Annotated in this window: 45 protein-coding genes and 1 pseudogene (2 of these 46 running past the window's edge); 24 read left to right on the forward strand and 22 right to left on the reverse strand. The window is 71.4% G+C overall.

Going from position 1 to position 57464, the window contains the following annotated elements:
- Window positions 1-193, forward strand: the end of a protein-coding gene (locus ACFZBT_RS08930; RefSeq protein WP_189725453.1) for an IclR family transcriptional regulator. It extends 554 nt beyond the left edge of the window; only the last 193 of its 747 coding nucleotides appear in the window; the start codon falls outside the window, past its left edge; its stop codon occupies window positions 191-193.
- 99 nt (window positions 194-292) lie between these two features.
- Here ACFZBT_RS08930 and ACFZBT_RS08935 read toward each other — a convergent pair whose 3' ends face one another.
- The 3 genes from ACFZBT_RS08935 to ACFZBT_RS08945 are packed head-to-tail and all read right to left on the reverse strand — an operon-like array spanning window position 293 to window position 5861.
- The gene (locus ACFZBT_RS08935) at window positions 293-1732 is read right to left on the reverse strand and encodes an aldehyde dehydrogenase family protein (protein ID WP_391100234.1); all 1440 of its coding nucleotides are present in this window, start codon (window positions 1730-1732) and stop codon (window positions 293-295) included.
- Entirely contained in the window at window positions 1729-4596 is a 2868-nt protein-coding gene (locus ACFZBT_RS08940; RefSeq protein ID WP_391100237.1) for an FAD-linked oxidase C-terminal domain-containing protein, read from the reverse strand. The genes ACFZBT_RS08935 and ACFZBT_RS08940 overlap by 4 nt, the downstream gene beginning before the upstream one ends.
- Complete coding sequence (locus ACFZBT_RS08945; protein ID WP_391100239.1) at window positions 4593-5861, reverse strand: aminotransferase class III-fold pyridoxal phosphate-dependent enzyme; 1269 nt, start codon at window positions 5859-5861, stop codon at window positions 4593-4595. Before ACFZBT_RS08945 ends, ACFZBT_RS08940 begins: the two co-directional genes overlap by 4 nt.
- A 222-nt stretch (window positions 5862-6083) precedes the next feature.
- Between ACFZBT_RS08945 and ACFZBT_RS08950 the strand changes: the two genes are divergently transcribed.
- The 4 genes from ACFZBT_RS08950 (at window position 6084) to ACFZBT_RS08965 (ending at window position 11548) form a co-directional block, all read left to right on the forward strand.
- Window positions 6084-7697, forward strand: coding sequence for a PucR family transcriptional regulator ligand-binding domain-containing protein (locus ACFZBT_RS08950; protein ID WP_391100241.1), 1614 nt, complete (start codon window positions 6084-6086; stop codon window positions 7695-7697).
- 231 nt (window positions 7698-7928) lie between these two features.
- Entirely contained in the window at window positions 7929-10256 is a 2328-nt protein-coding gene (locus tag ACFZBT_RS08955) for a tetratricopeptide repeat protein (RefSeq protein WP_391100244.1), read from the forward strand.
- Window positions 10257-10520: 264 nt separating this feature from the next.
- Window positions 10521-11018, forward strand: coding sequence for a peptidylprolyl isomerase (locus ACFZBT_RS08960; RefSeq protein WP_189725146.1), 498 nt, complete (start codon window positions 10521-10523; stop codon window positions 11016-11018).
- A 251-nt stretch (window positions 11019-11269) separates the two neighbouring features.
- The gene (locus ACFZBT_RS08965; RefSeq protein ID WP_391100722.1) at window positions 11270-11548 is read left to right on the forward strand and encodes a DUF6233 domain-containing protein; all 279 of its coding nucleotides are present in this window, start codon (window positions 11270-11272) and stop codon (window positions 11546-11548) included.
- Here ACFZBT_RS08965 and ACFZBT_RS08970 read toward each other — a convergent pair.
- The 6 genes and pseudogenes from ACFZBT_RS08970 to paaA all read right to left on the reverse strand — a co-directional run.
- A pseudogene (locus ACFZBT_RS08970) lies at window positions 11479-11751 on the reverse strand (VOC family protein); the annotation flags it as partial. The gene ACFZBT_RS08965 and the pseudogene ACFZBT_RS08970 overlap by 70 nt on opposite strands.
- A gap of 333 nt (window positions 11752-12084) precedes the next feature.
- On the reverse strand, window positions 12085-13200 hold the full coding sequence (gene paaE / locus ACFZBT_RS08975) for a 1,2-phenylacetyl-CoA epoxidase subunit PaaE (protein WP_391100246.1): 1116 nt from the start codon (window positions 13198-13200) through the stop codon (window positions 12085-12087).
- Window positions 13200-13715 (reverse strand): 1,2-phenylacetyl-CoA epoxidase subunit PaaD, encoded by a 516-nt coding sequence (gene paaD / locus ACFZBT_RS08980; RefSeq protein ID WP_391100249.1) that lies wholly within the window; start codon window positions 13713-13715, stop codon window positions 13200-13202. Before paaD ends, paaE begins: the two co-directional genes overlap by 1 nt.
- Window positions 13709-14536: a 1,2-phenylacetyl-CoA epoxidase subunit PaaC gene (gene paaC / locus ACFZBT_RS08985; RefSeq protein WP_391100252.1), complete on the reverse strand. Its 828-nt coding sequence runs from the start codon at window positions 14534-14536 to the stop codon at window positions 13709-13711. The genes paaD and paaC overlap by 7 nt, the downstream gene beginning before the upstream one ends.
- Before the next feature lie 10 nt (window positions 14537-14546).
- Complete coding sequence (gene paaB, locus ACFZBT_RS08990; RefSeq protein ID WP_391100254.1) at window positions 14547-14852, reverse strand: 1,2-phenylacetyl-CoA epoxidase subunit PaaB; 306 nt, start codon at window positions 14850-14852, stop codon at window positions 14547-14549.
- A complete protein-coding gene (paaA, locus tag ACFZBT_RS08995) occupies window positions 14849-15835 on the reverse strand; it encodes a 1,2-phenylacetyl-CoA epoxidase subunit PaaA (protein WP_391100257.1) in 987 nt (328 codons plus the stop codon). The genes paaB and paaA overlap by 4 nt, the downstream gene beginning before the upstream one ends.
- A 198-nt stretch (window positions 15836-16033) precedes the next feature.
- Between paaA and paaI the strand changes: the two genes are divergently transcribed.
- Together paaI and paaK are read left to right on the forward strand one after the other, a co-directional pair.
- Window positions 16034-16447: a hydroxyphenylacetyl-CoA thioesterase PaaI gene (gene paaI / locus ACFZBT_RS09000; RefSeq protein WP_391100725.1), complete on the forward strand. Its 414-nt coding sequence runs from the start codon at window positions 16034-16036 to the stop codon at window positions 16445-16447.
- Entirely contained in the window at window positions 16444-17760 is a 1317-nt protein-coding gene (paaK, locus tag ACFZBT_RS09005; protein ID WP_391100260.1) for a phenylacetate--CoA ligase PaaK, read from the forward strand. Before paaI ends, paaK begins: the two co-directional genes overlap by 4 nt.
- Before the next feature lie 4 nt (window positions 17761-17764).
- On the opposite strand, the gene ACFZBT_RS09010 is transcribed toward paaK, so the two are convergent.
- The gene (locus tag ACFZBT_RS09010) at window positions 17765-21523 is read right to left on the reverse strand and encodes a helix-turn-helix domain-containing protein (protein ID WP_391100263.1); all 3759 of its coding nucleotides are present in this window, start codon (window positions 21521-21523) and stop codon (window positions 17765-17767) included.
- Window positions 21524-21606: 83 nt separating this feature from the next.
- Here ACFZBT_RS09010 and ACFZBT_RS09015 point away from each other — a divergent pair, with 83 nt between their 5' ends.
- The gene (locus tag ACFZBT_RS09015) at window positions 21607-22869 is read left to right on the forward strand and encodes an acyltransferase family protein (RefSeq protein ID WP_391100265.1); all 1263 of its coding nucleotides are present in this window, start codon (window positions 21607-21609) and stop codon (window positions 22867-22869) included.
- Here the strand turns inward: ACFZBT_RS09015 and ACFZBT_RS09020 are convergent.
- Window positions 22836-24056 (reverse strand): SpoIIE family protein phosphatase, encoded by a 1221-nt coding sequence (locus tag ACFZBT_RS09020; protein WP_391100267.1) that lies wholly within the window; start codon window positions 24054-24056, stop codon window positions 22836-22838. The two genes, ACFZBT_RS09015 and ACFZBT_RS09020, sit on opposite strands and share 34 nt — an antisense overlap.
- Before the next feature lie 116 nt (window positions 24057-24172).
- Window positions 24173-24931 carry an IclR family transcriptional regulator C-terminal domain-containing protein gene (locus tag ACFZBT_RS09025; protein ID WP_391100270.1) on the reverse strand — a complete coding sequence of 253 codons (759 nt, stop codon included), beginning with the start codon at window positions 24929-24931 and terminating at the stop codon, window positions 24173-24175.
- A 201-nt stretch (window positions 24932-25132) separates the two neighbouring features.
- Between ACFZBT_RS09025 and ACFZBT_RS09030 the strand changes: the two genes are divergently transcribed.
- Genes ACFZBT_RS09030 through ACFZBT_RS09055 form a run of 6 tightly spaced genes read left to right on the forward strand, consistent with a single transcriptional unit; the run spans window position 25133 to window position 32972 of the window.
- The gene (locus ACFZBT_RS09030; protein WP_391100272.1) at window positions 25133-26716 is read left to right on the forward strand and encodes an ABC transporter substrate-binding protein; all 1584 of its coding nucleotides are present in this window, start codon (window positions 25133-25135) and stop codon (window positions 26714-26716) included.
- A gap of 2 nt (window positions 26717-26718) precedes the next feature.
- On the forward strand, window positions 26719-27675 hold the full coding sequence (locus ACFZBT_RS09035; RefSeq protein ID WP_391100274.1) for an ABC transporter permease subunit: 957 nt from the start codon (window positions 26719-26721) through the stop codon (window positions 27673-27675).
- Window positions 27672-28556 carry an ABC transporter permease subunit gene (locus ACFZBT_RS09040; RefSeq protein WP_391100276.1) on the forward strand — a complete coding sequence of 295 codons (885 nt, stop codon included), beginning with the start codon at window positions 27672-27674 and terminating at the stop codon, window positions 28554-28556. The genes ACFZBT_RS09035 and ACFZBT_RS09040 overlap by 4 nt, the downstream gene beginning before the upstream one ends.
- Window positions 28556-30304 (forward strand): dipeptide ABC transporter ATP-binding protein, encoded by a 1749-nt coding sequence (locus tag ACFZBT_RS09045; RefSeq protein ID WP_391100278.1) that lies wholly within the window; start codon window positions 28556-28558, stop codon window positions 30302-30304. Before ACFZBT_RS09040 ends, ACFZBT_RS09045 begins: the two co-directional genes overlap by 1 nt.
- Window positions 30301-32307 (forward strand): CocE/NonD family hydrolase, encoded by a 2007-nt coding sequence (locus ACFZBT_RS09050; protein WP_391100281.1) that lies wholly within the window; start codon window positions 30301-30303, stop codon window positions 32305-32307. The genes ACFZBT_RS09045 and ACFZBT_RS09050 overlap by 4 nt, the downstream gene beginning before the upstream one ends.
- Window positions 32274-32972, forward strand: coding sequence for a TetR family transcriptional regulator C-terminal domain-containing protein (locus ACFZBT_RS09055; RefSeq protein ID WP_391100284.1), 699 nt, complete (start codon window positions 32274-32276; stop codon window positions 32970-32972). The genes ACFZBT_RS09050 and ACFZBT_RS09055 overlap by 34 nt, the downstream gene beginning before the upstream one ends.
- Here the strand turns inward: ACFZBT_RS09055 and ACFZBT_RS09060 are convergent.
- On the reverse strand, window positions 32935-34554 hold the full coding sequence (locus ACFZBT_RS09060) for a family 43 glycosylhydrolase (protein ID WP_391100287.1): 1620 nt from the start codon (window positions 34552-34554) through the stop codon (window positions 32935-32937). The genes ACFZBT_RS09055 and ACFZBT_RS09060 overlap by 38 nt on opposite strands.
- A gap of 209 nt (window positions 34555-34763) precedes the next feature.
- Here ACFZBT_RS09060 and ACFZBT_RS09065 point away from each other — a divergent pair, with 209 nt between their 5' ends.
- The 9 genes from ACFZBT_RS09065 (at window position 34764) to hypE (ending at window position 47521) form a co-directional block, all read left to right on the forward strand.
- Complete coding sequence (locus ACFZBT_RS09065; RefSeq protein ID WP_391100290.1) at window positions 34764-38024, forward strand: discoidin domain-containing protein; 3261 nt, start codon at window positions 34764-34766, stop codon at window positions 38022-38024.
- Window positions 38021-39517, forward strand: a complete 1497-nt coding sequence (locus tag ACFZBT_RS09070) for a family 43 glycosylhydrolase (protein WP_391100292.1) — start codon at window positions 38021-38023, stop codon at window positions 39515-39517. Before ACFZBT_RS09065 ends, ACFZBT_RS09070 begins: the two co-directional genes overlap by 4 nt.
- Before the next feature lie 77 nt (window positions 39518-39594).
- Window positions 39595-41331, forward strand: coding sequence for an enoyl-CoA hydratase-related protein (locus ACFZBT_RS09075; protein ID WP_391100294.1), 1737 nt, complete (start codon window positions 39595-39597; stop codon window positions 41329-41331).
- Window positions 41328-41915, forward strand: a complete 588-nt coding sequence (locus ACFZBT_RS09080; RefSeq protein WP_391100297.1) for a hydrogenase maturation protease — start codon at window positions 41328-41330, stop codon at window positions 41913-41915. Before ACFZBT_RS09075 ends, ACFZBT_RS09080 begins: the two co-directional genes overlap by 4 nt.
- 48 nt (window positions 41916-41963) lie before the next feature.
- Window positions 41964-42713, forward strand: coding sequence for a hydrogenase nickel incorporation protein HypB (gene hypB / locus ACFZBT_RS09085; protein ID WP_391100299.1), 750 nt, complete (start codon window positions 41964-41966; stop codon window positions 42711-42713).
- Window positions 42710-45034 carry a carbamoyltransferase HypF gene (gene hypF / locus ACFZBT_RS09090; protein ID WP_391100302.1) on the forward strand — a complete coding sequence of 775 codons (2325 nt, stop codon included), beginning with the start codon at window positions 42710-42712 and terminating at the stop codon, window positions 45032-45034. The genes hypB and hypF overlap by 4 nt, the downstream gene beginning before the upstream one ends.
- A 3-nt stretch (window positions 45035-45037) precedes the next feature.
- Complete coding sequence (locus ACFZBT_RS09095; RefSeq protein WP_391100304.1) at window positions 45038-45319, forward strand: HypC/HybG/HupF family hydrogenase formation chaperone; 282 nt, start codon at window positions 45038-45040, stop codon at window positions 45317-45319.
- Window positions 45316-46458 carry a hydrogenase formation protein HypD gene (gene hypD, locus ACFZBT_RS09100; protein WP_391100306.1) on the forward strand — a complete coding sequence of 381 codons (1143 nt, stop codon included), beginning with the start codon at window positions 45316-45318 and terminating at the stop codon, window positions 46456-46458. The genes ACFZBT_RS09095 and hypD overlap by 4 nt, the downstream gene beginning before the upstream one ends.
- Window positions 46451-47521, forward strand: a complete 1071-nt coding sequence (gene hypE, locus ACFZBT_RS09105) for a hydrogenase expression/formation protein HypE (protein ID WP_391100308.1) — start codon at window positions 46451-46453, stop codon at window positions 47519-47521. The genes hypD and hypE overlap by 8 nt, the downstream gene beginning before the upstream one ends.
- 50 nt (window positions 47522-47571) lie before the next feature.
- Here the strand turns inward: hypE and hypA are convergent, their stop codons facing one another.
- The 8 genes from hypA to ACFZBT_RS09145 form a co-directional block, all read right to left on the reverse strand.
- On the reverse strand, window positions 47572-47928 hold the full coding sequence (gene hypA / locus ACFZBT_RS09110) for a hydrogenase maturation nickel metallochaperone HypA (protein ID WP_391100310.1): 357 nt from the start codon (window positions 47926-47928) through the stop codon (window positions 47572-47574).
- Between the two features lie 7 nt (window positions 47929-47935).
- The gene (locus ACFZBT_RS09115; RefSeq protein WP_391100313.1) at window positions 47936-48133 is read right to left on the reverse strand and encodes a hypothetical protein; all 198 of its coding nucleotides are present in this window, start codon (window positions 48131-48133) and stop codon (window positions 47936-47938) included.
- 34 nt (window positions 48134-48167) lie between these two features.
- A complete protein-coding gene (locus ACFZBT_RS09120; protein WP_391100315.1) occupies window positions 48168-48374 on the reverse strand; it encodes a hypothetical protein in 207 nt (68 codons plus the stop codon).
- A 42-nt stretch (window positions 48375-48416) separates the two neighbouring features.
- Window positions 48417-49013, reverse strand: coding sequence for a DUF5947 family protein (locus tag ACFZBT_RS09125; RefSeq protein ID WP_391100318.1), 597 nt, complete (start codon window positions 49011-49013; stop codon window positions 48417-48419).
- Complete coding sequence (locus ACFZBT_RS09130; protein WP_391100321.1) at window positions 49010-49561, reverse strand: NifU family protein; 552 nt, start codon at window positions 49559-49561, stop codon at window positions 49010-49012. The genes ACFZBT_RS09125 and ACFZBT_RS09130 overlap by 4 nt, the downstream gene beginning before the upstream one ends.
- Entirely contained in the window at window positions 49554-51347 is a 1794-nt protein-coding gene (locus tag ACFZBT_RS09135; protein WP_391100323.1) for a nickel-dependent hydrogenase large subunit, read from the reverse strand. Before ACFZBT_RS09135 ends, ACFZBT_RS09130 begins: the two co-directional genes overlap by 8 nt.
- 70 nt (window positions 51348-51417) lie before the next feature.
- Window positions 51418-52509: a hydrogenase expression protein HypE gene (locus tag ACFZBT_RS09140; RefSeq protein WP_391100326.1), complete on the reverse strand. Its 1092-nt coding sequence runs from the start codon at window positions 52507-52509 to the stop codon at window positions 51418-51420.
- Window position 52510: 1 nt separating this feature from the next.
- Window positions 52511-54058 (reverse strand): hypothetical protein, encoded by a 1548-nt coding sequence (locus ACFZBT_RS09145; RefSeq protein ID WP_391100328.1) that lies wholly within the window; start codon window positions 54056-54058, stop codon window positions 52511-52513.
- A 119-nt stretch (window positions 54059-54177) separates the two neighbouring features.
- Between ACFZBT_RS09145 and ACFZBT_RS09150 the strand changes: the two genes are divergently transcribed.
- The gene (locus ACFZBT_RS09150; RefSeq protein ID WP_391100331.1) at window positions 54178-55857 is read left to right on the forward strand and encodes an oxaloacetate-decarboxylating malate dehydrogenase; all 1680 of its coding nucleotides are present in this window, start codon (window positions 54178-54180) and stop codon (window positions 55855-55857) included.
- Between the two features lie 121 nt (window positions 55858-55978).
- On the opposite strand, the gene ACFZBT_RS09155 is transcribed toward ACFZBT_RS09150, so the two are convergent.
- Window positions 55979-57464: the 3' portion of a fused MFS/spermidine synthase gene (locus ACFZBT_RS09155; RefSeq protein WP_391100334.1), read on the reverse strand. Its footprint extends 59 nt past the window's final position; 1486 of the gene's 1545 nt are visible here — the last part of the coding sequence; its start codon lies beyond the right edge, outside the window; the stop codon is at window positions 55979-55981.

Genomic DNA, 57464 nt, shown 5'->3' on the forward strand with positions numbered 1-57464 from the left:
GCTCAACCGCAACCAGTACCGCCCGGACGTCTGCGCGATCGCCGCGCCCGTCCTCGACGAGGACGGCACACCGCTCGCCTCCGTGGCCGTCTCCCTGCCCGACTCGCGCTACGACGAGGCACGGCTGCCCGAGTGGGGCCGTCTGGTCGCCGACACGGCGACGGAGATCACCAACCGCCGCCTGGGCGCGTAACGGCCCGGGACGCGTGACAGGCCCCCTGGTGACGACCGGCACCAGGGGGCGTGGCACGTCACGGAGTCAGGCGCCCGGACGCGTCGGTCGGATACGCCCTCACCGCACGGGCACCGCGACGTACTGGTACTCCAGGAACTCGTCGATGCCGACCCGGCCGCCCTCACGGCCGAGCCCGGACTGCTTGACCCCGCCGAAGGGCGCGGCCGGGTTGGAGACCAGGCCGGTGTTCAGGCCCACCATGCCCACCTCCAGGCCCTCACTGACGCGCAGGCCGCGGTCGAGCCCCTCGGTGAAGACATAGCCGACGAGACCCCAGGGCGTGTCGTTGGCCCGGCGCAGGACCTCGTCCTCGTCGTCGAAGGTGAGGATCGCGGCGACCGGGCCGAAGATCTCCGTGTCCATGAGACGGCTCTCGGGGGAGACATCCGCGAGCACGGTCGGCGGGTAGAAGCAGCCCGGCCCCTCCGGCGTCCGGCCGCCGACCAGCACCTGGGCGCCGCGCTCCACCGCGTCGGCGACCAGCTCCTCGACCTTGGCACGCCCGACGGTGTCGATCAGCGGGCCGACGTCCACGCCGTCCCGGGTGCCGGGGCCCACCACGAGCGCGCCCATCCGCTCGGCGAGCCGCCGCCCGAACTCCTCGGCGACCGGCCGGTGGACGAAGAAGCGGTTCGCGGCGGTGCAGGCCTCGCCCATGTTGCGCATCTTGGCGACCATCGCGCCGTCGACGGCCACGTCCAGGTCGGCGTCGTCGAAGACGATGAACGGCGCGTTGCCGCCCAGCTCCATCGACGTCCGTACGACGGTGTCGGCGCACTGCGCGAGCAGCAGCCGGCCGACGGCCGTGGAGCCGGTGAAGGACAGCTTGCGGATCCGGCCGCCGCGCAGCAGCGGTTCGCAGACCTCTCCGGCGCGGGAGGTGGTGACGACGTTCAGCACACCGTCCGGCAGCCCGGCCTCCTTCAGGATCCCGGCGAGGGCGAGGCTGGACAGCGGGGTCTGCGGGGCCGGCTTGAGGATCATCGTGCAGCCCGCGGCGATCGCCGGGCCGATCTTGCGGGTGCCCATGGCCAGCGGGAAGTTCCACGGCGTGATCAGCAGGCAGGGGCCGACCGGGCGGCGGGAGAGGAACATGCGGTTGCGGCCGTCGGGCAGCGTGCCGCACCCCCCGTCGATCCGCACGGCCTCCTCGGAGAACCAGCGGAAGAACTCGGCGGCGTACGCCACCTCTCCCCTGGCCTCGGCGAGCGGCTTGCCCATCTCGGATGTCATCAGGCGGGCGAGTTCGTCGGTGCGCTCCAGGATGATCTCGTGCGCGCGGCGCAGGATCTCGCTGCGCGCCCGGGGTGCCGTACGGGCCCATGCGGCCTGGGCCTGGACGGCCGCCTCCTCCGCGAGCCTGGCGTCCTTGGCACCCGCGTCGGCGACATGGCTGAGGATCTCGCCGGTGGCGGGGTCGTCGACGGGCATGGTGGCGCCGTCCGCGGCGTCCACCCAGGCACCGCCGATGAACAACTGGTTCAGAACCTCGGTCATGATGTCTCTCCTGGTCGGTCGGCGGAGGGGTCGAGGAGTTCCGCGAGGTGCAGGGCGCGGATGCCCCGGTCACCGGCGAGGTGGTCGATCTGGGTGGCGCAGCTGAAGCCGTCGGCCACGACGCTCCGCCCGTCGAGGGCGTCGAGGCGGGGCTTGAGAGCCAGGTCCGCGACCGCCATCGAGGTGTCGTAGTGCTCCGCCTCGAAGCCGAAGTTCCCGGCGAGTCCGCAGCAGCCCTCGGCCTCGTCGACCGTGCGTACACCGAGGCGGCGCAGCAGGTCGGCGGGGCGGCGGCCCTTGAAGGTGGCGTACTCGTGGCAGTGGGTCTGCAGGACGACGTCCCGGGGCAACGGCGGCGGGGTCCAGCCATGGTCGGCGAGGTCGGTGAGAGCCCCGGTGAAGGTGTGGACGCGGTCGGCGACGCGCTGGGCGGCCTCGGTGCCGAGCAGTTCGGGCACGTCGCGTTTGAGGGCGGCGGCGCAGCTGGGCTCGGCCACGATGATCGGCCGGTCGTCGCCGTCGTCGAGGTGGGCGACCGTACGGGCCATGATCCTGCGGGCCACGGACAGCTGCCCGGTGCTGACCCAGGTCAGTCCGCAGCACAGGCCGTCTTGCGGTGTGCAGGGAACACCGGCGTCGGCGAGGACCCGGCTCGCCGCTCCCGCGACCTGGGGGCGGAAGGCCCGGGTGAAACTGTCGATGAACAGCAGGGCCTTCGCCGGTTCTCCGGTTTTCGCCGCACGCAGGGTTTTCCGCAGGGCGCGCCGGGAGGCGAAGGCGGGGATCCTGCGCTTCGTGGTCACGCCGCCGAGGCGGGCGAGGAGCCTGCCGAACGGTCCGCGCAGCAGCAGATTGACCGGTCGGGCCGCGTATCCGGCGAGGGCGGAGGTCCTGGGCAGCCAGCCGAGCGAGTAGTGGGAGCGGGGCCTGAGCCTGCCCTTGTAGTGCTGGTGCAGGAACTCCGCCTTGTACGTCGCCATGTCGACGCCGACCGGGCAGTCGCTGGAGCAGGCCTTGCAGGACAGGCACAGATCGAGGGCGTCCTTGACCTCGGTCGAGCGCCAGCCGTCCTGGACGGCCTCGCCGCGCACCATCTCCTGGAGCATGCGGGCCCGGCCGCGGGTGGAGTCGTTCTCCTCCCCCGTGGCCCGGTAGCTCGGGCACATGACGCCGCCGGAGTCGCTGCGGCAGCGGCCGATGCCGACACAGCGGCGCACGGCGCCCGTGAAGCCGTCCGTGTCGTGCGGGAAGGTGAACGACGTGTCGAGGAACGGGAGTTCACGCAGCGCGAGGTCGGCGTCCAGAGGAGCCGGCTCGACGATGACTCCGGGGTTGAGCAGCCCGTCCGGGTCGAAGATCCGCTTGAACGCGGCGAACGCGCGGATCATGCGGTGGCTGTACATGACCTCCAGCAGTTCGCTGCGGGCCCGTCCGTCACCGTGCTCGCCCGACAGGGTGCCGCCGTGCGAGACGACCAGCGTGGCCGCCTCGGAGAGGAACCGCCGCATGACGGCCCGGCCGGTGTCCGTGGCCGGGTCGAAGTCGACCCGTACGTGGACGCAGCCCGCGCCGAAGTGCCCGTACAGCACACCGGTCAGCCCGTGCGAGGCCAGCAGTGTGCGGAAGTCGCGCAGATAGGCGGCGAGGTTCTCGGGGGCGACGGCCGCGTCCTCCCAGCCGGGCCAGGACTCCCCGCCGTCGACGAGGCGGGCGGCGAGTCCGGCCCCGTCCTCGCGGACCCGCCACAGCGAGCGTCGCTCGGCCGGGCTCTCGACGACCCGTCCGCCGGTCAGCCTGCCCTGTGCCTTCAGCACGTCGAGCAGTTCGGCGGCGCGGGCGTCGACCGCGGCCTGGTCCTCGCCCTCGAGTTCGACGTAGAGCCAGGCGCGTCCCTCGGGCAGGCCGGTGACGGAGTCCGGGCCGCGCCGGACGCGCATGGTGGCCACGATCGCCTCGTCCATGCCCTCCACCGCGCTCGGCGAGAAGCGCAGGATCTCCGGCACGTCCTCGGCCGCCTCGACCACATCCTCGTAGCCGAGCGTCAGCAGCGCCGATGCCTGTGCGGTCGCCACCAGGCGGACCGTCGCTGCGGTGACGACCGCACAGGTGCCTTCGGTGCCCACGAGCGCGCGGGCCATGTCGAAGCCGTTCTCCGGGAGCAGGCGGTGCAGCTGGTAGCCGGAGACCTGGCGCGGGATCCGGCCCAGTTCGGTGCGGATCGGCTCCAGGTTGTCCTCGATCAGCTTCCGGAGGTCGGATTCGAGCCGGGCGATGATTCCGGCGTCGCTGGGATCGACCGGGTGCAGCCCGGAGCGGTCGGCGACGGCCCGCACGCCGTCCGCCGTCACGATCTCCAGGGCCTCGACATGGCCGCTGGTCCGCCCGTCGCGCACCGACCGGTTGCCGCACGCGTCGTTGCCGATCATGCCGCCGAGGGTGCAGCGGCTGTGCGAGGACGGGTCGGGACCGAAGTCGAGCCCGTGCAACGCGGTCGCGCCGCGCAGCGCGTCCAGGACGACACCGGTCTCGACCCGCGCGGTGCGGGCCTCGGGGTCGATGTCCAGGATCCGGTTCAGGTGCCGGGAGAAGTCCAGGACGACTCCGAGTCCGACGGCGTTGCCCGCCATGCTGGTGCCGCCGCCCCGTGCCGTGACCGGCACGCCCGCCTCCCGGCAGGCCCGCAGCACCGCGACCACGTCGTCGGCGGTGCGCGGGAAGGCCACGGCCCACGGCAGCACCCGGTAGTTGGAGGCGTCGTAGGCGTACGGGCCCGTCGCCCCCGGGCCGGTCTCCACCCGCAGGCCGGGCGCGATCTCGGCGATACGGGCCGTCAGACCCGCCAGGTCGCGGGCGGCGGTGGTCATCGGTCTCCGGCTCCCGACGTGCCGGCCTCGACCGCCTTCGCCCAGGCCCGCAGGCCGTCGTCCACTCCGGCCTCGTCGATGACGAGCGCCGGGATCATCCGGACCACCTGGTTCCAGGCGCCGCACAGCAGCAGGAGCAGTCCCTCGTCGACGGCGGCGCGCTGGACGCGGGCGGCGGTCTCGGGGTCGGGGCTGCCGTCCTCGGTGACGAACTCGCTGGCGAGCATGAGGCCGAGGCCGCGGACGTCGCCGATGCCGGGCGTGCGGTCGGCCACCGCCTCCAGGCCCTGGCGCAGCCGCTTGCCCATCGCCTCGGCGTTCTCGACGAGCTTCTCGTCCCGTACGACGTCGAGGGTGGCGCAGGCCGCGGCGCAGGCGACGGCGTTGGCGCCGTACGTGCCGCCCTGGGAGCCGGGCCAGGCCTTGGCCATCAGTTCCTCGGAGGCGGCGATGCCGGAGATCGGGAAGCCGCTGGCGATTCCCTTGGCGGTGACGAGGATGTCCGGGGTGACGCCGAAGTGGTCGTGGCCCCAGAAGCGTCCGGTGCGGCCGACGCCGGTCTGCACCTCGTCGAGGATCAGCAGGAAGCCGTGCCGGTCCGCCCGCTCCCGCAGCCCCTCAAGGAAGGCGCGGTTCGCGGGCACGTACCCGCCCTCGCCGAGCACCGGCTCGACGATGATGGCGGCCGTGTCGGCGGGCGACGAGATCGTCTGGAGGGTGTAGTCGAGTTCCTGGAGGGCGAAGCGGGTGGCGGCCTCCTCGTCCCAGCCGTACCGGTAGGCCGTCGGGAACGGCGTGACGACCACACCGCTCATCAGCGGGGAGAAACCGGACCGGAAGCGGATCCCGGAGGTCGTCATGGAGGCGGCGGCGACCGTACGGCCGTGGAAGCCGCCGTGGCAGACCAGCACGTTGGGACGGCCGGTGGCCTGGCGGGCCAGTCGCAGCGCCGACTCGACGGCCTCGCTGCCGGAGTTGGTGAAGAACAGGCTGTCCAGGCCCGCCGGCAGCACCTCGCCGAGCTTGTCGACGAGGCGGCGCAGCGGCTGGTGCATGACGGTCGTGTACTGGCCGTGGATCAGCGTGCCCACCTGCTCCTGCGCCGCCGCCACGACCTTGGGGTGGCAGTGCCCGGTGCTGGTGACGCCGATGCCGGCGGTGAAGTCGAGGTAGCGGCGGCCGTCCTCACCGTAGAGATGGACGCCCTCGCCCCGGGCGGCCACCACGGGCGTGGCCTGGCGAAGGTGCGGCGACAGTGCGGTCATGTTGGTCTCCCGGCCGTACGTCGAGGTCTGCTTGCGGTGATCCGCGGTACTGGTCCGACACCCCGAGCATCCGGGCCGCCGCGCGACGCGACAACGCGTGATCTGTCCAGCCGGAACGCGTTGTTCGGACGTTGTGTCAACCACCGGACCCCCCTGGTACCGCCCGTCCTTCCCGTGGACAGCTCTTGCGCAGGTCAGTGCCGCTTGTCAGAGTGACCAGGCATGCAGGGAGCCACCGTGAACCCACACCCGCCGAGCGTCGCCGACGTCCTGGCCCTGCCCGTCCTGGCCGCCGGGCAGCCCCAGGTCGTCACCGGGCTGGCCGAGCTGGACCGGCCGGTGCGCTGGGTGCACATCACCGAGCTGACGGACCCGGCGTCCTTCCTCAAGGGCGGCGAGCTGGTCCTGACCACGGGCATGCCCCTGCCCGACGACGCCGCGGGTGTCCGCCGGTACGTCGACGAACTCACCGAGGTGGGCGCTGCCGCCCTGGTCATCGAGCTGGTACGGCGCTACCACCGGCCGCCCGACGCCCTCGTCCAGGCCTGCCACGCCCGGGGTCTGCCCCTGGTCACTCTCGCGCGGGACGTCAACTTCCTGGAGGTCACGCAGGTCGTCCACGCCCTCATCCTCGGCAGCCAGGCTGACGCGATGCGCCGGACCCAGCGGATCCACGAGGCGTTCACCGCCCTGACGCTGCGCGGCGCGGGCCCTGAGGACGTGGTGCGCGCGGCGGCGGAGATGAGCGGCCGCACGGTCGTCCTGGAGAACCTGGTGCACCAGGCGCTGATCTGCGAACCGTCCGGGAGCACGGTGGAGGAGGCGCTCGGCGACTGGGAACAGCGCTCGCGGGCCACCGAGCCCGGTGACCACACCGGGGCGGGCGGCCCGGAGGGCTGGCTCACGGCGCCCGTCTCCTACCAGGGCGAACGCTGGGGCCGTCTGGCCATGCTCCAGGCCCCCGCCGACGGCCCGGCCTTCGGGCCGGAGCACATCACCGTCCTGGAGCGGACGGCGATGGCCCTGACCGTCGCCCGGCTCATCCACTCCACGCCCTGGGAGCACACGGCCCACCGCACCGCCCTGCGGGAGCTGGCGGAACAGCGCCACCACTCCCCCGAGGACGCCCGCGCCCGCTGTGCCGCGCTGGGCCTGCCCACGGAGGGCAGCCGCTACCTGGCGATCCTCGCCGACCTGGGCCCGGGTGCCGAGGGAGGCGAGCTGGAGGCCCGGCTGCACAGCGAGCTGCGATCGGCGGGGGTGCCGGCCCTCGTCGGCGAGCTCGCCCCCGGCCGCCTCGGGATCCTGCCGGCCCTGCGTCCCGACCGGCCCTGGCGCCCCGTGGCGGAACGGCTGTGCCGCACCGTGCTGGGGCTGGTCCCGGGGGCGATCGTCGGCGTCGGCTCGGAGGTGGCGGACCTCGCCGACACGGCACGCTCCTTCCGGGAGGCGGCCCGTGTCATAGAGGCCACCCCGCCCGGCCAGGTCCCTCCCCCGGACCGTTCCTTCCACGAGCTGCCGGACATCGACCTGCGCCGGCTGCTGTACGCCCTGCGCGAGGACACGCGCGTCCAGGACTACACCGAGCGCCGCCTCGGCCGGCTCATCGACCACGACACCCGGCACGGCACCGAGCTGCTCACGACACTGGGCCACTACCTCGACGCCGCCGGCAACAAGACCACCGCGGCCCGTCGCGGCGGTCTGTCCAGGGAGACCATGTACCAGCGCCTGCGCACCATCGAACGACTCCTCGACTCCGACCTGGAATCCGGGGAGCGCCGAACCGAACTCCACGTGGCGCTCACGGCGTTGCGTGTCCTGCGCGAGGGGTGAAGGGGGCCTCAGCCGCGGACCGGCCGCCACTCCTGTGAGCCGTCCGCGACCTCGTTCCGCAGGATCAGCGGCGCCCCCTGGGACGCTTTTCCATCGTGGCCGGGTTTCGGGACGCATAGCGGCAGCCGTGCATGCCGCTGCATGCTGTGCGTTCAGGCGTGTGGAGGGGGTTTGATGCGGGGCGGGAGTGCGCGGCAGGGGTCGTTCGTCGCAGGGGCCGGGGCGGCAGTCATGGTGGCGTTGGCGGTGGTGACGAACTATGTCACCACATCTCTGCCGGGCTGGGCTGAGGATCCACGGTTGGTATGGGGTGTCTTCGGCGGGCTGGCTGTCATCGCACTCGTGCTGCAGTTGTGGGGGCGGCGTTTGGACACGGATCAAGGCGGTTCGTCAGGCGGGCGGCCGGTTGCTGTGAGCAGGATCGTGAGCGATGCGGCTGAGTCGCTTCGTCCCCCCAGCATCGACAGGCCGGTCCGAGGTCGCGAAGCCACCATCAGCGACCTGCAGCGGCTTCTTCGGCGTTCCCGGGTGGCGAACCGAATCGCAGTTGTGACGGGCACAGGCGGTATGGGCAAGACGACGGTGGCTGCCGCTTTGGCCAAGAAGGCTCAGGAGAAGGGGACTCCAGTCTTCTGGATTCCTGCTCTGAACGCGTCGGAGCTCGCTGAGCACATGGTCAGGGTTGCGGTGGCATGCGGCCTGCAGGAGGAAGCACTGGAATCAGCCCGGGCCGGCCGAGTCAGCTTGGCGGACGCCGTGTGGGAACAACTTGCCAAGACCAAACGGTGGCTCATCGTCCTCGACAACCTTGACGATCCCGACATTGCCAGGTCCGGCTCTGGTCCGCTGCATGACCACCGCGGCTGGGTGCGATGCCCCGAGCCGGGGGGTCTGCTGCTGATCACCAGCAGGGTGGCTGACGGGGGGACATGGGGCGCCGGAACCACTGTCATGAGACTGGCGCCCCTGCCCGACCATGACGGTGCCCAAGTCCTCCTCGACGGTGCCCCCCAGGCCGGGAGCCAAGCAGAGGCCGAACTGCTGGCGCGGCGCTTGGGCGGCCTGCCGCTCGCGCTCCGCGCGGCAGCCAAGTACGTCGCAGCGCCGAGCAGTCGGCACCACACTTTTGCGGGCTACCGCCGAGCTCTCGGAACGGAACTCGCGTCCCTCATCGGAGCTGAAAGCCCGCAGGCGTCCGACCCTGAAACAGCGCGCGCGGTTATCCGGCATACGTGGGATTTGTCTCTGGATCATCTCGCAGACAACGGCATTCTCCTCGCCCGTCCGGTGCTCCGACTGCTGTCTCTTCTTGCCTGGGGGCCTGTGCCCGTCTCATTTGTCACCCCCGAGCTTGTCGCCCAGGCGACCGGCCTGTCGGCCACTCAGTCCGGCGTGGATGCCGCCTTCAATGGCTTGTCCGTCTATGCTCTGCTGGAAGTGCCCACTGATGCGAGCGGAGCCCCCGTGCCAGGGCTCGTCGACCTGCACCCGCTGGTCCGTGAGATTACGGCCCTTGATCTGACTCAACGCACCGACGCTCTGCAAGCCTGGCACGCGGCGCTCGCGCGCCGCATTTACCAGGCGATCGCGGACGTCGCGGGGGCAGAATTGAGCGACCGCTCTGTCGCGCGGCACTTGTTCCCTCATCTGCTCGTGATCGCAGCTCTGGGCGAGAACCGCGGGAACCTGAATCTGGCACAGGCTGTGGCCACCTTGGCGGATGTGCTGCATCATGAGCGTGATCACGAGCACGTGCTGATCCTCAGCGGAATGTTGGCGGGAGCCTGGGCCGAAGGGATCGGACCTGATCACCCGGACACCCTTACTGCTGTCCACAACGTGGCGATCACCCTCGGATACCTGTCGCAGCACCAGGACGCTGTCGAGAAGCACCGGCAGAACCTCAGTACACGGCTGCGTGTCCTAGGGCCTGATCATGCCGACACCCTGGCCAGCCGGGATGGTCTTGCCGTCTCCCTTGGGGCGGCAGGAGAGCTGGACGAAGCCTGCTCCCTTCTTGAGCACAACCACCAAGCGGCTGTCCGGCTGTTCGGACGCGACCACGACCAAACTCTCCGCAGTCGGCACAGCCTTGCGGGAGTGTTCGTAGACAGAAGGGAGTTCCAGCGTGCAGCTGCTCTGTTCCGAGAAAACCTTCATGAGTGCACCCGTGTTCTCGGTGCGGACCATCCTTACGCGCTTGCCAGTCAGTCCGGTTTGGCCTCTGCGCTGAATGGGCTGGGCGATCAGGACGGGGCCATCGCGCTCCGCCGGCAGAGTCTCGACGCTTGCCTGCGTGTCTTCGGCTCTGAGCATCCCGACACCTTTGTCGCGCGCAGCAATCTGGCGTACGAGCTCGAGGAACTTGGGGAATACGTGGAAGCCATTGGCCTCCACGAGCGAAACCTCACCGACCGCCTTCGTGTTCTGGGCGCCGACCATCCGGACACACGTGCGAGCCAGGACGCACTCGTACACGCGCAAGCGGTTCTGCGGCCGGGTGGGGTCTTCGGGAACTTGTTCCGGAGAGTACGTTCCGGTGGGTCGCCAAACCCTTGACATCTGGGGCGGCGTGCCGAGGGCGAGGCCAACCTCTCCTGGGCACTCGCAGGTGCCGCCTGGCTGTACCTACGGCGGCAGGCACCGCGAAATCCCGTCCGCGATCTGTTCTGGGGCATGGGGCTTGCCGCAGTGAGCGCTGCGGCCCTGGCAGGGCTCATCCACTTCCGGGTTCTGACTCCCGGGACGTCCCGCGTCTCGGCGCCGCGGGGTTTGTGAGGGTGCGGAGGGGCCTTCGGGGGTGCCAGATGTCAGGATGGGGGCATGACTATCAAGGTTTTCTTTGACATCACCATCGACGACGTTCCCGCCGGCCGGATCAACATGAACCTGTTCGACGACGTCGCCCCCAAGACCGTGGAGAACTTCCGCGCGCTGGCGACCGGCGAGAAGGGCTTCGGCTACAAGGGCTCGTCCTTCCACCGCGTCATCCCGGAGTTCATGCTCCAGGGCGGTGACTTCACCCGCGGCGACGGCACGGGCGGCAAGAGCATCTACGGCGAGAAGTTCCCCGACGAGAACTTCACGCTCAAGCACACCAAGCCAGGCCAGCTCTCCATGGCCAACGCCGGCCCGAACACCAATGGCTCGCAGTTCTTCATCACCACGATCGTGACGTCGTGGCTCGACGGCAAGCACGTCGTGTTTGGCGAGGTCGCCGACGAGAGCAGCATGGAACTCGTACGGAAGATCGAGGGCTACGGCTCGCGGTCCGGCCGCACCTCGGCCACCGTCACCATCGCCGACTCCGGCACTCTCTGACGGTAAAGCGCCTGTTCATACAGGTCGTTGGGATGATTGACTCAGGCTGACTGCCGCGTATGTCTCCCGTGCCCGCAGCGCTGGATCAGGCTACGAGCGCCCGCCCGAGATGAGCGAAGCACAGCGCGTCGTCGTCAAGGCTCCGTGCCATGGCGGGGCCCCACTGTGAGCGCAATGGATGGGCTTGAGCTCTTGGACCAGCTGTCGGTGCGGGGGGCCATGCGGGTCAGGGGCCGGGCGGCGACTGCCACATGGCCGGCTCGCGACGCCTCGCGGTCAGCCGCGACGAAGCCCGCCGGCTCCTCAGCACCGGACTCCGGGCATGCAGCCACTGCCAGCCCGACGTCCAGCCCCACATCCTCGACTTACTGATGGTTTCAGAATCAGCAGAAGGGGTGGCCGACGGGTCGGCGTACACCCGGTATCCGACTGGCTTGTCTGACCCGTCGAGCAGGGTTGCGCCCAATGCGAGCACTTGTGGCTCGGCCACGTCGAGATCCGCGACCATGACGTCGACGTGCAGCTGCTGAGGGTGATCAGGGGCGGACCACTGTGGCGGTCGGAAGTCGTGGACTCGTTGGAATGCCGCGAGGGCAGTGCCTGTCGTGGTGCCGAGCACGACGAACTCCCCAGTGTCCTGCAGCCGTGAGAGTGACAGCAGATTCCCGTAGAAGTCGGCGAGCTCGGACGGGTCAGGGCAGTCGATGACAGTGGCGTACAGCTGTCCGATCATCCCGCTGATGATGGTGCTCGCAGGTCGGCCCGGCGTTCGTAGCGGGTGCGGAGTCGTTTGAACTGGTGGCAGATCGCCGCCGCCGAGGCAGCGGTCGGACTGCGGCTTCCGCCGGCTCTGCGTGCCTGGTACCTGTTGCACGACGGCTCTGCGAGGTGACGTCGGCCTTCTGCCATGCGCCGTTCCTTGAGATGCATTCCGGTCCGGCGGTCAGTTCGATGGTCAGGGTGCCGTCGGGTCGCGGTGTAGCTGGTCGGGGTCGTCTCATCGGTGACGACGACCTTCTTGCCGAGCCGTTCCGCCTCGGAATTCACGGCACAGCCGCCGCGGAGCTCAGGTGTCGAAGTCCACCGTCAGCGCGTCGGAGACGGGGAACGACTGGCAGGTGAGGACGTAGCCCGCGTCGACCTCGGCCGGTTCGAGGGCGAAGTTGCGCCGCATGTCGGCCTTCCCGTCGGTGACCAGGGCGCGGCAGGTGCCGCAGACGCCGCCCTTGCAGGCGAACGGCAGGTCCGGGCGGGTCTGCTGGGCGCCTTCGAGGATGCTCCGTTCCCGGGGGAGGGCGGAGGTGGTGGAGCGGCCGTCGAGGGTGACGGTGACCTGGCTGACCGGGCCGGTCGGTCCGGTCTCGGCGTGGTGGACCTCGCGCACGGGCTCGTCGTCGGCGTAGAACAGCTCCTGGTGGACGCGGTCGGCGGGCACGCCGAGGCCGGCCAGGACCTGCTGGGCGGCGCGGACCATGCCGTGCGGGCCACACAGCCACCAGTGGTCGGCGGAGTCCACGTCCACCAGCGCGTCGACGAGGGCCGAGAGCCGGTCGGCGTCGAGGCGGCCGGAGAGCACCTCGGCCTCGCGGGGTTCGCGGGAGAGGACATGGGCGACCTGGAACCGCGTCGGATACAGGTCCTTCAGGTCGGCGAGCTCGTCGGCGAACATCACGGTGCCGGTGCGGCGGTTGCCATAGAGGAGGGTGACCGTCGAGCGGGAGTCGGCGGCCAGGACGGACTCGGCGATGGAGACCATGGGCGTGATGCCGGAGCCGGCCGCGATCAGGACGTGGTGGCCGGGGGTGGTGAGGTCGGGTGTGAAGGCGCCGGTGGGAGCCATCACCTCGACAGTGTCGCCGGGGCGTACGTCGCGCACCAGCCAGGAGGAGAACAGTCCGCCCGGTACGACCCGGACGCCGATGCGCGGGGCGGTGCCGGCGGGTGAGCAGATCGAGTACGAGCGGCGCTCGTCGCGGCCGTCGATGTCGCGGCGCAGGGTGAGCGACTGGCCGGGCTCGAAGGCGAACTCCTCGGCCAGTTCGGCCGGGATGTCGAAGCTGACGGCCGCCGCGTCCTCGCACAGCGGCTGCACGGCGGCGACCCGCAGTCGGTGGAAGACCGGACGCCGGCGAGCCCGCGCGCGTGCCGCCGGGACGGGGGCCGGTTCCATCAGGTCGTCCATCAGATCTCCTTGACGTACTCGAACGGCTCGCGGCAGGCGAGGCAGCGCCACAGGGACTTGCAGGACGTGGCGGCGAAGCGGGAGGTCTCCTCGGTGTCGTGGAAACCGCAGCGCGGGCAGGGCACCGAGCGGCGGGCCGGCGACAGAACGAGCGGGACGGGGCCTGTGGTGCGCGCTGGCGCGGCGCCGGGCGGGGCGATGCCATGCTCGGCGAGCTTGCGCCGGCCGTCCGGGGTGATCCAGTCGCTGGTCCACGGCGGGTCGAGGACGGTGCGGATCTCCACGCGCGCGTAGCCCGCGTCCCGGAGCCGGGCGGCCACTCCGGCGCGCATCTCCGCCATCGCCGGACAGCCCGAGTAGGTCGGGGTCAGGCTGGCGACCACCGTCCCGTCCGGGGTCAGAGACACGTCGCGCAGCACCCCGAGGTCGGCCAGGGTGAGCATGGGCAGCTCGGGGTCGGGCACCTGCTCGGCGATGCGCCGGGCCCGCCGTGCGTCCAGGAGCGTCGTCACCATGTCGCCTCCGGGTGGGCGCGGGCGATGCCCTGCAACTCGGCCAGCAGCGGGGCGAGATGCTCGGTGTGCTCCCCGGTGCGTCCCGAGCCGGGCAGCGGCCGGTAGACGGGCATGGGCAGTCCTGCCGCCTCGGTGACCTGGCGCAGAACGGCGACGACCTCGTCCCGTACGTCGTACGCCGTGAACAACTCGCCCAGATAAGGTGCCACCTGTTCCAGCGCCCTGCGCGTCCGGCGGTGCGACTCCTCGGTGCCGTCGCCGAGGCGCACCACCCACTCGGCCGCGTACTGCCGGTGGTAGGCCAGCTCCTTCACGCCCTTGGCGGCGATCGCCGCGAGCACGGGGTCCCGGTGGGCGGTGAGCCGTTCGAAGTGCGCGAGGCGCCAGCTCGCGAACACCAGCAGCCGTACGGTCGAGAACGCGAAGTCGCCGTTGGGCAGTTCGGCCAGGCGTACGTTGCGGAAGTCGCCGGCGTCCCGGAAGTAGGCGTAGGCGTCCTCACCGCGGCCACTGCCGTCGACCTGGCCGGCGCGGGCATAGAGCAGCCGGGCCTGGCCGAGCAGATCGAGTCCGATGTTGGCCAGGGCCACCTCCTCCTCCAGCTCGGGGGCCCGGGTGGTCCACTCGGCGAGCCGCTGGGCCGAGACCAGGGCGTCGTCGGCCAGGGTGACGCAGAGGGCGGCCAGTTCACCGGCGTCGACGCCGTCGGGCACGGCCGTGTCGACGCCGTGCAGGGGGTCCTCGAAGCCGGTGCCGTAGGCCCAGCGGGTGTCGTCCTCGTGTCCCTCGGTGAGGGTCATGTAGACGTGGTCGTCACTCATGCCCTCTCCTTCAGATGTGCGGGACGTCGTCGGGGATGTCGTAGAAGGTCGGGTGGCGGTAGACCTTGTCGGCGCTGGGCTCGAAGAACGGGTCCTTCTCGTCGCGGGTCGAGGCGGTGATGTGCTCGGACCGCACCACCCAGATGCTGACGCCCTCGTTGCGCCGCGTGTACAGGTCGCGGGCGTGGGTGAGCGCCATGCGGTCGTCGGCGGCGTGCAGCGAGCCCACGTGGACGTGGTTCAGTCCGCGCTTGCCGCGCACGAACACCTCGTACAGCGGCCAGTCCCGCTTGTCGGACGACTTCTCGGCGCTCATGCCACCGCTCCCTTCTCCGCACGGGCGGCCTGCTTGGCCGCGTGGGCGGTGGCCGCCTCGCGGACCCAGGCGCCCTCGTCGTGGGCGCTTCTGCGCCGCTCCATCCGCTGGTCGTTGCACGGGCCGTCGCCCTTGATGACCCGCATCAGCTCGTCCCAGTCGGGGGTGCCGAAGTCGTGGCGCCCCCGCTCGTCGTTCCAGCGCAGCTCCGGGTCCGGGAGCGTCACGCCGAGCTTCACGGCCTGCGGGACGGTCATGTCGACGAAACGCTGACGCAGTTCGTCGTTGCTGTGCCGCTTGATCTTCCAGGCCATCGACTGCGCGGAGTTGGGCGAGGCGTCGTCGGGCGGGCCGAACATCATCAGCGACGGCCACCACCAGCGGTCCACGGCGTCCTGCACCATCTCCCGCTGCGCCGCGGTGCCGCGCATCATCGTCATCAGCAGCTCGTAGCCCTGCCGCTGGTGGAAGGACTCCTCCTTGCAGATCCGCACCATCGCGCGGGCGTAAGGCCCGTACGAGGACCTGCACAGCGGCACCTGGTTGCAGATCGCGGCACCGTCCACGAACCAGCCGATCACCCCGACGTCCGCGAAGCTCAGCGTGGGGTAGTTGAAGATCGACGAGTACTTCTGGCGGCCCTCGATCAGCCGTTCCGTGAGATCCGCGCGGTCCGCACCGAGCGTCTCCGCCGCCGAGTACAGATACAGCCCGTGCCCGGCCTCGTCCTGGACCTTCGCGAAGAGAATGGCCTTGCGGCGCAGCGACGGCGCGCGCGTGATCCACTCGCCCTCCGGCTGCATGCCGATGATCTCCGAGTGCGCGTGCTGCGCGATCTGACGGATCAGCGTCTTCCGGTAGCCCTCCGGCATCCAGTCGCGCGGCTCGATGCGCTGGTCCCGCGCGATCGTCGCGTCGAAGTGCTGCTGGAGAACCGGCTCGGCGCCGTCCGTCCCCGCGGGGCTGGAGCGTGTCGTATCCATCCGTCCCACTTCCCAACCGACCATTCGTTCGGTCCATCATAGGACAGGCCCGGGCGCCTTGGTAAGCCCCCGGCCCTTGACATGCGCGGAGCCGATGGGATTACTTGGCAGCGCCGAAGCTAACCGAATGTTCGGTCGGTAGACAAGGTGGTGCGAGAGGTGGCCCATACCGCTGACGCGACGCCGGCCGCGGAGGCGATGTTCGCCGCGGACCAGGCCTCCCGCGGGCTCGGTGTCGAGCTGCTCGAGCAGGGCGAGGGAACCGCCGTGCTCCGGATGACCGTGACCCCGGGGATGGTGAACGGGCACGGCATCGCCCACGGGGGCTACGTCTTCCTGCTCGCCGACAGCGCCTTCGCCTGCGCCTGCAACAGCCACGGCCCCGTGACCGTCGCGGCCGGGGCCGACGTCACCTTCGTGGCCCCGGCGTACGAGGGCGACGTACTCGTGGCGCGGGCCGAGGAACGCACCCGGTGCGGCCGCAGCGGCCTCTACGACGTGAGCGTGCTGCGAGGCGACGAGGTGATCGCGGAGTTCCGGGGCCGCAGCCGCACCATCGGGAGCGCGAGGACGAGCCCGAGCGCGCGCACGACGTCGAAGGAGTCGCGATGACCGGTGAGCCCCTCCCCCGCGATCTGCGGGACGACGATCTGCTGGACGACGCCGAGCGCCTCACGCGCGAGCAGCTGCGCGAGCTCCAGCTCGACCGGCTGCGCCGGAGCCTGCGGCACGCCTACGACAACGTGGAGACGTACCGGAAGAAGTTCGACGCCGCCGGGGTCACGCCCGAGGACTGCCGGTCGCTGGAGGACCTGTCCCGGTTCCCCTTCACGACCAAGGCCGATCTGCGCGACACCTACCCGTTCGGCATGTTCGCCGTCCCCATGGACCGAGTCAGCCGCGTCCACGCCTCCAGCGGCACCACGGGCCGCCCCACGGTCGTCGGCTACACGGAGAACGACATCTCGATGTGGGCGGACCTCGTCGCCCGCTCGATCCGCGCCGCCGGCGGGCGGCGGGGACACAAGGTCCACATCTCCTACGGCTATGGGCTGTTCACCGGAGGCCTCGGCGCGCACTACGGCGCGGAGCGCGCCGGCTGTCTGGTGATCCCTGCCTCCGGGGGCATGACCGCACGCCAGGTGCAGATCATCCAGGACTTCGCGCCCGAGATCATCATGGTGACGCCGTCCTACATGCTGACGCTCCTCGACGAGTTCGAGCGACAGGGCGTCGACCCGCGCTCCACGTCCCTGCGGGTGGGCATCTTCGGCGCCGAGCCCTGGACGGAGGAGATGCGCCGCGAGATCGAGGAGCGCATGGACCTCCACGCCGTCGACATATACGGCCTGTCCGAGGTGATCGGCCCGGGGGTCGCGCAGGAGTGCGTGGAGACCAAGGACGGCCTGCACGTCTGGGAGGACCACTTCTATCCCGAGGTCGTCGACCCCCTCACGGGTGAGGTGCTGCCCGAGGGCGAGGAGGGCGAGCTGGTCTTCACGTCCCTGACCAAGGAGGCGTTGCCGGTCGTCCGCTACCGCACCCGCGACCTGACCCGGCTGCTGCCCGGCACGGCCCGGCCCGCCTTCCGCCGCATCCAGAAGATCACCGGCCGCTGCGACGACATGATCATCCTGCGCGGGGTGAACGTCTTCCCGAGCCAGATCGAGGAGATCGTCCTGCGCACGCCCGGCGTCGCCCCGCACTTCCAGATCCAGCTGACCCGGCGCGGCCGCATGGACCACATGACCGTCCACGTCGAGACCCGCCCGGGCACGCCCGCCGACCGGCGCGAGGCCGCGGCCCGCGCGATCGCGGGTGGCGTCAAGGACGGCGTCGGCGTCACGGTCGACGTGGAGATCGTGGAACCGGAGACGCTGGAACGGTCGGTGGGCAAGCTGCGGCGGGTGAAGGACCTGCGGTGACGTCCTAGCCCTTGGCTGCCGGGCAGCCGGTTTCAGTGGACTGGTCGGGCAGATAGCGGGACTGTTCCAGTGGGGTGAGCGTGGTGTCGATGGCCGCGCAGATGTCGCGGATCGCGCGGGCCGGGTCGGGCAGTTCGATGTTCCACAGCTCGACGGAGGGGCCCACGCTGATGGCCAGGGTGTGGCCGTCCGGGCTGAACCTCACCGCCCCTGCTTGCGGGCGGATCGGCAGGGTTCTTCTGATCTGGCTGGTGGCGAGGTCCCACAGGTGGACTCCTCGTTCGTTGCTCGCGGCAAGAGTGCTGCCATCCGAGCTGAAGGCCAGCGCCGCCACGTCACCGCTGACGTTGAAGCTGTCCCGGAGCTGGCCGGTGCGCGCGTTCCACGTCTTCACGGCTCCCTTGGCGCTGCTTGCGGTGGCCAGGGTGTCTCCGTCCGGGCTGAAGGCGAGAGACAGCAGGTCACCGGCGCTCGGCTTGATGGTGCGCTGGATTCGGCCGGTGGCGGCGTCGAGCAGTCTGACCTGTTCGTGGCCCGCTTTGATGTGTGCGACGGCGAGTGTGCGGCCGTCCGGGGCGAACGCCAGCGTCCTGGCGGGTTCGTCGTGGCCCGGGTAGGCGGTGTGCAGTGCGCCGCTCGAAAGGTGCCAGATCCGAACCGATCCGTCGTGGCTCACAAGGGCGAGCCGTGTCCCGTCAGGGCTGAACACCGCCGTGTCGATGTTGCGCAGGGCACGGCGTTGAAGAAGGCGGCTCGTAGTGACCTCCCGGACTTCGATCACCTCGTTCTTGGTGGCCCGGGCGGCGAGAGCGCGTCCGCTCCGGCTGAACCCCACCGTTCCGAAGCGGCTGACCGTGAACGGGATTTCCTCTCGCCGGGGTGCCGGTTCGGTGTCGAGCGTCAGTACGTCGTCGCGGTCGCCGGTGCTGGCATCCCACAGCTCTACCGCCCCACGGCCGGGCGGTGCTTGGCGAACCGTCGCCGCCGTGTGTCCCTCCGGACTGAATGCGATGTCGGAGATGAACGTGGCGGCATCGCCCGGCAGTCTGAGTCGCGGGCGATCGGCAGACAGCCGGTGGATACGGATGGCGGAGTCCCGGCTGCTGCTGGTCACCAGGGTGCGGCCGTCCAGACAGAGGGCCATGTCCGTCAGTCCCCGACTACGATGATCGGCGTTCACGGTGCCTCGCGCCGCGCCGGACGCGGTGTCCCACAGTCGCACCGTGTCCGCAACGCCCCGGACTGCGAGGGTGCGCCCGTCCGGCGCGAAGGCCACGTCGTCCACGCCGATGGGTCTGTCACTGATGGTGCGCCGGAGTTTGCCGGTGGCTACCTCCCGCAATTGCACCCACGACCTGTCGGCGGGGACTACAGCGTAGGTCCGGCCGTCGGGGCTGATGGCAACAACATAGCCATCTCTCGGGGTCTCGTGGGCGGTCCGGGTCCGGCCGGTGGCCAAGTCTCCCACCCGCACCTGTCCGTTGTAGCTTGCCGCGACGACAGTGTCTCCGTGGGGGCCGAAGGCAACCGCCCGTGAGCCCTCGCTGGTGAAGTTGAGCCGAGTGCGGCCGGTGGCCACGTCCCACACACGTACGGTCGACGCGGATGCGGCTGCCACGGTACGCCCGTCGGGGCTGAACTCCGTTGCCCTTACCGCACCCTCGGGGACGGTGACGGTACGGATTCTCCTGCCGGTGGCCGGATCCCAAAGTCCGATCACCGCGCCGGCGTCACCGGAGGTCGCGACTGCGAGGGTGCGTCCCTCGGCGCTGAGCGCCGCGACATCACCGGAGCCAGGCACAGTGAAAGTGTGCCGGAGCCGTCCCCCAGGCAGTTCCCAGATCCGCACCTTGCCGTCTTTGCTGTGGGTGGCGACGGTACGTCCGTCCGTGCTGACAGTGAGGGAACGCACGGGTTCCTTCCCACTGACCAGACGCTCGCTCAGCGGCAACGCCCCGGCGTCATACAGCGCGGCGGCGGCCTCGCGCGTAGGACTGATGCGGTACGCATGCACAGCGAGCAGCGACGCCAGATCAGGTTCAGATTCCAGCAACGCCCCGGACTGCGCGGCCAACTGACGTGACTGAGCCACGTGCTGGGCCGTCACCGCGCTCTCCCACTGCCCCACGGCGAGACCGGCGGCGACAAGCGCGAGGCACAGCGCGGCGGTGACCGCCGTGAGCACCAGCCGGTACCGGCGACGGCCCTTCCGCTCGTGGACACCACTCGCGTCGAGGAAGGCACGCTCCAGGCCGGTCAGCTCCTCGCGCGATGCGCCACCGAAGTGTTCCTGCGCGGCGGCGAGCCGAATCCCCCGGCACAACGCCCCCTCCTCGCGACCCAGTTCCTGCCAGGCGTGGGCCGCTTCGGTGAGGTCCCGGTGCACACGGAGGCGTTCGCGGTCTTCCTCGATCCACCCGCGCAGACGGGGCCAGGCCGTGATCAGGGCCTCGTGGGCCATCTCGACCGTGTCGCCGTCCAGGGTGAGCAGCCGCGCCCCGGCGAGGGCGTCGACCACCCGGGCGGTGTCGTCCCGGCCGGTGCCGGACAGTTCCGCGCGGTCGACGGGACGGCGAGTGTCGGGGGTGCCTCCCCCACTCTCGGCTTCGCTCGAGCGGGGGGACCCCCATCCGGGGGCGACCAGACGCAGCAACACCCGCCGGGCGGCTACCGCCTGGTCGTCGGTGAACCGGCCGTGGACCTCCTCCGCGGTCCGGGCGATCGCACCGTCCAGGCAGCCGGCCGCCTCGTACCCCGCCAGGGTCAGTGTCTTGCCGCGGCGGCGGCGCCAGGTCTCCAGCAACGCGTGGGACAGCAGTGGCAGTCCGCCCGGCGCGTCGGCGACCTCCTCGACCAGCCGGGCGGTGAGGGCGCGTTCCACGGTCAGTCCGGCGGCCTTGGCCGGTTTGACGACAGCGGCCCGCAATTCCGCCCTGCTCATCGCTCCGGCCAGGAGGTTGGCATCACGCAGTGCGTCGGCCAGGCCGCGGTGCTCGGCGCAACGGCCGTAGAAGTCGCCGCGTACCGCCAGCAGCACCCGCAGTCGGCTCTCCGGCTGCCGGGCCCTCAGCAGCAGGTCGATGAAGCGGGCGCGTTCGGCCGCGTCGTGGCAGAGCGTGAAGACCTCCTCGAACTGGTCGACTATCAGGAAGGTGTCCGCTCCGGCGCTGCCGTCGTGAGGTGTCGCGGGGACCAACAGGGATGAGTGGTTGCGCGCGGGGCGTTCGCCCGGTGTCAGGATCCGGATCGCGGCCGGGCGCAGGTCCGGCTCCTGGGCGTGCCGGAGCACGGGTATCAAGCCGGCCCGTAACAGGGAGGACTTGCCACTGCCGGAGGGTCCGAAGACCGCGGCGAACCGCCGTCGGCGCAACAGCTCGACCAGGTCGTCGGTGAGCTGTTCCCGGCCGAAGAACAGGCCGCTGTCGCCCGTCTCGAACCGTGCCAGTCCCCGGTACGGCGGGAGGGATCCGTCGTCGTCCCGGGATTCGTCACCGGCGGACTCCTCCACCGCCTCCTTCCACCGGGCCTCCCATTCGGCCGGGTCTCCGCCGCACGCCTCCGCGTAGGCGAGGGCCACCGGCAGCGTCGGCAGCCGCTCACCTCCTGCCGCCTGCGCGAGCGTGGTCACCGAGTAGCCCGCACGCCGGGCCAGCGCCCGGTAGGTGATCCCGTCCGCCTCCGCTCTCAGCTTGCGTAACTCGAACGCGAACCGCTGCACCGGTCCCGCCGCCGGATCCACCGGCACCTCATGACGTCCCGCCACCCCCGCACCCCCTCCGGCCCGCCCATTGTCAGGCCGCCAGAACCGTACTGCCGAACAATGATCAAGCCGCTGAACTCGGCCGCATGGAATCCCCACCCCTCGACCCGGCTTCCCCGACGCGTCTGTCGCGCTTGGGCTGGCTGGACGCGTTGCGCGGCATCGCCGCACTCGTCGTGGTGTTCGACCACTCGTCGTACACCTTCATGCCGGAGTTCCGGCGGGAGCTGATGCCGGAGTTCAACACCAGCCGCTACGGCATCATGGTGTTCTTCCTGGTGAGCGGCTACGTCATCCCCGCCTCGCTGGAGCGCCGGGGCTGTGTCCGGACGTTCTGGATCGGACGGATCTTCCGCGTGTATCCGCTGTGGGCGGCCGTCGTCGCCGTACTTCTCGCCCTCGGTGTCACAGGCGTCGCGGAGCTGCGTGACCTCGGTGGGCAGGGCGCCGTCACCGTGGCGGTCGCCCATGCCACGATGCTGCAGGAGTTACTGGGGACACCCAATCTCCTGCTCGTCCTGTGGACGCTCTCGTACGAGATGTCCTTCTACCTGCTGGTCGTCGCCCTGTTCACGGTCCGGCTGCACCAGCGGTCGGCGGCGGTGTCCGTCGTCCTGGCCGGGCTCGCCGCCATCAGCGTGGCGGCAGGGGCCGTGCTGCCGGTCTCCGCTCTGTCCGGCCTGGTGGGCACCGGCCCGCTGATCGCGTTCGCCTCGATCGCCATGGTCGTCGCCATCGGCTGCGCGAGCGCCGGGTCACCCGCGCTGCGCATGTTCGGGGGTGTGCTGGGGGGCGTGCTGGCGCTCCTCCTGGTCTCGTTCAACGGCACCGTCCCCCTGTGGGAGGGGCTGGTGATCCTCGCCGTGATGTTCCTCGGCACAGCCGTCTACCGGGCCGAGCACGGTCAGATCACCTGGCGCGACGCGGCCGGAACTGCTCTCCTGGTGGTCGCCTGCGCCGTGGGGAGTGCCTGCTGGTACGGCGACGGTGACCACTTCACGCGGCACGGCTGGATCGTCGCGTTCCTGCTGGCCGTGCTCACCTTCGGCGCCGGAGTGTGGTCCCGCCGCCGGCGCATACCCCGGGTGCTGACCGGCCTGGGAACGATCAGCTATTCGGTCTATCTGGTGCACCCCGTACTGCTGGCGGTGATCGACAGCACGACGGGCAGACGGCGGCAGGACAGTCTCGCGCTCGAAGTGGCGTTCTTCGGCGTGCTGCTGCCGCTGTGCCTGGTGACCCACCGTCGGGTCGAAGTGCCCGGCCAGGCCTGGGGCCGCCGGCTCACCCGCCGCCCGCGGTCACACGACGAGCGTCAGCGGCACCCCACCTCGCACGCCGGAACCTGAGCCGTGCTGCCCGTGCCCGACTCGATCGCCGCCGTGACGCCTGCCTCGGAGGCGGCGGGCTTGCGGATCAGGAGCAGGGCCGCGTCGTCGTGCAGCCGTCCGCCGACGTGGGCCAGCAGTTCGTCGTGGAGTGCGCCGAGGGTGCGGGCCGGCTCGTGGGAGACATGGCGTTCCAGGCCTTCGGCGAGCGGGTAGAAGGCCCGGCCGTGGTCGCGGGCCTCGGTGACGCCGTCGGTGTAGAGCAGCAGTTGGTCGCCGTCGGCGAACGGGAGCGACTGGAGGCCGGGCGCGTGACCGGCCAGGGCGCGCAGGCCGAGGGGCGGGGACGGCAGGTCGGGCTCGACGGGTGTGACGCTCCCCGATGCGCTCACCAGCAGCGGGGGCGTGTGCCCGCAGTTCACGACCTCCAGCTGTCCGGGCTCCGGGTATCCGGCGACGATGGCGGTCACGAAGTCGTCGTGGCCGAGATTGCGCGTCAGGCTGCGTTCGATCCTCTCGACCACGGCGAGCAGGTCGGGCTCGTCATGGGCGGCCTCGCGGAAGACACCCAGCACCAGCGCGGCCGTCCCCACGGCGGGCAGGCCCTTGCCGCGCACATCGCCGACGATCAGCCGCACCCCGTGCCGGGTGGGTATCAGGGCGTAGAGGTCGCCGCCGATGCGGGCCTCGGCGGCCGCGGCGCTGTAGCGGACGGCCACCTGGAAGGGACCGACGTTCGCCGGTACGGGCCGGAGCAGCGCGTGCTGGGCGGTCTCCGCGACCGAGCGGACTGCTGCGAGCACCCGTTCGCGGCGCCCGCGCAGGACACTGGCGAGGCCGCTCGCGAGCGTGACGGCCATCAGGGCCGCCAGGACCGCGGCCAGTTCACGGCTCGGGACGCCGCCCCGGACCCCGAGCAGCGCGCCGAGCACCCCGGCGAGGAGACCCACACAGACGACGCCTCGCGGCCCGTTGGTCGTGGCCGCGAGGGCGGGGCCGGCGGCGAGCAGGGGCAGCCAGATCATCCCCGCGCCGTCGGCGAGGTCGGCGAGCAGGACGGCCGTGACGACCAGTACGGGCAGGACGGGCACACCGGCGGCCAGCTGCGCGAGGGCGCGCCTGCGGGCCGAATCCCCGGCACCGGCCACTCGACTGCTGGACGGCCCCGCGGGCCGGTGGTCGGCACCAAGGTCACGCGCATGGCTCATGTCTGTATCCGGGTCCCTCACCTGTGCGCGGGGCGCGGGTCTGAAAGGCGCACCCCTGAAATGTCTGCTTTATCCAGGTAAAGGGGTGGCCTGGGGCACCGGCAAGAAGCCGGTTTTCAGATAGTGAGCGAGAGGCTCCGGGTCACCCGGCTCGCGGTCGGCAGCAGCCGCTCCCGAGCCTCCGTCAGCCGGGAGAGCCGGTTCACCGGGAGTGAGACACCGAGGGAACCGATGGTGTCCCCGCTGTAGACCGGGACGGCGACGCAGACCGTGCCGAGGGAGTACTCCTCCAGGTCCGTGACGGCCGGGGCCATGGGGGCGGTTTCCAGCCGCCGGAGCAGTTCCGGCAGGCTGGTGATCGTCCGTGGCGTGAGGTCGGCGAGCTGGTGGCGGGAGAGGTAGTCCTTGCGGGCCTCGACGTCCAGTTCCCGCAGCACGGACTTGCCGAGCGCGGTCGCGTGTCCCGCGTCCTCGAAGCCCACCCAGAGATCGACTCGGGGCGTCCCGGGACCGTCGACGATCTCGGCGACCCGGATCTCGCCGTCCTCGTAGAAGGTGAGGTAGGCGGCGGACGTGAGCTCGTCCCGCAGCGCGGCGAGCGTGGGCCGGACCCGGTTCAGCAGCGCCTGCGCCCGGCCGGTGGTCTTCAGCGTTTGCAGCTTGTCACCGAGGACGAACCCGCCGTCGTCCAGCTTCCGCACGTAACCGTCATGGACCAGTGTTCGCAGCAGGTGATAGGCGGTGGCCAGGGGCAGGCCCGTCTCCCGCGCCAGCTGCTTCGCCGGCGCGCCGTTCTCGTGCGCGCTGACGGCCTCCAGCAGGCGCATGGCCCGCTGGACCGACGTGATCAGCGTGGGGCCGGCTTGCTCAGCCATAGGACCAGCCTGCGTCAGGCACACGAAGGGGGCAAGGCGGCCGGTCACGCGGCCCGGATCGCATTCGACCCCGGACCCGCCGTTGCGTTTGTGACGACTTCTTCACAGCCGGAAGGGTTGGCTTGAAACCGCCCGCTCGTTATCGTTCACGGACTTCACTCAATCGTTCAGTGAACGAATAGCGACAGGGAGGGTCGGTTCATGTCCGGCATGCACCACCCGGGGCGCCGCTCGGTGCTCGCCGCGGGCACCGCCTGTGCGGCCTCGCTCGGCGCGTCCTGGCTGCTGTCCGGCTGTTCGGGCGCCACCGCCGCACCCGTCCTGCCGGCCGCCGCCCTGCGCGGCGCGCCCGACCGCGGCGGGACCTTGCGGATCGCCCGCCCGCCGGCCTCCGACGCCGAGACCCTCGACCCGGCGAGCTCCCTGTCCGCCTACGAGTACCTGGGCGCCCTCTACAACCGGCTGGTCCGTATCGGTACGGGCGGCGAGGTGGCTCCCGACCTCGCCGAGTCCTGGGAGCCGGACAGCGCGGCGCGCACCTGGACCTTCCGGCTCCGCAAGGGCGTCACCTTCCACGACGGCCGGGTCTTCACCTCCGCCGACGCCGCCTACACGCTGCGGCACATCCTGGACAAGGCGACGGCGTCCCCGCAGGCAGGCGTCCTCGCCCCGCTCGTCGACCCCGGGCGGCTGCGCACACCCGACGCGCACACCCTCGTCGTGCCGCTGAAGTCGCCGAACGCCGAGTTCCCGAGCCTGCTCACGCACTACAACTGCTACGTCGTCCCCGAGGGCAGCGGCAAGTCCATCGGCCGCACAGGCATCGGCACCGGGCCCTTCAAGCTGGAGTCCTTCGCGCCGGCCGGTCCCGGCCGCGTCACCGCGTACAAGGACCACTGGGCGGGCCGCCCGGTGCTCGACGCGATCGCCTTCTACTCGGTCGCGGACATGTCGGCCCGCTCGAACGCCCTGCTCGCCGGGCAGGTCGACCTGCTGTCCCAGACCAACCTGGACTTCGCCACCGCCCGCGTCGTGGCCGCCTCCGACCGCGCCACCATCGCCCGGGTGAGGAACGGCCAGTGGTACGTGCTGCCGATGCTCACCACCGAGAAGCCCTTCACCGACGTCCGGGTCCGCCAGGCCATGAAGCTCGCCTACGACCCCGAGCACGTCGTGAAGGCGGCACTGCAGGGCGCGGGCAGGCCCGGCTGGGACAACCCGGTGCCCCCGGACGACCCGTCCCACATCTCCGCGCACCCCGAGCACGATCCGGAGCGGGCGCGGTACCTGCTGAGGGAGGCGGGCCACGAGGACCTGGCCGTCGACCTGTACACCTCCGCGTACGACCCCCTCTTCACGCCCATGGCGCTCGCCTACCAGGAGTCGGCGAAGCGGGCGGGTATCCGGATCCGCGTCAAGACGGCGTCGGCGGACTCGTACTACACACAGATCTGGATGAAGCAGCCGCTGATGGCCACCTACTGGTACACCGGCCGGCCCGTCGACCAGCTCTTCAACCAGGTCTTCCGCAGCGGGTCCTCGTACAACGAGACCGCCTGGTCCGACAAGGGCTTCGACGCGCTGCTCGACCGGGCGCGCGCAGAGACCGACGATGCCAGACGCCGGGACCTCTACGGCGAGGCGCAGAGCTGGGTGATCGACAAGGGCGGTGCGATCACCCCGATGTTCGCCGACCGGCTCGTGGGCATCTCGCGCAAGGTGCGCGGCTACGCCGAGCACGGCTTCGAGTTCGACTACCTCGGCATCGGCCTGAAGGGAGTCTGACCATGCTCTCCTTCGTCGCCCGCCGGATCGCGGCCGCGCTCGGCACGCTCCTGCTCTCCTCGCTGCTGGTGTTCCTCGCCGTCCAGGCCCTGCCCGGGGACGTCGCCACCCAGGTCCTCGGCAAGGACGCGACCCCGCAGGCGGTGGCGGAACTGCGCGGCAGCCTCGGCCTCGACCGGCCCGCCTTCGAACGCTACGGCGACTGGATGTGGGGCGCCCTGCACGGCGACTTCGGCACGTCCCTCGTCTCCACGCAGGCGGTCGGCGGTGAGGTCGCCCAGTACCTGGGCAACTCGGCGCTGATCGCCGGCATCACGATCCTGTTCGCCGTGACCGGCTCGCTGCTGCTCGGCATCCTCGCCGGGCTCTACCGCGACCGCTGGCCCGACCACCTCATCTCGACGGTCAGTCTCGTCGGCATGAGCGTCCCCGAGTTCGTCGTGGCCACCGTCCTCGTGCTGTGCTTCTCGGTCGCGCTGCCGTGGTTCCCCGCGGTCGTCCTCTACGGCCCCGACGCCACGGTCGGCCAGCTCCTTCCGGCCGTGTGGCTGCCGGCCCTCGCCCTCGCGGTGGTGATGGCCGCCTACATCGTCCGCATGGCCCGCACCTCGGTGATCGACGTGATGGCGAGCGAGTATGTGACCACCGCCCGCCTCAAGGGCCTGTCCACCTGGCGGGTCGTCACCCGGCACGCCCTGCCCAGCGCCCTGCTGCCGGTCCTGCACGTGATCGCGCTCAACGTGGCCTGGCTGCTGGGCGGCGTCGCCGTCGTCGAGAACGTCTTCAACTACCCGGGCATCGGCAAGCTGATGCTCTCCTCGGTGCAGAACCGGGACCTGCCCGTCATCCAGGCCATCGCCCTGATCAGCGCCGTCGTCTACGTCGCGTGCAACCTCGCCGCCGACCTCGGCGCCATGGCCCTCGATCCCAGGCTCCGCACCCGAGGGAGGACCCGATGACCACGCTCGACACCGTCCGGGCCGACGCCCCGGCCCCGCGCGCCGCCCGAGCGTGGCGCACCCTGCGCTCCTCGCGCGCGGCCGTCGTGGGGCTCGCGATCGTCGCCGTCCACGTCGTGATCGCCCTGCTCGCCCCCCTGCTCACCTCCTACGACCCGATCGCGGGCGACGCCTCGCAGGCCCTGCTCGGTCCGGGCGCGGACCACTGGGCGGGCACCGACCAGTACGGCCGCGACGTCCTCGCGCGTGTCCTGTACGGCGGCCGGTACGCGCTCGGGGTGTCCGTCGCCGCCACGGTCGTGAGCGTCGCCCTCGGCACGGTCATCGGCTGCGCCACGGCGCTGCGCGGCGGCTGGTTCGACGACCTGATCGGACGGGTGCTGGACGCCGTACTGGCCGTTCCGGCGGTGCTGGCGCTGCTCGTGGTCGTGACCGCCCTCGGCACCGGACCGGCGGTCATCGTCCTCGCCGTCGCCGTCGTGTTCGTCCCGCAGGTGGTGCGGGTGGTGCGCGGGGCCGCCCTGGCTGTGGTGCCCGCCGACTACGTCACCGCCGCCCGGGCCCGCGGGGAGGGCACCTGGTCGATCCTGCGCCGGGAGGTCCTGCCGAACATCGTCGACGTGGTGTGCGTCGAGTTCGCGATGCGTGCCTCCTGGGTCGTGCTGCTGATCTCCTCGCTGTCCTTCCTGGGCTTCGGCGCCGACCCGCCGACTCCCGACTGGGGCCTGATGGTCGCCGAGAACCGCACCGCCATCACCGTCGTGCCGATGGCGAGCGTCGCGCCGATCATCGCCCTGGCCACGCTCGTGATCGGACTCAACCTCGCGGCCGACGGCCTCTCCAAGGCCTGGGGCGTCGACCGGATCAGGGAGGGCCTGTGATGACCCCGCTCGTCTCCGTGGACTCCCTGTCCGTGGCGTACCGCTCCGGCGGCCGTCGGATCTCCGTCGTGCACGAGGTGTCGGTCGAGGCCGCAGCGGGCCGGACGCTCGCGCTGGTCGGCGAGTCCGGCAGCGGCAAGTCGACCCTCGCCGCGGCCCTGCTCGGACATCTGCGGCACGGCTCCCAGGTCACCGGCGGCTCGGTGACGGTGAACGGCCGGGACGTCTTCGCCCTGTCCGCGCCCGAGCTGCGGCGGCTGCGCGGCCGGACGGTCGCCATGGTCGCCCAGAACGCGGGCCAGGCGCTGACCCCCTCGATGCGCGTCGGCCGGCAGATAGCGGAGGCGGGCGGCGACATTCCCGTCACCGACCTGCTCGAGCAGGTCCGGCTGCCGAGCCCCGCCGAGCTGGCCCGCCGCTATCCGCACGAGCTGTCCGGCGGCCAGCAGCAGCGCGTCGCCCTCGCCATGGCCATCGCCGCCCGCCCCAGGGTGCTGGTCCTCGACGAGCCGACGACCGGCCTGGACGTCGTCACCCAGCGGGGCGTGCTGGACCTGATCGCCGAGCTGCGTGACGAACTGGGCCTGGCGGCCGTGCTGGTGAGCCATGATCTGGGTGTCGTCGCGCACCTGGCCGACGAGGTGTGCGTGCTCAAGTCGGGCCGGGTGGTGGAGTCGGCGCCCACGCGGCAGTTGTTCGCGCTGCCCCGGGAGCCGTACACGAAGCGGCTGCTGGCGAGCGTGCCGCGACTGGACGACGCCGGTCTCGCCCTCGTGCGGGAGACCGGCGAGCGCGAGACACGGCCCCGGGCCGTGGTGCCCGAGGACGCGCCGGTCGCCGTCTCGGCCCGGGACGTCACCGTCGCCTACGGCAGCTCCCGTGCCGTGGACGGCGTCTCCTTCGAGGTCCGGCGCGGTGAGGTCCTGGCCCTCGTCGGCGAGTCGGGCAGCGGCAAGTCCACGCTGGCCTGGACCCTCGCCGGGCTGCGCACCCCGTCCGGCGGCGCCATGACCCACGAGTCGGGCGATCTGAGCCGGCCCGCGCAGCGGCGGCCGATGTCCCTGCGGCGGCGGGTGCAGCTGGTCTTCCAGAACGCGGACACCTCGCTCAACCCCCGGCGCTCGGTGGGCGACGCCATCCGGCGCCCGCTGCGGTTCTTCGGCACGGCCCGCGGCCGGGCGGAGTCGGCCGAGCGCGCCCGGCGGCTCATCGCAGACGTACGCCTGGACCCGGCCTTCGCCGACCGGCTGCCCGCCCAGCTCTCCGGCGGCCAACGACAGCGCATAGGCATCGCACGGGCGCTGGCGGGCGAGCCGGACGTCCTCATCGCCGACGAGATCACCACCGCGCTGGACGTCTCCGTCCAGGCCGACGTGCTGCACCTGGTCGACGACCTGCGCCGGGAACGCGACCTGGCCTGTCTGTTCATCAGCCACGATCTGGCCGTCGTCAGGGGCATCGCGGACCGTGTCGTCGTCCTGCGGGGCGGTGTCGTGGTCGAGGAGGGCCCGACGGAAGCCGTCTTCTCGGATCCCCGGCACCCCTACACGCGCCAGTTGATGGCGGCCGCCCTCGAACCCGACCCCGACGCCCGGCCGCCGGTGGAGGCGGCCCCCGACTGGACCGACGCCGCCCGGGAGGGCGAGGTGTGGACCGACCACGGCGACGGCCACCGCGTGCGCCGCTGGCGGCCCGCCGGCACCCCCGACGACAACCCGACCGCTCCCGTCGCAGAAGGAGTTTCGTGAAGTACCGCGACCGGTTCGAACGCCAGATCGTCCGCGAGGACGTGTGGATACCCACCCGGGACGGCAGAACCCGCCTGCACGCCCGGATCTGGCGCCCGGCCGACGCCGAGTCGGACCCCGTCCCCGCGCTGCTCGAGTACCTGCCGTACCGCAAGAGCGACTGGACCGCCCCGCGCGACGCCCAGCGCCACCCCTGGTACGCCGGTCACGGCTACGCCTCCGTCCGGGTCGACGTCCGCGGCCACGGCGACAGCGAGGGCACGCCCGGCGACGAGTACGACGCCCAGGAACTCGCGGACGGCGTGGACGTCGTCAACTGGCTCGCCGCACAGCCCTGGTGCACCGGCAGGGTCGGCATGTTCGGCATCTCCTGGGGCGGCTTCAACTCGCTCCAGATCGCCGCTCTCGCCCCCGAGCCGCTCAAGGCGGTCGTGACGGTGTGCTCCACCGACGACCGCTACGACAACGACGTGCACTACACGGGCGGTGCCGTCCTCGGCATCGACATGCTCGCGTGGGCCGGGACCATGCTCGCCTTCGCCGCACGCCCACCGGACCCGGCGAACGTGGGCGCGGACCGCTGGCTGCCCATGTGGCGCGAGCGTCTCGACACCCTCGAGCCCTTCCTGCACACCTGGCTGGAGCACCAGCAGCGGGACGACTACTGGCGGCACGGCAGCGTCTGCGAGGACTACACGGCGATCGACGCGGCCGTCCTCGCGGTCGGCGGCTGGAACGACCCGTACCGGGACACCGTGCTGCGGCTCGTGGAGCACCTTCCCGGCGAACGGGTGCGGGGGATCATCGGCCCCTGGTCGCACCAGTACCCCGACCGCGGGCTGCCGCCCGGCCCGGCCATCGGATTCCTCCAGGAGACGCTGCGCTGGTGGGACCAGCACCTCAAGGGCGTCGACACGGGCGTCATGGCGGAGCCGCTGCTGCGCGCCTGGCTCAACGACCCGGTTCCGCCCTCCCCGTCGCACGAGGAGATGCCCGGCCGCTGGGTGAGCGACGCCGAGTGGCCGAGCCCCGACGTCACCTGGGACTCCCGTCCGCTCGGCGAGAGCCGCGAGCCGGTCGTGGTGCGCTCTCCGCTGCACACCGGGCTCGACGCCGGCCGCTTCTTCCCGTTCGGCAACGCCGCCGACCTGCCGCCCGACCAGCGCGAGGAGGACGGCAGGTCCGTCTGCTTCGACTCCGCGCCCCTGGAGCAGCGGGTGGAGATCCTCGGCCGGCCGCGGGTCCGGCTCCGCCTCGACAGCGACACCCCGCGGGCCCATGTCATCGCCCGCGTGTGCGACGTCGCTCCCGACGGCTCGTCCACGCTCGTCACCCGGGGCGTGCTCAACCTGCTCAGCAGGAAGGGCCGCGAACACGCCGTCGAGTGGACTCCGGGGACGTACGAGGACGTCGAGTTCGACCTCAACGGCATCGGCTACGCCTTCCCGCCCGGCCACCGCGTCCGGGTCGCCGTCTCCGACGCGTACTGGCCCTGGGTGTGGCCGCACGGCGAACGCGGGGCGCTGCACGTCGTCCCGGCCGGCAGCGCGGTCCTGCTGCCCGTGCGCGAGGCCGCCGACGAGGCCTCCGTCCGCTTCGAGGAACCGGAGCAGGCCGTACCGATGCCGGTCATCTACGACACGCCCGCCGCCCCCCGCCCCGAGCGACTGGTCACGCACGACGTCGCCAAGGGCGAGTGGACCCTGGACGTCGACCCCGGATACGGCGGGTCGAGGACGTACCCGGACGGGCTGCGCTACGAGGAGAGCGCCCGCGAGACGTACACCATCCGCACCGACGACCCGCTGTCGGCGCGAGGCGTCTCCGAGTGGCGCGTCCGGCTGCGGCGCGGCGACGACTGGGACGCTGAGATCATGGCCCGGACCGAGCTGCGCGCCACGGCCGCGGAGTTCGTCATGGACAGCCGTATCGAGGCACGGGGGAACGGAGAGACAGTGGCCGAGCGCGCATGGCACCGCACCACCCCGAGGACGTCGGGATGACGGCCGCCGAGCAGCCGCGGCAGGGCGCGAAGGGCCCGCGCCGTGCCGTCGCCGCCCGCGACCGGACCCGGCAGCCCACCGAGGTGCGGCGGCGTCTCATCGTCGACGCGGCCGTCCCGCTGATCGCCGAGCGCGGCTACAAGTCGGTCGGCGTGCGCGACGTGGCGGCCGCGGCCGGGGTGTCCGTCGGCACGGTCACCTACCACTTCGACAGCGTGCAGGAGGTTTTGTCCGAGGCCATGGTGCTGCACATCGAGCAGTACTACGCGGCGCTCAGCGAGGCCGCCGAGCACGCGACCAGCGGGGCCGAGGCGCTGAGGCTGCTCGTCGACGCGCTGTTCACTGAGGACACCGACCGGCACTGGCGGATGTGGTTCGACTTCTGGCACGTGGGCGAGCAGAGCACGGACGAGACCTTCGCCCGGGGGCAGGCCGACCGGTACGCGGCCTGGCACCGGCAGATCCGCGCCCTGGCCGAACGGGGCGTCGCCGACGGCGAGTTCACCGGTGACGACCTCGACGGCTTCACGGCCCGCTTCGCCGCCCTCGCCGACGGTCTCGCCCTGCAACGCCTGCGCCAGGCACCTCCCCTGACCACGCAGGAAGCACGGCACCACCTCAACCGGTTCATCGAACGGGAGCTGGTTCCCCGGCCAGGTACGTGACCTGGTCGAAGTCGGCGGGATGCCCGCCCCCGGTGAGGTCCCAGGCCCACAGTCCGACGAACGCGCCGGTGAAGCCGAGGGATCGGATCTGGCCGTCCTCGATGTGCTCGGCGTGCTCGTCGGACAGGACCGTCGCGTCGAGGGCGGGGCCGAAGGGCTTCCACCCCCGGCCGGTGTCGTACCGGAAGCGCAGGTCTCCCCCGTCGAAGTCGAGGCCGAGCCGCAGTCGTGCGGTGCCGCCGAGCGGCGCCTCACCTGCTTCGTCGACGCTGAGCGCACCCCGGTCGCAGCTCGCGACGCGCAGGACGGTCTGATCGGCGTCGTCCACGGTGACGTACAGGTAGTACCAGTTGCGGGTGTTGTAGTAGGCGGTGATCCCGGCCAGGTGCTGGAAGGTCCGGGGCCGGTACTCCATCGTCGCCTCGAACGAGCAGCGGGCCGCAGTCACCCGTCGGGCCACCAGGCTGGGTTCGACCAGGCTCTGCGGCGACCGGCCGCCGCGAAGCCGCAGGTGGGACGGGCGTTCGGTGAGCGAGACCCAGTCGGGGGTCGCGGGGCGGCGCAGTGTCGACCACTGGGGGCCCAGGGCCGGGCCGTCGAATCCGTCGGTGTCGTCCTCGTGACCTTTCCCGAAGGAGGCGGCGCCGACCGGCACCTCCAGGGCGGGCAGGCCGGTCTCGACGCGCGGCCAGCCGTCGGCGGTCCAGGTCACGGGTGCCAATGCCGTCTCCCGGCCCAGGACGCACGGTCCGCGCCGCCCGAGAGGCCGGGCCACGAGGTAGGCCAGGTACCAGCCGCCGTCGCCGGTCGCCACCAGGCTGCCGTGCCCGGCCTTCTGCAAGGGCAGGTCGGGGTGCTCGCGGGCGGTGAGGAGGGGGCCGCCGGGGTCGCGTGTGTAGGGGCCCGCCAGGGTGCGCGAGCGGGAGACGGTGACCTGGTGGTCGTAGCCCGTGCCGCCGTCCGCGGTGAGCAGGTAGTACCAGTCGCCACGGCGGTAGAGGTTCGGGCCCTCGATCCAGCCGGCCTGCGGTGGCAGCTCGATCCGCTCGGCGTCGCCGGTCAGGCGGCGTTCGGCACGGTCGTAGCGCCGGGCCTCCAGACCCGCCGAACCGCCGTGGCCGGGGCGCCAGTCGTGGACCAGGTTCAGCAGTCGGCTGTCGGGACCGTCGTGGAAGAGGGAGGCGTCGAAGCCCCGGGCGTGCAGCGGTACCGGATCCGACCAGGGGCCCTCGACGGAGGGGGCGGTGATCAGGTAATTGGGGCAGTCGGTGAAGCCGCCGGCGTACGTGGAGACGTTGCTGTAGACGAGGTGGAACAGGCCGTCGGCGTGGGTGAGGCTGGGCGCCCACACGCCACCGGAGTCCGGGCACCCGGTCAGGTCGAGCAGGCGGGTGCCGTCGAGGGCGCCGCCGAGGGGGCGCCAGTGCACCAGGTCCGTGGAGTGGTGCAGTCGTACGCCCGGGTACCACTCGAACGTCGACGTGGCCAGGTAGAAGTCCGGCCCCACGCGGAGGATCGACGGGTCCGGGTGGGACCCGGGCAGCACCGGGTTGCGGATGACGCCGGCCGGCCGGTTTCGCATGCGATGTCCCCTCGTGACGCCCGCTCCGGCGTGCGCCGGGTGATCACCGCAGGACCGTAATGTCGAATACGTTCGCGAGCAACGTCCGCCTGAAAGGTTTTCCAACTGGAGTCGCTCGCGACACTATTGACACTTCGTCAGCTCGCTCCTACGTTGCGAAAACCTTTCAGGTCGTTTCCGTGCTCTGCAGGTCCGGACAGGGAGCTCCGATGAGAAGACCGCAGATCCTCCTGGCCGCACTGGTACTCGCCGTCTGCTGCGTCGTCCCCGCCACCCCGGCCGCGGCGGCGCAGACCATCAGTTTCCCCAGTTTCAGCGGTCCCGCGATCCCCGCCCCGCCCGTCGCCCACACGTCGGGCGACATGATGCGGGCGATCTACGACGAGGAGAGTTCGGGGACCGACTTCTGGATGGACCGTCTGCTCGCCCGCTCGGGCAACGACCCGGCCGGGCCCTGGCTGATGAGCCGGGGGCGCGCGCTGTTCATGAAGGAGCACGACCCCGCCCGGTTCGGCTTCGGCGGCAAGGTCGCCTACTGGGAGAACATCAACGGCAACAGCGCCTACACCGTCGCGCTCAGCCCTGGGACCTTCACCGAACAGGTCGCGCAGCGCCGGCAGACGCCCAGCCACTGGAAGAGCGTGCACACCAGCGGCTCGGTCACGGTCGACCAGACGAAGTTCATCACGGACAACAACGTGGCCGTGACCAACCTGTCGATCAAGAACAACGGCTCGTCCTCCACCACGCTCCAGTTGCGGGCGACGTCGCCCTACGCCACTTCGGGCAGCGGCAGCGAGCTGACCGGGCAGGTCAACGCCTACAACAACCTGACGGCACTCCGCCCCCGGCTGACCGGTGACGGGTTCACCGTGTCCAGCGGCGGACTCAACCGGTCCGTGACGGTCGCGGCCGGTGCCACGGTGACCGCGAAGGTCGTGATGGGCTTCGTCACCGACGAGATCCCCGAGTCGCGGAGCGAGTACGACGCCTACGCGGGCTACTCGGCCGCGACCGCGTTCGCCACCCATGTCCGGGCCTACAACCGGTGGTGGGCGCAGAACGTGCCGTACATCGACGTGCCCGAGCCCGCGATCAAGAAGAACATCTACTACCGCTGGTGGCTGATGCGCTTCAACCACCTGGACGCCGACATCCCCGGGCAGACCTTCCAGTTCCCGACCTCGACGGAGGGCGTCCTCGGCTACAACAACGCCATCGCGCTCACCCAGCCGATGCACATCGACGATCTGAAGTACCTGCGCGACCCGTCCTACGCCTACGGGGACTGGCTGAGCGTCGGCCAGACCTCCAAGGGCGGCCGGTTCCTGGACAACCCCGGGGACCCGGAGAACTGGTCCAACAGCTACACGCAGTACATCGCCGAGGCGGCGTGGAAGAGCTACCAGATCCACGGGGGCCAGCCGGCGATCGCGGCGAGCCTCGCCCGCTACGCCGAGGGTGACGTCAAGGGCCAGCTCGCGCACTACGACCGGGACAACAACAAGCTCATCGAGTACGACTGGGGCGCCTTGACCGGCAACGACGCCGACGCCGTCTCCTTCCACTGGAAGCCGGGCAACATGGACCGCGCCGAGTCCGCCTACCAGTACAGCGGCGCCCTCGCCGCCGCACAGGCCTACGAGGCGACCGGCAACACGGCGAAGGCGACCGAGATGCGCACCCTCGCCAACCAGATCAAGGACGCCATCGTCAACGTCCTGTGGAACCCGGGCCGGCAGCTGTTCGAGCACCGGCTGAAGTCGACCAACGAGTGGGTGCCCTGGAAGGAGATCAACAACTACTACCCGTTCTCGGTCGGCGCCGTCCCCGACACGGCGACGTACAAGCAGGCGCTGCGGCTGTTCGACGACCCGGCGCAGTATCCGGTCTTCCCCTTCTACACGGCCAACCAGGTCGACAAGAAGGCGGCGGCCGAGGCCGGGGAGCCGGGCTCCAACAACTTCTCGACCATCAACTCCACCGTGCAGTTCCGGCTGTACTCCTCAGTGCTGCGCAACTACTCCAACTCCTGGATGACTGCCACCGACTACAAGAAGCTCTTGTACTGGAACACCTGGGCGCAGTACGTCGGCGGCAACACCCAGTGGCCGGACGCGAACGAGTTCTGGGCCGACTGGAACGGCAGCAGCATCGACTACCGCTCGTGGATCCACCACAACATCCTGGGCAGCAGCAACTGGACGGTGATCGAGGACGTGGCGGGGCTGCGGCCGCGCGGCGACGCCAAGGTGGAGCTCTCCCCCATCGACATCGGCTGGTCCCACTTCACGGTCAACAACCTGCGCTACCGCGGCGCCGATCTGTCGATCGTCTGGGACGACCCGGCCGACGGCGTGGTGCGCTACCCCGGCATCCCGGAGGGCTACTCGATCTACGTCAACGGCACCCGGGCCGCGACCGTCAGCACCCTGGTGCCCTTCACCTGGGACCCGGCCACCGGCGAGGTCACCACGAAGGGCACGGTCACCCACCGCGCGGCCGTCCCCGGGCTCAAGGCCCCCAACCAGGTCGTGCAGGACAGTCCCCGCATGGTCGACATGCTCGCCAAGGCCGGTGTCGACCTGACCGGCGACCCGGCCAACCTCGCCTCCGGGGCGACCGCGTCCGCCTCCCACACCGGGTCGGGCGGCGCCGTCTCGGGCGCGGTCGACGGGCTCCCCACCAACGAGCCGTTCTGGGGCGCGGGCGGCTCCTCCAACAGCCAGGACTGGTACGAGCTGAACCTCGGTACACCTCGGACGCTCAACGAGGTACGCCTGTACTTCAAGGACAGCCGCCCGGCGAGCGGCACCTACCGAGCGCCTTCGTCGTACACCATCCAGTACCACAACGGCACTTCCTGGGTGGACGCCGGCGGACAGACCAAGAGCCCGGCCGTGCCCCGTGCCAACTACAACCTGGTGCGGTTCCCCGCGATCAGCGCCCAGCGCATCCGGGTTCTGGCGACCAACGCCTCCGGGGCGAAGACCGGCCTCACCGAGATCAAGGTCCACCACCGGGGCGGCGCCCACTCACCCGCCAACCTGGCGACGTCGGCCACCGCGTCCGCCTCGTACACCTCCTCCTGGGAGAGCGTCACCGCGATCAACGACGGGGTCGACCCTCCCTCGTCCAACGACACCGTCAACACCCGCTGGGGCACCTGGCCGGAGAGCGGGCAGCAGTGGGCCGAGCTGACCTGGCCGTCGGCGAAGACGCTGAACCGGGCCGAGGTCTACTTCTTCGACGACGACCAGGGCATCGACATGCCCGCCTCCTGGAAGCTCCAGTACTGGAACGGCAGCGCCTACGTCGATGTGCCCGGCGCGAGCGGCTACCCGGTGGCGAAGAACCAGTACAACGCGGTCACGTTCACCGCGACGAACACCACGCGGCTGCGTGTGCAGCTCACCAGCAACGGCACCGACTCCGTCGGCCTCCTCGAAGCGAAGGTGTACGGCCCGTGACCCGTTTCAGATGTCTGTCGGCGCTCATCGGCGTCCTCACCATGATGGCCGCCTTCCTGGCGGCGCCGCAGCCCGCTGCCGCCGCCGTCGCGTTCACGTCGACGGGGGTGAACCAGCACGGCGGCAACTGCCTGGATCTGCCGGGCGGTTCGTCGGCGAACGGGACGCAGTTGCGTGCGTTCACGTGCGGTTCCGGCGCGAACCAGAGCTTCCGCTTCACGCCGGTCCCTGGATCCGGCTCGGGTGACACGTACACGATCACCACGCAGTCCGGGCAGTGCGTCGACGTCTCCGGCGCGTCCACCGCGGACAACGCCACCGTCATCCAGTGGCCCTGCCACGGCGGCACCAACCAGCAGTGGCGGCTGGCGGCCGCGAGCGGCGACGACAAGGCCTTCAACCTGGTCTCCACGGCCTCGGGCAAGTGCGTGACGCCGAGCGGGGGTTCGTCGGCGTCGAACACCGGCCTGGTGCAGCTGCCGTGCTCCGCCGGGAACGGCAGGGTGTGGCGGCTGTCCGGCTTCACCGGCGGCGGCACGAGCCCGGGCACCTTCACCAACCCGATCGCCCAGCGCGGCCCCGACCCCTGGCTGACCTACCACGACGGCTACTACTACCTGGCGACCACGACCTGGAACTCGACGGTCACCATGCGCGAGTCCCGCACGCTGGGAGGCCTCTCCACGGCCACGGAACAAGTGATCTTCAATCTGACCAGGCCCAACGGGGCGGGCACGATGTGGGCCCCGGAGTTCCATCTGCTCGACGGCCCGAACGGCAAGCGGTGGTACTTCTACTACACGGCCGGGCGGGAGCCCTTCGACCTGGGCACCCAGCGGATCCATGTCCTGGAGAGCGCGGGACTCGACCCGATGGGCCCGTACACCTTCAAGGCCGACCTGCTCGACCCGTCGCAGGACAACACCTGGGAGCTGGACCCGGGCATCCTCCAGCTGAACGGGAAGCTGTATCTGCTCGGCACCTTCTACAACGGCTCGCAGCCGATGTTCATCCGGCCGCTGTCCGACCCGTGGACCGCGAGCGGCACGCGCCGGATCCTCTCCACCCCCACGTACGGCTGGGAGACGGTGGGCGGCGCGGTCAACGAGGGCGCCGAGGTCCTCCAGCGGAACGGGAAGACCTTCATCGTCTACTCCGCCAGCCACTGCTCCACGCCCGACTACAAGCTGGGCATGCTCACGTACAACGGCGGCGATCCGCTCAGCTCCTCCTCCTGGGTCAAGTCACCGAACCCGGTGTTCCAGCGGTCCAACGCCAACGGGGTGTACGGCCCCGGCCACAACGGCTTCTTCAAGTCGCCGGACGGTACGGAGGACTGGATGGTGTACCACGCCAACAGTTCCGCGGGCGGGGGCTGCGACATGAACCGCTCGACCCGGGCACAGAAATTCACCTGGAACGCCGACGGGACGCCGAACTTCGGCACCCCGGTGGGCCTGGGCGTCCCGCTGACCGCACCGTCGGGAGAGTAGCCCGGAAGCGGGCGAGGGCCGCGAAACGCCGCGGTGGTCCTTCTCGGCCCTCGTCCGAACGGCGAGCATGCCATGTCATGGACATCTTGCTCGTCGTCAGCGCGTTCAACAGCCTCTCCCAGCGTGTGTACGCGGAACTGTCGGATGAGGGGCACCGGGTCGACGTCGTCCTCGCCTCGCACGGCGCCGACGCGGTCCGGGCCGCCGTGCGGGAGGTGCGCCCGGACCTGGTCGTCGCCCCGATGCTGAAGTCGGCCCTGCCGGAGGACGTCTGGCAGGAGCACACCTGCCTGATCGTGCACCCGGGGCCGCCGGGCGACCGGGGCCCGTCGTCGCTGGACTGGGCGATCGCCGAGGGGGCCTCCGAGTGGGGCGTGACGGTGCTTCAGGCCGAGGCGGCGATGGACGCGGGCGACATCTGGGCGGACGAGTCCTTCGCCGTGCCGCCGGCGGGCAAGAGCAGCACGTACCGGGGCGAGGTCGCCGACGCCGCGACGGCCGCGGTCCTCCAGGCCGTGCGGCGGTATGCCGACGGCTCGTACAAACCGCGCCCGCAGAGCGAGCCCGGGATCCACGTGGTGTGGCGGGACTTCTTCCGCCAGGAGCAGCGGCGGATCGACTGGGAGCGGGACGGCACGGAGACGGTGCTGCGCAAGCTCCGCGGGGCCGACTCACAGCCCGGCGTCCGGGACGAGATCTGCGGCCGGGAGGTGTTCCTGCACGGGGGGCACCCCGAGGACCGGCTGCGGGGGGAGCCCGGGGAGCTGCTCGCGACCAGGTCCGGCGCGGTCTGCCGGGCCACCCGGGACGGCGCGGTGTGGATCCCGGAGCTGCGCCCCCGCAAGAGCTCCGGCGATCCGGCGCCGTTCCGCCGCCCGGCGGCTTCGGTCCTGGCCGGCTTCCCGGCCCCGCCCGGATCCCACGGCATGCCGATCTCGAGCGACCGACCGCACTGGCTGCCCGAGATCGCCGCCCCGCTCGAACTGCCCCCGGACCGCACCACCTGGACCGACATCCGCTACCGGCAGCAGGGTGAGATCGGCTTCGTGACCTTCTCGTTCCCGGGCGGGGCGATGAGCACCACCCACTGCCGCAGGCTGCTCGCCGCCTACCGGTACGCGCTCAGCCGCCCCACCTCGGTGCTGGTGCTCGGCGGCGCCCGCGACTTCTTCTCCAACGGCATCCATCTCAACGTCATCGAGGCGTCGAGCGACCCGGCGGGCGAGTCCTGGTCCAACCTCAACGCCATGAACGACCTGGTCGAGGCCGTGCTGCGCACCACCGACCGGCTGGTGGTGGCGGCGCTCGGCGGCAACGCGGCGGCCGGCGGTGTCATGCTCGCCCTGGCCGCGGACGAGGTCTGGTGCCGCACGGGCAGCGTGCTCAACCCGCACTACCGCACCATGGGCCTGTACGGCTCCGAGTACTGGACGTACTCGCTGCCGCGCCGCGTGGGGGCCGAGACCGCCGAGCGGCTGACGGCCGAGGCGCTGCCGGTGAGCGCCGCGACAGCTGAGCGGATCGGGCTGGTGGACCGTCTGGTGCCCGCCCGGCCGGAGGAGTTCACACCCGAGGTCGAGCGACTGGCCGCCGCGCTCGCCGACGACCCGGATCTCGCGGACCGGATCACCGCGAAGACCACGGCTCGTCACGCGGACGAGCTGCAGCGCCCCCTCGCCGAATACCGGCGTACCGAACTCGCCCGGATGCGCGCGATCCTCTTCGACCGGAACGCCCCGTACCACGCGCTGCGATCCGCCTTCGTCCGCAAGCTACCGGCCGGCTCCCCGAGGCCCCTGGCAGGCGCGCGATGAGGGCCCGGCTGCTCGTCGCCGGGGTCGGCAACATCTTCCTCGCGGACGACGCCTTCGGCCCCGAGGTGATCCGCGCCCTGGAGCGGCACCCGCTGCCGCCCGAGGTGCGGGTGCGGGACTTCGGCATCCGCGGGATGGATCTGGCGTACGAGCTGCTCGACGGCTACGACACGGCCGTCCTGGTCGACGCGGCGGTGCGGGGACACGAGCCGGGCACCCTGTCGCTGGTCGAGCCGGACCTGCCGGACGGCGCCTCGGCGGGCGCCCCGCCCGAGGCACACGGGATGGACCCGGCGAAGGTCCTCGCCCTCGCCGCCCACCTGGGCGACGAGCCGCTGCCGCGTGTCCTCGTCCTCGCCTGCGAGCCCGAGCTGCGGGCACCCGCCGACGAGGACATCGCGCCGGGCATCAGCGCGACGGTGCGCGAGGCGGTCGGGCGGGCCGTCGCGGCACTGCACACGATGGTCCCGGAGCTGCTCGCGGACCCGACTGCCACGCCCCCGTTGAGCCGCCCGGACGAATCCACCGCCCTGTCGTCGGCCGGGCTGCCGGGCACGGTGAGCGGCGGCGCGGAGGATCGGTAGCGGACTGATTTCCCTACCGATGCCTTACCGACCGCGAGGAGCGGCTCCATGTGCGATTCCGTGGACGAGGTCACCCAGGCCGTCCTGGCGAAGAACGACTCCCTGGCCGCTGGGCTGCGCGAGGAGCTGGCCCGGCGGGGCGTGAGCGTGGTCAACCTGCTGTCCAGCCCGGGCAGCGGTAAGACGGAGCTGCTCGGGCGGGTGCTGGCCAGGGCGGTGGAGCGCGGCCTTCCGGTGGCCGCGCTCACCGCCGACCTGGCCACCGAGAACGACGCCGACCGGCTCGCCCGCTCGGGAGCCCCGGTGAAGCAGCTGCTGACGGACGGGCTGTGCCATCTGGAGGCGCGGCAGCTGCGCGGCCATGTGGAGAGCTGGCTGCCCGAGGACACCTCGCTGCTGTTCGTCGAGAACGTCGGCAACCTCGTCTGCCCGGCCTCCTACGACCTCGGCGAGAGCCTGCGGATCGTGCTGATGGCGGTGACGGAGGGCGAGGACAAGCCGCTGAAGTACCCCACGGCCTTCGGGTCCGCCCATCTGGTGGTGCTCACCAAGGTCGATCTGGCCGGGCCCGCCGGGTTCGACCAGGCCGCCTTCGCCGCCAATGTCCAGCGGGTCAACCCCGGGGTGGAGCTGCTGTTCTCCTGCGCCCGGACGGACGACGGTGTCGACGCTCTCCTGGAGCGGGTGCTCGCCGTACGGGACGGGGCCCCGGTGCACCGGCCTCCTCTGGCGCCCCGGCCGCACTCGCACTCCGACTCCCACTCGCACGAGGGCACCGAAGCCGGCCTCGTCTCGTGACGGCGCCCGCCGCTCAGGCGGTGCGCCGCCGCGTCACCGTGCGCGGCACGGTGCAGGGCGTGGGGTTCCGTCCCTTCGTGCACCGCCTGGCCACCGATCTCGCGCTCGCGGGGTTCGTGAGCAACACGGCGAACGGTGTCCTCATCGAGGTGGAGGGACCGCCGCAGGGCATCGCCGACTTCTGCGACCGGCTGGCCCAGGAGCCGCCGCCGTTGGCCACGGTCACCGGGGTCGGGGTCGAGGACCTGCCGGTCAGCGGCGCCGACGACGCGTTCAGCATCCGTTCCACCGACCGCTCCCCCGGCCGCACCCTCCTCCCACCCGACACGGCGACCTGCCCCGACTGCCTGCGGGAACTGGCCGATCCGGCCGACCGCCGCCACCGGCACCCGTTCGTGACGTGCACCCACTGCGGGCCCCGCTTCACCATCGCCACGGGCATGCCGTACGACCGGGGGGCCACGACCATGGCGGGCTTCCCGATGTGTGCCGACTGCGCCCGGGAGTACGGCGATCCCGGCGACCGGCGCTTCCACGCCCAGCCGGTGGCCTGCCACGGCTGCGGTCCCCGGCTGCGCCTCGTGCCCGCCGTCGGCGGTGATGTGCGCCCGGCGCGGGACGCCGACGGCTTGGCTTCGGCGCGGGCATTGCTGGCCGCCGGGCGGATCGTCGCCGTCAAGGGCCTCGGCGGCTACCACCTGGCGTGCGACGCCACCGACGCGCGGGCCGTCGAGACGCTGCGCACCCGCAAGGCGCGCGGCGGCAAGCCGTTCGCGGTGATGTGCGCGGACCTCGACGCGGTACGGCGGATCGCCGACCCCTCCACGGCTGAACTGGCCGCCCTCACCAACGCGCGGCGCCCTATCGTGCTGCTGCGGCGGCGGGCGGAGGCGGCCGGCCTCGCGCCCGGCGTCTGTCCCGGCAGTCCGCACCTCGGCGTGATGCTGCCCTACACGCCCGTGCACACCCTGCTGTTCGGCCTGCCCGGTGATCCGCCGGGCCCCCGCGTGCTGGTCATGACGAGCGGCAACCGCTCCGGCGAACCGATCGTCACGGACGACGACGAGGCACTGACCCGGCTGGCCGGTCTGGCCGACGCCTGGCTCGCCCACGACCGGACCGTCTCCTCGCCCTGCGACGACTCGCTGCTGCGGGTGCGCGCCGACGGAACCGAGCAGGTGCTGCGCCGGTCCCGGGGGTACGTGCCCCGTCCGCTGCGGCTGCCCGTCGCGGTACGGCCCACGCTCGCCGTGGGCGGGGATCTGAAGAACGCCCTGTGTCTCGGCGAGGGCGACCACGCCTGGTTCGGCCCGCACATCGGCGACATGGGCGATCTGGCCACCCTGGAGGCGGCCCGGCGGGCCGAGGCGCACATGCGGTCGCTGACCGGCGTCACTCCCGAACTCGTAGCCGCCGACCGGCATCCGGGGTACCAGTCCGCGCGGTGGGCCCGTCGGCGGGCCCACCGGCTCGCGCCCGTCTTCGTCCAGCACCACCACGCGCACATCGCCTCGGCGATGGCCCAGCACGGCCTCGACGGCACCGCGCCCGTGATCGGCGTCGCCTTCGACGGCACCGGGTACGGCGACGACGGGACCGTATGGGGCGGCGAGATCCTGCTCGCCGACTACACCGGCTACCGGCGCTTCGCCCGCCTGGCCCCCGCCCCGCTGCCCGGCGGAGACGCGGGCGTGGCCAACCCGTGCCGGCTGGCCCTGGCCCGGCTGTGGGCGGCGGGGCTGGCGTGGGACGCGGATCTGCCCAGTGTGACCGCCTGCGCGGCCGACGAACTGGCCGTTTTGCGACAGCAGTTGACGCGCGGGGTGGCCTGCGTGGCGACCTCCAGCATGGGCCGGCTCTTCGACGCAGTGTCGTCCCTGGTGGGCGTGTGCCATCGCGCGGGGTACGAGGCGCAGGCCGCCCTGGAGCTGGAGGCCGCCGCCGCTGCGGCCTGGGGCGAGGGCACCTCGGCCTACGACTTCGGCTTCACCGCCGGTACGTACGACCCGGCGCCCGTGCTGAACGCGCTCGTCGCCGATCTGCGGCGCGGCACTCCGGCCCCCGTGCTCGCCGCCCGCTTCCACCGTGCGGTGGCGAGGGCCGTCACGGAGATCTGCCGGCGCGCGCGTCAGGACACCGGCCTGGCCACCGTCGCCCTCAGCGGCGGGGTCTTCGCCAACGCGCTGCTGGAGGAGGAGTGCGCGCGGCTGCTGTCCGAGAACGGCTTCGCGGTGCTCCGTCACGGCGAAGTCCCGCCGAACGACGGCGGGCTGGCCCTCGGCCAGCTGGTGGTCGCGGCGCACCTACGACGAGAGGAGTGACCCATGTGTTTGGCAGTGCCCGGCAAGGTCGTGTCCATCGACGACAGCGCGGAACCGCTCACCGGGCTGATCGATTTCGGCGGAGTCCAGAAGAAGGCGTGCCTGGAGTACGTGTCCGATGTGCGGGTCGGTGAGTACGTCATCGTGCACGTCGGCTTCGCGCTCCAGCGTCTGGACGAGGAGTCGGCCCTGGCCTCGCTGAAGCTGTTCGAGGAACTGGGGCTGCTGGAGGAGGAGTTCGGGGACGCCTGGGAGCAGGCGGCGAAGGAGGCGGGAACGGCGTGAAGTACATCGACGAGTTCAACGACCCCGAGCTGGCCCGGCGGCTGCTGGACGAGATCCGCGCCACCGCCACCCGGCCATGGGCCCTGATGGAGGTGTGCGGCGGTCAGACCCACTCGATCATCCGGCACGGCATCGACCAGCTGCTGCCCGAGCAGGTGGAGCTGATCCACGGCCCCGGGTGCCCCGTCTGCGTCACACCGCTGGAAGTCATCGACAAGGCGCTGGAGATCGCCTCGCGGCCCGGCGTGATCTTCTGCTCCTTCGGCGACATGCTCCGGGTGCCCGGCACCGACCGGGACCTGTTCAGGGTCAAGGGCGAGGGCGGCGACGTACGCGTGGTCTACTCGCCGCTCGACGCCCTGGAACTGGCCCGCCGCCACCCGGACCGGGAGGTGGTGTTCTTCGCGATCGGCTTCGAGACCACCGCCCCGGCCAACGCGATGGCCGTCCATCAGGCGAGGCGCCTCGGCCTGACCAACTTCAGCCTGCTGGTGTCCCATGTGCGGGTTCCCCCGGCCGTCGAGGCGATCATGACGGCGCCCGCCTGCCGGGTGCAGGCCTTCCTGGCCGCCGGGCACGTGTGCAGCGTGATGGGCATGGCGGAGTACCCGGAGCTGGCCGAGCGGTTCCGGGTGCCGATGGTGGTGACCGGCTTCGAGCCGCTGGACATCCTGGAGGGCATCCGCCTCGCGGTCCGGCAGTTGGAGCGCGGTGAGCACCGGGTGGAGAACGCGTATCCGCGTGCCGTGCGCGAGGAGGGCAATCCGGCCGCCGTACGCATGATCCAGGAGGTGTTCGAGGTCACCGACCGGAACTGGCGCGGCATCGGGCCGATCCCGCTGAGCGGCTGGCGGCTCACCGACGCGTTCCGGTCGTTCGACGCCGAGCACCGCTTCGACGTCAGCGGCATCCGCACCGAGGAGCCCGCCGAGTGCCGCAGCGGCGAGGTGCTCCAGGGGCTGATCAAGCCGACCGAGTGCGAGGCGTTCGGCACCACCTGCACCCCGCGCAATCCGCTCGGCGCCACCATGGTCTCCAGCGAGGGCGCCTGCGCGGCCTACTACCTGTACCGCCGGATGAACGCCGCGACACCGCAGGCCGAGCGGGCCGCGCGGGAGGAGATGAACCCCGTTGCCTGAACAACTCGCGGACACCGTCGACCCGGCGAACTGGACCTGCCCCGCTCCCCTGCGCGACCAGCCGGTCGTGGTGATGGGGCACGGGGGCGGAGGCGCCCTGTCGGCGGAGCTGATGGAGCAGGTCTTCGTCCCCGCCTACGGCAACGCCACCCTCGCCGGTCTCGCCGACTCCGCCGTCCTCGAACTGGGCGGCGCGCGGCTGGCGTTCTCCACCGACTCGTACGTGGTCAGGCCGCTGTTCTTCCCCGGCGGCAGCCTGGGCGACCTCGCGGTCAACGGCACGGTCAACGATCTCGCGATGAGCGGCGCCCGGCCTGCCTACCTCTCCGCCGCCTTCGTACTGGAGGAAGGTGTGGAGCTGACCGTCGTCGGACGGATCGCACGCGCCATGGGGGCTTCGGCGAAGGCCGCCGGGGTCACGATCGCCACCGGTGACACCAAGGTCGTCGAGTCCGGGCACGGCGACGGGGTGTACGTCACCACCGCCGGGGTGGGGCTCGTGCCCGATGGTGTCGACATCCGGCCGCAGCGCGCGCGGCCCGGTGACGCCGTGATCGTCAGCGGGCCGATCGGGCTGCACGGGGTGGCGGTCATGAGTGTGCGGGAGGGGCTGGAGTTCGGGGTCGAGATCGCCAGCGACACCGCGCCGCTGGCGGATCTGGTGGCGGCGATGCTGGCCGTCACCCCGGACGTCCATGTGCTGCGCGACCCCACCCGGGGTGGCCTGGCGGCGTCCCTCAACGAGATCGCCCGCGCCTCCGGGACCGGCGTGCGGCTCCAGGAGCGGGCGATTCCGGTGCCGGACGCCGTGGCGAACGCCTGCGGCTTCCTCGGGCTCGATCCCCTGTACGTCGCCAACGAGGGCCGGCTGGTCGCCTTCGTGCCCCCGTCGGCGGCGGACGAGGTACTCGCGGCGATGCGCGCCCATCCGCAGGGCGCCGGGGCCACCCTGATCGGCGAGTGCGTCGCCGAGCACCCCGGGATGGTGGTGGTCGCCACCGGTCTCGGCGGGACACGGGTGGTGGATCTGCCGCTCGGTGAGCAGTTGCCGCGCATCTGCTGACCGGGCATGCGCGTGGGCCCCGCCGGACGTACCGGCGGGGCCCACGCGCGCTATGCGGGGGCCGGTGACGGCTCGATGCCCGTGATCTCCAGCTCCCGGCCGCTGCGCAGATCGCTGGAGGGCTGGTCGCAGCGCGGGCACCAGAAGAACGGGGGCATGCCCACCGGGAACTCCTCGGCGCACGGGCCGCACCAGGCCTGGCCGGGAACCTGCTCGACCACGAGCCTGGCCCCGGCTAGGGCGGTGCCGTCGCGGGCGACCTCGAAGGCGAAACCGAGGGCGTCGGGGACGACGCCCGCCAGTTCACCGACCCGGACGGTCACGGTCGAGACGGCGTCAGTCCCGTCCGCCCGGGCCAGCTCGTCGGCCCGCTCGATGATCGCGGTCGCGATCGACAGTTCGTGCACGACCGGATCACGGATACCGGTTGCCCGCGCGGAAACCGCCGGACATCCGCCAGATCCGTGCCTCGCGCCTCAGGCTGGGCCATTCCCAGCACACCAGTGCCAGGGCCAGACCGCCCACCAAGGCGGCCTCGGCCTTCAGCACCCGCTGTCCGCTCATCCCGCCTCGCCTGCGCGCGACGGGTCTGCGTGCTCTCTTGACCTTCATTGCGGCGACTCCCTGCTCCGTCCGAGAACGGCTCTCATCCCGGCGAGATGTTCGGCATGCCCTCCACGAGGGCGTCATGCCGCTTCCAGTGGATCCCCGTGGAGCGGCGCGCGTCGGCGGTGCCGTCCTCGTGGTGCCCCTTCTGGTCCGCGTACCGTCCCCTGTTGCCCTGGTGCATGCCGGCGACATGCGCGGGGGTGTCGGGCTTCGCCTGGGGCCGGCCCACTCTGATGCTGCCCATGGGGTGCTCTCCTTCCTCGACTCCGACCTGCGGAGTGCGTGCTCACGGCCGCTCGGTGAGGTCCTCGAAGAACCGCTCGACGACCGGCCAGACCCGGCCTCCGCCGGACAGGCCACGCCACTCCCGGCGGACGACGGCGACCATCCGGTAGCAGTCGTCGACCGGCACGATCCAGTGGTGGTCGAGGCCGTGGACCGTGTTGACCAGCAGGGCCTCCACCTCGGGTTCCACGGTGGCGAGCTCCGGAACCGTCCCGGCCAGTTCCCGCCAGGCCGCCGCGTCCACCTCCCACCTCATGGCCCCCGCCGGGCTCGGGCCCTGCGCGGTGACGGTGCCGTCCGCCCGGGGCACGAAGAAGACCAGACCGACCGGTACGCCCAGCACCGCCGTGTCGACGTGCGGCAGCCGGACCCGGCGCCGGGGCACCAGCCGGGACTGGCCGCCACCCGCCCCGGACTCGGCGAACAGCACCGAGCAGGGGCGGCAGACACAGCGCACCTCGTCCTGCCCGGCGTCGTGGAGATGGGCGTGCTCGTCGGCGAGGGGCGCGGCGCACAGGTCGCACACCTCCTCCGCGGCCGCCGCCGTACGGTCGGCCGAGGAGCGGATGAGGCGGGCCAGTGCCCCGTCGGTGGTCACCGTGCGTCCCGGGTCGTCAGGGTGGTCAGCGGTACGAACGCGGGTGCCGGCGTGCTCGGCAGCGGCTCCACCGCCGTCAGCTCGGGAGCCACGGCGAGGACCGCCGCGCGGACCGCGTCGGTGACCTCGGACCCTCCGCCGCCGCAGCCGGAGCCGCACCCGCCGCCCGCCGTCAGGCGCACCCGGGCGGTCTGCCCCTCCACCCCGGCCCACTCCACGTCGCCGCCGCGCTCCTGCACGGCGGGCCGCAGCCGCTCGACCGCGCGGGCCGCCCGGCGCTCGGCGGGCTCGGGGTGGATGTCGTGCAGGACCAGCAGGTGGCCCAGCAGCTCGTCGCCCACCAGGTTCTCGGTCAGCTGCCCGTCCGCGTGGTCCATGACGCGGGCCAGTGCCTCGCCGTAGACCTCGGTCAGGAGCGCGACCGCCTCGGTGGCGGAGCGGGTGGTGGGGCCGGGCGCGGACTCCAGACCTTCCAGCAGGTCATCCAGCCGGGCGAGCCGGGCCTCGACGTCCGGGTCGGCCAGCCGCGCTCCGGCGGCCTCAGCCATGGTTCGCCCCGTACGTCGGCGAGTGCAGGGTGGTCAGCGTCTTGCCCTTGCCGACGTACATGTGCACACCGCACGGCAGACAGGGGTCGAAGCTGCGGACGGTGCGCATGATGTCGACGCCCTTGAACTCGTCCGGCCCGTTCTCCTCGAAGATGGGCTGGCCCTGGACGGCGTCCTCGTACGGACCGGGGGTGCCGTAGATGTCGCGGGGGCTGGCGTTCCACGGGGTGGGCGGGTACGGGTGGTAGTTGGCGATCTTCTTGTCCTTGATCACCAGGTGGTGGGAGAGGACGCCGCGCACCGCCTCGTGGAAGCCGCAGCCGATCGCCTCGTCGGGCACCTCGTAGTTCTCGAACACCTTGGTCTCGCCCGCGCGCACCATCCCCATGGCCTCTTCCAGGAACTGGAGGGCCATGGCGGCCGCGTACGCGACGAAGTACGGCCGGGCGCGGTCGCGTTCGATGGTGTTGCTCCACTTGGGGATGCGCCACTCCAGGGTGGTCTCCGGCAGCGACTCGCCCTTGGGCAGGGAGATGCGCACGCTGTGGCCGGTGGACTTGACGTACGGGGTGTCGACGATGCCGCTCAGCGCGGTCGACCACAGGCGGGCGAGCGGGCCGCCGCCCGTGTCGAGGGCGAGGTGCGCGTCGGTCCGCTTGTCGTACCAGCGCGGGCTCATCACCCAGCTGTACTTGTCGTCGAAGTCGCGCTTCTGCGGCACCGGGACGGTGGTCTGGTTCCACGGGTGGCGCATGTCGACGGGGTTGCCGAGCGGGTCGTGCGTGACGAAGGGCGATTCGTTGACCCAGTCCTCGTAGTACGAGCTGCCCAGCATGATGCGCAGGCCGAGGTTGATGTCGACGAGGTTGTTGGTGACCAGCTCGCCGTCGACGATGATGCCGGGGGTGACGTACATGTCCTTGCCCCAGGAGTTCATCGTCTCGTAGCGGTAGTCGACGGTCTTGGGGTTCTGGAAGGCGCCCCAGCAGCCCAGCAGGGTGCGGCGGCGGCCGACCTCCTCGTAGCCGGGCATCGCCTCGTAGAAGAAGTCGAAGACGTCGTCGTTCATGGCGACGGACTTCTTCACGAAGTCGATGACCCGCATGAGGCGGCTGAGGTAGTCGGTGAAGGCGGTCGGCTGCGGCATCGTGCCGACGCCGCCCGGGTACAGCGTGGAGGGGTGGACGTGCCGCCCCTCCATGAGGCAGAACATCTCGCGGGTGATCCGGCTGACCTTCAGGGCCTCCTTGTAGACCTCGCCCTCGAAGGGGTTGAAGGCGCGCATGATGTCGGCGATCGTGCGGTAGCCGTGGGTCTCGCCCCGGGGTGCCTCGGTGCGTTCGGCGCGGGCCAGCACACTGGGGGTGGTGGCCTTGACCATCGCCTCGCAGAAGTCCACGAAGACCAGGTTGTCCTGGAAGATCGTGTGGTCGAAGATGTACTCCGCCGCCTCACCGAGGTTGACGATGTGCTCGGCGAGCGGAGGCGGCTTGACGCCGTAGGCCATCTGCTGGGCGTAGTCGGAGCAGGTGGTGTGGTTGTCGCCGCAGATGCCGCAGATCCGGGACGTGATGAAGCCCGCGTCGCGCGGGTCCTTGCCCTTCATGAACACCGAGTAGCCGCGGAAGAGCGACGAGGTGCTGTGGCATTCGACGACTTCCCGGTTGGCGAAGTCGATCTTCGTGTAGATGCCCAGGTTGCCGATGATCCGGGTGATCGGATCCCAGGACATGTCCACGAGTTGTGGCGGCTTGCGCTCCGTGGGCCGGGCCTCGGTGGTGGTCATCTGTGGTACTGCCCCTCGCTGTCGGTGTTCCGGTGGGTGGTGGGGTGCGCGCCCGTGCGCGCGGCGGGCGTCACGAGGACCGCCAGTGCGGGTCGTAGCCGCTGGTCAGCTTGCGCTTGTTGTGGCGCCACCTGGGCTCGTGGTTGACCAGTTCGTTGGTCACGCCGCGCAGCCGGCGAATGACGGCCCCGTACGGCTTGACGACCATCGACGACAGGGTGCTGCCGGGAGGCTCGTCCATGAACGGCATGAACGCGTCGGGGAAGCCGGGCATCGTGCAGCCGATGCAGATGCCGCCGACGTTCGGGCAGCCGCCGATGCCGGCCATCCAGCCGCGCTTGGGCACGTTGCAGTTGACGACCGGACCCCAACAGCCTGTCTTGACCAGGCACTTGGGCGAGTTGTAGTCCTTGGCGAAGCTGCCCTGCTCGTAGTACGAGCCGCGGTCGCAGCCCTCGTGGACCGTCTTCCCGAACAGCCACTGCGGGCGCAGCATGTGGTCCAGCGGCGGCGGGGGCGCGGAACCGGCCGCGTGGTAGAGGACCCAGACCAGGGTCTCCATGAAGTTCTCGGGCTGGATCGGGCAGCCGGGCACGTTGACGATGGGCAGCCCGCCCTGCGAGGTGTAGTCCCAGCCGAGGTAGTCGGCGAGGCCCATGCAGCCGGTGGGGTTGCCGGACATGGCGTGGATGCCGCCGAAGGTGGCGCAGGTGCCGGCGGCCACCACCGCCCAGGCCTTGGGGGCCAGTTGGTCGATCCACCAGTTCAGGGGCTGCGGCTCGCCGGTCTCCGGGTCGTTGCCGAAGGACGTCCAGTAGCCGTCGCCCTCGATGATGTTCTGGTTGGGGACCGAGCCCTCGATGACGAGGATGAACGGGGCGAGGTCGCCGCGTACGGCGGCCCGGTAGGGAGCGAGGAAGTCCTCGCCGCCCAGGCTCGGGGAGAGCACCTTGTTGACCAGGTTCACCTTCGGCAGGCCCGGGATCAGACCGAGCACCAGGTCCTCGATGGAGGGCTGGTCGGCAGCGGTCAGCGAGACGGTGTCGCCGTCGCAGCTCATGCCCTCGGAGATCCAGAGGATGGTGATCTCGTCGAAGCCCTGACGGTCCTCGGCGCGGTCGGGTTCCTTGCTGACCTCGGCTGTACTGCTGTTCGTTGTCATGTCAGTCGGCCTCCGCTGTGGGGGTCTCGGAGTCGGTCGTGTGCCGCGCTGGTGCCGCGGCGGGAGCCGGTGCCGACGGCTCGTCCGGGTTTCCGGCGGGCACGAGCGGTTCGAGCTCGTCGGGCCGGAAGTAGAGGAAGCGGCCGTACCAGGTGTGCAGTTCGGCCGCGGGGTCGTCGTCGAGGGTGACGGCGAGGTGCACGCTGCCGTCCACGTCGTGGAAGACGGCGGCGACCTCGGCGGTCCGGCCGGCCAGGAACATGTCCTGGGCGTCGGCGCCCCGTCCGCGGGGTCGGAGCCGGACGCTGCTTCCGCCGCCGAGGGGCACGCCGCCGACTAGCACGGTGTCGGTGGTCGGGGAGAGACCGTCGTCGGCGCCCTCCTGCCACCAGGCGGGGCGTTCGGCGGTTGCCGGAGCGGTTGTCGCCGGAGCGACCGGTGCCAGGGAGCGGACGGCGCCGTGCAGCCGTTCGAAGACCTCCTGCGGCATGGTGTCGACCCGGTCGAGGATCGCTGCCGCCCTGGGGTCGGTGGCCCGCGCTTCGCGCTTCTCCTCGTCGGTCAGCAGCATCGTGCGCAGGGTGAGGATCTCGTCGATCTCGGCGGCGTCGTGCAGGTCGCCCGGGCTCTCGGGGGCGACCTGGGGGTGGTCGGGCAGGATGATCGGCGCGGACAGCAGGAGGTGCCCGGTGCCTTCGGCGTCCCCGGCTTCGCCGGCGAGGACGGGGAAGGTGAACTCGTTGCGGCACGCGCGCGCGGGTGCCGCCAGCTCCGCCGGCGGGTCGATCAGCGAGACGAATTCCACTCCGTCGCCGCCGATGAGGGTGTGCGTGGCGATGAGAGCGCGTCGCAGGGCCTCGTCACGCGCGGCCCGTCCCTCCGGTGCGGTGCCGGTGTTGGCCGTCCGGACGCGCAGCCGGCAGAGGTCGTCGGTGAGGCGCTCGGCGGTGACGGTGGTGTCGGCCCGTACCTCGTCGCGGTGCCGTACCACCCGCCCGGCGCCCGCGGGCAGCGGCTCGACGTCCAGGCCTGCCGCCGCGCCCACGGGGACGGTGCGTCCCGTGCCGAGGAGCTCATCGAGGGGGACCACGACCTCGCACTCGCGCGGTACCGCCTCGTCGAAGGTCAGATGAACCGTGCCGTCGTCGGTGCGCAGCGACGCGACGGGGTGCCGCCCGCTGTCCTCCACCTGCTTGCGCTGCGTCTGGAGGTAGCGGATCCGCACGCGGACCGAGGCGTCGCCTGGCCGCCGGATCCGCAGCAGACACTCGGTCTGCTGATACCAGGAGTCGGCGGAGCCCGATACACCGGGGACGACGGGGCCGTCCGACTCCACCCAGTCCCGGGGGAACAGCACCCCGAACTGCCATCGGACGCGGTTCTTGGCCGAGGACCGGCGGTAGGGGTAGAGGAGGTAGCCCTCGTAGAGGACGGCGTCGGCGACGGCGCTCAGCTGCCCGAAGGCGTCCCGGGACCGCTCCGGCGGCGGTTCCGCCGAACCCGTGGTGGCAGCGCACGCCCTGCCGCCCTCGACCAGTCCCTCCGCCATCGTGCCTCCTCGTCCGTGTACACAGGCGCATCCCTTCCACCACGGTCACACCGCTCGTCCACTCCCGCCTCCTCCGGAGCGTTCGATTGGGCCGTTCGGGGCGGGGAAGTCGTCACCTCATGGACCAGCCCATGAATCACCGCCCCCGCACGACCACGAGCCCCGCCGTCACGACCCTGGCCGACCCGCTGGTCAACAAGGGCACCGCCTTCAGCCGGCGGGAGCGCGCGGAGCTCGGGCTCGACGGGCTGCTGCCGCCCGCCGTGGAGACCCTGGACGAGCAGGTCGCCCGCGCCTACGAGGCGTTCCGCGGCTACGACAAGCCCCTCAACCGGCACATCTATCTGCGGCAGTTGCAGGACACCAACGAGGTGCTCTTCTACCGTCTGGTCACGGAGTACCTGGAGGAGCTGCTGCCCGTCGTCTACACGCCGACGGTGGGTGAGGCCTGTCAGCGCTTCAGCGAGATCTACCGGCGGCCGCGCGGGCTGTTCCTGAGCTGGGAGGACCGGCACCGCTTCCGGGACATCCTGCGCAACCGCCCGTACCCGGACCACGACGTGGACGTCGTCGTCGTCACCGACGGGCAGCGCATCCTGGGGCTGGGCGACCAGGGCGTCGGCGGCATGGGCATCCCGATCGGCAAGCTCAGCCTGTACACGGCGATCGGCGGCATCCACCCCGCCCGTACGCTGCCGATCCTGCTGGACGTGGGCACGGACAACGAGGCCCTGCTGGACAACCCGCGCTATCTGGGCCGGCGTGACCGCAGGCTGACCGGCGCCGAGTACGACGAGATGATCGAGGCCTTCGTGTCGGCGGTCGAGGCGGAGCTGCCCGGGACGCTCCTCCAGTGGGAGGACTTCGCCACCGCCCACGCCCATCCGATCCTCGCTCGCTACCGCGATCGGCTGCTCACGTTCAACGACGACATCCAGGGCACCGCGGCCGTCGCGCTCGGCGCCCTGTCCACCGCGGCGGACGTGGCGGGCACTCCGCTGCCCGGTCAGCGGGTGGTGATCCTCGGCGCGGGGTCGGCGGCCATCGGGGTCGCCGACATGATCCGCACGGCGATGGTCGAAGAGGGACTGTCGGAGGACGAGGCCACGGCGCGGTTCTGGATCCTCGACGTCGACGGCCTGCTGGTGACCTCGCGCTCCGAACTGACGCCACAGCAGCGGGTGTTCGCACGCGACGACAGCGAGGTGACCGGCTGGGACGGCACCGGCCTCGCCGAGGTGGTCCGCCGCGTCGAGCCGACGGCGCTCATCGGGCTGTCGACGGCGCACGGCGCGTTCACCGAGGAGATCGTGCGGCAGATGGCCTCGACGTGCGAACGACCCGTCGTCTTCCCGCTCTCCAACCCCACCTCCCACTCCGAGGCGGAGCCCGCGGACCTCACCCGCTGGACCGACGGCCGGGCGCTGATCGCCACCGGCTCGCCCTTCCCGCCGCTCACGGTGGACGGGCACGAGGTGCCGGTTGCGCAGTCCAACAACGTGTACGTCTTCCCGGCCATGGGGCTCGCGGTGACCGCCGGCCGCGCCACGCGCGTCACCGACCGCATGCTCGTGGCCGCCGCGCGTGCCGTCGCCGAGTGCGCGGTCCGGGCGGCGGACGGCGGTGACGGGCCCGTGCCGCTGCTGCCGCCCCTGACCGGGATGCGGGACTCCGCCCGCGAGATCGCCCTGGCCGCGGCCCTCGCCGCCGTCGAGGACGGGGTGGCCCCGGCGGCCACGGAGGAGGAGCTGCGCAAGGCGGTCGCGCGGGCGCAGTGGACGCCGCGTTACGAAGGCTAGATCAGTCGCGGAAGGCGGTGTCCGCTGCGGACATGACCGCCCTCGCGCTCGTCTCCGGGCTGAAGGTGCCGGGGAGCGGGGTCACCCATCGCCCCGCAAGCCCCGGACCGCACACGGTCAGTCACTGGCTGCTCTGTGGGCCGGAGGGCTGGAGGAGCTGGTCGACCGGTGCGTAGTCGTCGGTGAGCGGCCGTGCATCGGCGGTCCAGGAGGTGAGGTCGTCGCCTGCGGCGATCTTCCAGCCGGTTTGCCGGGCGTCCAGCGCCTTTTGGAGCGCCGGCAGGTCGACGGGACGGTTGGAGGCGAGCACCACCACATTGCCGCCCTCGGCGGTGGCAGTCGGGTCAAGGCCGATGTCCGAGGGTTCGCCGACCAGGGCGACGTGCTGGAAAACCGAGCCGAGGGTGGCCACTTCGGCACGCGCGAACGCCATACGACCGTGATCGATGAGGTTGGCGACGTACAGGCCGTCCTCGCTGAGCACCCGCCGTACGTCAGTCATCGCTTCCACCGTGGTGAGGTGCCACGGCACGCTGACGCCCCCGAACGCGTCGCCGACGACCAGGTCACGACTGCCGTCGTCCAGTCGCCGAAGGCCGAGTCTGCCGTCCTCGACGCGTACGTCGACACCGGCTCCCGGGGTCAGACCGAGTCGGTCGCGGTTGATACGTATGACCCCGCTGTCGATCTCGGATACGAGGCTGCGCGTCCCGGGCCGCGTGGCCGCGAGGTAACGGGGAAGGGTGAGCCCGCCGCCACCGAGGTGGTGGGCAGTGAGCGACTCACCTGCGGGAAAGCCGGCGTCGACGACCGACGCGATGGCGCGAACATACGCGAACTTCAGGAAGGCCGGGTCGTCCAGGTCCACGTAGGAGTGCCGCAGGCCGTCCAGGACGAGTGTGCGACCGCTGCCTCGGTCCGGGTCCGCGACGACCCGTGCGCAGTGGTACTTGGTCTCCGTGTCGCAGTCACCGGGCGCGACCACGGCGGCGAGTCCGCCGGCAACCACCACGAGTGTCAGGGCGGGGGTGCCGCTCCACCCGCGCGTTCGCCACTCGACCAGCGCCGAGCCGGCCACCAGCAGTGTTCCGAGGCCGATCAGTATGCCGCTCACCGGCAACCGCGACACGAGGACGAAGCCGGTGAGGACCGTGCCGACGATGGCGCCGACAGTGCCGACGCCGGAGAGCCGGCCGACGACCGTTCCGGTCTCGGCGAGGCTGGTGAGACGCAACTTGGTGACGATCGGCGTCATCGCGGAGAGCAGCGCGCCCGGCACGAGGATGGTCAGCGACGCGACCAGCAGGAGCATCACCGGCCCCCACTCCGCGGTGGTGCGCAGCACTGCGGGTGTGAGTGCCACGACCGCTCCCGAGATTCCGAGCGAAGGACCCAGAAGCCGTCGCGGATCGACCAGGTCGGCGATACGCCCGCCCAGCCAGGACCCGAAGGCGATAGCGGTGAGGGCGATGCCGATCACCATGGTGCTGGTCTCGAGGGTGAGCCCGAGGTAGGGCGCCAGCAGCCGCAGAGCCACGATCTCGACCACCAGGACCGCGGCGGAGGAGGCGAACACGAGCGTGACAGCGGCACGGGGACCCAGGCCG

Origin of the sequence: Streptomyces sp. NPDC008137 (assembly GCF_042957035.1) — a bacterium.
Taxonomy (GTDB): Bacteria; Actinomycetota; Actinomycetes; order Streptomycetales; family Streptomycetaceae; genus Streptomyces.

What these genes read in the sequence shown, in the direction of transcription:
- ACFZBT_RS08935 (WP_391100234.1), bottom strand. Translation starts at nt 1,732, where the DNA reads ATGACCGAGGTTCTGAACCAGTTGTTCATCGGCGGTGCCTGGGTGGAC.
- ACFZBT_RS08940 (WP_391100237.1), bottom strand. Translation starts at nt 4,596, where the DNA reads ATGACCACCGCCGCCCGCGACCTGGCGGGTCTGACGGCCCGTATCGCC.
- ACFZBT_RS08945 (WP_391100239.1), bottom strand. Translation starts at nt 5,861, where the DNA reads ATGACCGCACTGTCGCCGCACCTTCGCCAGGCCACGCCCGTGGTGGCC.
- ACFZBT_RS08950 (WP_391100241.1), top strand. Translation starts at nt 6,084, where the DNA reads ATGCAGGGAGCCACCGTGAACCCACACCCGCCGAGCGTCGCCGACGTC.
- ACFZBT_RS08955 (WP_391100244.1), top strand. Translation starts at nt 7,929, where the DNA reads ATGGTGGCGTTGGCGGTGGTGACGAACTATGTCACCACATCTCTGCCG.
- ACFZBT_RS08960 (WP_189725146.1), top strand. Translation starts at nt 10,521, where the DNA reads ATGACTATCAAGGTTTTCTTTGACATCACCATCGACGACGTTCCCGCC.
- ACFZBT_RS08965 (WP_391100722.1), top strand. Translation starts at nt 11,270, where the DNA reads ATGGCCGGCTCGCGACGCCTCGCGGTCAGCCGCGACGAAGCCCGCCGG.
- paaE (WP_391100246.1), bottom strand. Translation starts at nt 13,200, where the DNA reads ATGGACGACCTGATGGAACCGGCCCCCGTCCCGGCGGCACGCGCGCGG.
- paaD (WP_391100249.1), bottom strand. Translation starts at nt 13,715, where the DNA reads ATGGTGACGACGCTCCTGGACGCACGGCGGGCCCGGCGCATCGCCGAG.
- paaC (WP_391100252.1), bottom strand. Translation starts at nt 14,536, where the DNA reads ATGAGTGACGACCACGTCTACATGACCCTCACCGAGGGACACGAGGAC.
- paaB (WP_391100254.1), bottom strand. Translation starts at nt 14,852, where the DNA reads ATGAGCGCCGAGAAGTCGTCCGACAAGCGGGACTGGCCGCTGTACGAG.
- paaA (WP_391100257.1), bottom strand. Translation starts at nt 15,835, where the DNA reads ATGGATACGACACGCTCCAGCCCCGCGGGGACGGACGGCGCCGAGCCG.
- paaI (WP_391100725.1), top strand. Translation starts at nt 16,034, where the DNA reads ATGTTCGCCGCGGACCAGGCCTCCCGCGGGCTCGGTGTCGAGCTGCTC.
- paaK (WP_391100260.1), top strand. Translation starts at nt 16,444, where the DNA reads ATGACCGGTGAGCCCCTCCCCCGCGATCTGCGGGACGACGATCTGCTG.
- ACFZBT_RS09015 (WP_391100265.1), top strand. Translation starts at nt 21,607, where the DNA reads ATGGAATCCCCACCCCTCGACCCGGCTTCCCCGACGCGTCTGTCGCGC.
- ACFZBT_RS09020 (WP_391100267.1), bottom strand. Translation starts at nt 24,056, where the DNA reads ATGAGCCATGCGCGTGACCTTGGTGCCGACCACCGGCCCGCGGGGCCG.
- ACFZBT_RS09025 (WP_391100270.1), bottom strand. Translation starts at nt 24,931, where the DNA reads ATGGCTGAGCAAGCCGGCCCCACGCTGATCACGTCGGTCCAGCGGGCC.
- ACFZBT_RS09030 (WP_391100272.1), top strand. Translation starts at nt 25,133, where the DNA reads ATGTCCGGCATGCACCACCCGGGGCGCCGCTCGGTGCTCGCCGCGGGC.
- ACFZBT_RS09035 (WP_391100274.1), top strand. Translation starts at nt 26,719, where the DNA reads ATGCTCTCCTTCGTCGCCCGCCGGATCGCGGCCGCGCTCGGCACGCTC.
- ACFZBT_RS09040 (WP_391100276.1), top strand. Translation starts at nt 27,672, where the DNA reads ATGACCACGCTCGACACCGTCCGGGCCGACGCCCCGGCCCCGCGCGCC.
- ACFZBT_RS09045 (WP_391100278.1), top strand. Translation starts at nt 28,556, where the DNA reads ATGACCCCGCTCGTCTCCGTGGACTCCCTGTCCGTGGCGTACCGCTCC.
- ACFZBT_RS09055 (WP_391100284.1), top strand. Translation starts at nt 32,274, where the DNA reads ATGGCACCGCACCACCCCGAGGACGTCGGGATGACGGCCGCCGAGCAG.
- ACFZBT_RS09060 (WP_391100287.1), bottom strand. Translation starts at nt 34,554, where the DNA reads ATGCGAAACCGGCCGGCCGGCGTCATCCGCAACCCGGTGCTGCCCGGG.
- ACFZBT_RS09065 (WP_391100290.1), top strand. Translation starts at nt 34,764, where the DNA reads ATGAGAAGACCGCAGATCCTCCTGGCCGCACTGGTACTCGCCGTCTGC.
- ACFZBT_RS09075 (WP_391100294.1), top strand. Translation starts at nt 39,595, where the DNA reads ATGGACATCTTGCTCGTCGTCAGCGCGTTCAACAGCCTCTCCCAGCGT.
- ACFZBT_RS09080 (WP_391100297.1), top strand. Translation starts at nt 41,328, where the DNA reads ATGAGGGCCCGGCTGCTCGTCGCCGGGGTCGGCAACATCTTCCTCGCG.
- hypB (WP_391100299.1), top strand. Translation starts at nt 41,964, where the DNA reads ATGTGCGATTCCGTGGACGAGGTCACCCAGGCCGTCCTGGCGAAGAAC.
- ACFZBT_RS09095 (WP_391100304.1), top strand. Translation starts at nt 45,038, where the DNA reads ATGTGTTTGGCAGTGCCCGGCAAGGTCGTGTCCATCGACGACAGCGCG.
- ACFZBT_RS09115 (WP_391100313.1), bottom strand. Translation starts at nt 48,133, where the DNA reads ATGAAGGTCAAGAGAGCACGCAGACCCGTCGCGCGCAGGCGAGGCGGG.
- ACFZBT_RS09120 (WP_391100315.1), bottom strand. Translation starts at nt 48,374, where the DNA reads ATGGGCAGCATCAGAGTGGGCCGGCCCCAGGCGAAGCCCGACACCCCC.
- ACFZBT_RS09130 (WP_391100321.1), bottom strand. Translation starts at nt 49,561, where the DNA reads ATGGCTGAGGCCGCCGGAGCGCGGCTGGCCGACCCGGACGTCGAGGCC.
- ACFZBT_RS09135 (WP_391100323.1), bottom strand. Translation starts at nt 51,347, where the DNA reads ATGACCACCACCGAGGCCCGGCCCACGGAGCGCAAGCCGCCACAACTC.
- ACFZBT_RS09140 (WP_391100326.1), bottom strand. Translation starts at nt 52,509, where the DNA reads ATGACAACGAACAGCAGTACAGCCGAGGTCAGCAAGGAACCCGACCGC.
- ACFZBT_RS09145 (WP_391100328.1), bottom strand. Translation starts at nt 54,058, where the DNA reads ATGGCGGAGGGACTGGTCGAGGGCGGCAGGGCGTGCGCTGCCACCACG.
- ACFZBT_RS09150 (WP_391100331.1), top strand. Translation starts at nt 54,178, where the DNA reads ATGGACCAGCCCATGAATCACCGCCCCCGCACGACCACGAGCCCCGCC.